61 protein-coding genes and 4 tRNA genes (2 of these 65 cut by a window edge) are annotated in these 57,326 nt (G+C 42.3%); 57 read left to right on the forward strand and 8 right to left on the reverse strand.

The window, feature by feature from the left end; genetic code table 11:
* From D3P96_RS00260 to D3P96_RS00280, 5 genes are all read left to right on the forward strand, one after another.
* Window positions 1-487 carry the 3' portion of a UbiA family prenyltransferase gene (locus D3P96_RS00260; protein WP_244919040.1) on the forward strand. It extends 401 nt beyond the left edge of the window, so the window shows 487 of its 888 coding nt (coding positions 402-888); its start codon lies beyond the left edge, outside the window; the stop codon is at window positions 485-487.
* 76 nt (window positions 488-563) lie between these two features.
* Window positions 564-1,709 carry an AI-2E family transporter gene (locus D3P96_RS00265; protein ID WP_124942439.1) on the forward strand — a complete coding sequence of 382 codons (1,146 nt, stop codon included), beginning with the start codon at window positions 564-566 and terminating at the stop codon, window positions 1,707-1,709.
* A gap of 183 nt (window positions 1,710-1,892) precedes the next feature.
* On the forward strand, window positions 1,893-3,260 hold the full coding sequence (locus D3P96_RS00270; protein WP_124942440.1) for an amino acid permease: 1,368 nt from the start codon (window positions 1,893-1,895) through the stop codon (window positions 3,258-3,260).
* A 101-nt stretch (window positions 3,261-3,361) separates the two neighbouring features.
* Window positions 3,362-4,273 carry an alpha/beta hydrolase gene (locus D3P96_RS00275; RefSeq protein ID WP_124942441.1) on the forward strand — a complete coding sequence of 304 codons (912 nt, stop codon included), beginning with the start codon at window positions 3,362-3,364 and terminating at the stop codon, window positions 4,271-4,273.
* Window positions 4,274-4,526: 253 nt separating this feature from the next.
* Window positions 4,527-5,393 (forward strand): YihY/virulence factor BrkB family protein, encoded by an 867-nt coding sequence (locus D3P96_RS00280; protein ID WP_124942442.1) that lies wholly within the window; start codon window positions 4,527-4,529, stop codon window positions 5,391-5,393.
* A gap of 40 nt (window positions 5,394-5,433) precedes the next feature.
* Here D3P96_RS00280 and D3P96_RS00285 read toward each other — a convergent pair whose 3' ends face one another.
* Window positions 5,434-6,495 (reverse strand): tRNA dihydrouridine synthase, encoded by a 1,062-nt coding sequence (locus D3P96_RS00285; protein ID WP_124942443.1) that lies wholly within the window; start codon window positions 6,493-6,495, stop codon window positions 5,434-5,436.
* A gap of 215 nt (window positions 6,496-6,710) precedes the next feature.
* Between D3P96_RS00285 and D3P96_RS08285 the strand changes: the two genes are divergently transcribed.
* The 3 genes from D3P96_RS08285 to D3P96_RS00295 all read left to right on the forward strand — a co-directional run bounded on the left by D3P96_RS08285 (window position 6,711) and on the right by D3P96_RS00295 (window position 9,169).
* A complete protein-coding gene (locus D3P96_RS08285; RefSeq protein WP_185696033.1) occupies window positions 6,711-6,863 on the forward strand; it encodes a hypothetical protein in 153 nt (50 codons plus the stop codon).
* 112 nt (window positions 6,864-6,975) lie between these two features.
* On the forward strand, window positions 6,976-7,458 hold the full coding sequence (locus D3P96_RS00290) for a DUF2798 domain-containing protein (RefSeq protein ID WP_124942444.1): 483 nt from the start codon (window positions 6,976-6,978) through the stop codon (window positions 7,456-7,458).
* A 307-nt stretch (window positions 7,459-7,765) separates the two neighbouring features.
* Entirely contained in the window at window positions 7,766-9,169 is a 1,404-nt protein-coding gene (locus tag D3P96_RS00295) for an APC family permease (protein WP_124942445.1), read from the forward strand.
* Window positions 9,170-9,204: 35 nt separating this feature from the next.
* Here D3P96_RS00295 and D3P96_RS00300 read toward each other — a convergent pair whose 3' ends face one another.
* Window positions 9,205-11,043: an FAD/NAD(P)-binding protein gene (locus tag D3P96_RS00300; protein ID WP_124942446.1), complete on the reverse strand. Its 1,839-nt coding sequence runs from the start codon at window positions 11,041-11,043 to the stop codon at window positions 9,205-9,207.
* A 9-nt stretch (window positions 11,044-11,052) separates the two neighbouring features.
* Complete coding sequence (locus D3P96_RS00305; protein ID WP_124942447.1) at window positions 11,053-11,721, reverse strand: NAD(P)H-hydrate epimerase; 669 nt, start codon at window positions 11,719-11,721, stop codon at window positions 11,053-11,055.
* Window positions 11,722-11,885: 164 nt separating this feature from the next.
* Here D3P96_RS00305 and D3P96_RS00310 point away from each other — a divergent pair, with 164 nt between their 5' ends.
* From D3P96_RS00310 to D3P96_RS00320, 3 genes are all read left to right on the forward strand, one after another.
* On the forward strand, window positions 11,886-12,224 hold the full coding sequence (locus D3P96_RS00310) for a hypothetical protein (RefSeq protein WP_124942448.1): 339 nt from the start codon (window positions 11,886-11,888) through the stop codon (window positions 12,222-12,224).
* 103 nt (window positions 12,225-12,327) lie between these two features.
* Window positions 12,328-13,026 carry an MIP/aquaporin family protein gene (locus D3P96_RS00315; RefSeq protein WP_124942449.1) on the forward strand — a complete coding sequence of 233 codons (699 nt, stop codon included), beginning with the start codon at window positions 12,328-12,330 and terminating at the stop codon, window positions 13,024-13,026.
* 175 nt (window positions 13,027-13,201) lie between these two features.
* Window positions 13,202-13,771 carry a hypothetical protein gene (locus D3P96_RS00320; protein ID WP_124942450.1) on the forward strand — a complete coding sequence of 190 codons (570 nt, stop codon included), beginning with the start codon at window positions 13,202-13,204 and terminating at the stop codon, window positions 13,769-13,771.
* Window positions 13,772-13,816: 45 nt separating this feature from the next.
* On the opposite strand, the gene D3P96_RS00325 is transcribed toward D3P96_RS00320, so the two are convergent.
* The gene (locus D3P96_RS00325; RefSeq protein ID WP_124942451.1) at window positions 13,817-14,308 is read right to left on the reverse strand and encodes a phosphatidylglycerophosphatase A family protein; all 492 of its coding nucleotides are present in this window, start codon (window positions 14,306-14,308) and stop codon (window positions 13,817-13,819) included.
* A gap of 16 nt (window positions 14,309-14,324) precedes the next feature.
* Window positions 14,325-15,242, reverse strand: coding sequence for an NADP-dependent oxidoreductase (locus D3P96_RS00330; protein WP_124942452.1), 918 nt, complete (start codon window positions 15,240-15,242; stop codon window positions 14,325-14,327).
* 419 nt (window positions 15,243-15,661) lie between these two features.
* Here D3P96_RS00330 and D3P96_RS00335 point away from each other — a divergent pair, with 419 nt between their 5' ends.
* From D3P96_RS00335 to D3P96_RS00355, 5 genes are all read left to right on the forward strand, one after another.
* Window positions 15,662-17,014, forward strand: a complete 1,353-nt coding sequence (locus D3P96_RS00335) for an APC family permease (protein WP_124942453.1) — start codon at window positions 15,662-15,664, stop codon at window positions 17,012-17,014.
* The gene (locus D3P96_RS00340) at window positions 17,007-18,449 is read left to right on the forward strand and encodes an APC family permease (RefSeq protein ID WP_124942454.1); all 1,443 of its coding nucleotides are present in this window, start codon (window positions 17,007-17,009) and stop codon (window positions 18,447-18,449) included. The genes D3P96_RS00335 and D3P96_RS00340 overlap by 8 nt, the downstream gene beginning before the upstream one ends.
* Window positions 18,450-18,539: 90 nt before the next feature.
* A complete protein-coding gene (locus D3P96_RS00345; RefSeq protein ID WP_124942455.1) occupies window positions 18,540-19,532 on the forward strand; it encodes an asparaginase in 993 nt (330 codons plus the stop codon).
* Window positions 19,533-19,544: 12 nt separating this feature from the next.
* Window positions 19,545-19,889, forward strand: a complete 345-nt coding sequence (locus D3P96_RS00350; protein ID WP_124942456.1) for a YdbC family protein — start codon at window positions 19,545-19,547, stop codon at window positions 19,887-19,889.
* A gap of 230 nt (window positions 19,890-20,119) precedes the next feature.
* On the forward strand, window positions 20,120-20,797 hold the full coding sequence (locus D3P96_RS00355) for a hypothetical protein (protein ID WP_124942457.1): 678 nt from the start codon (window positions 20,120-20,122) through the stop codon (window positions 20,795-20,797).
* A 75-nt stretch (window positions 20,798-20,872) separates the two neighbouring features.
* On the opposite strand, the gene D3P96_RS00360 is transcribed toward D3P96_RS00355, so the two are convergent.
* Window positions 20,873-21,424, reverse strand: coding sequence for a cysteine hydrolase family protein (locus tag D3P96_RS00360; RefSeq protein WP_124942458.1), 552 nt, complete (start codon window positions 21,422-21,424; stop codon window positions 20,873-20,875).
* A 14-nt stretch (window positions 21,425-21,438) separates the two neighbouring features.
* Window positions 21,439-21,810, reverse strand: coding sequence for a PaaI family thioesterase (locus D3P96_RS00365; protein WP_124942459.1), 372 nt, complete (start codon window positions 21,808-21,810; stop codon window positions 21,439-21,441).
* A 165-nt stretch (window positions 21,811-21,975) separates the two neighbouring features.
* On the opposite strand from D3P96_RS00365, the gene menB reads away from it, so the two are divergent.
* The 19 genes from menB to D3P96_RS00460 all read left to right on the forward strand — a co-directional run bounded on the left by menB (window position 21,976) and on the right by D3P96_RS00460 (window position 38,453).
* A complete protein-coding gene (gene menB / locus D3P96_RS00370; protein ID WP_057744849.1) occupies window positions 21,976-22,797 on the forward strand; it encodes a 1,4-dihydroxy-2-naphthoyl-CoA synthase in 822 nt (273 codons plus the stop codon).
* Window positions 22,798-22,853: 56 nt separating this feature from the next.
* On the forward strand, window positions 22,854-24,305 hold the full coding sequence (locus D3P96_RS00375) for an o-succinylbenzoate--CoA ligase (protein WP_124942460.1): 1,452 nt from the start codon (window positions 22,854-22,856) through the stop codon (window positions 24,303-24,305).
* 306 nt (window positions 24,306-24,611) lie between these two features.
* A complete protein-coding gene (locus D3P96_RS00380; protein WP_124942461.1) occupies window positions 24,612-25,307 on the forward strand; it encodes a response regulator transcription factor in 696 nt (231 codons plus the stop codon).
* Between the two features lie 8 nt (window positions 25,308-25,315).
* On the forward strand, window positions 25,316-26,563 hold the full coding sequence (locus D3P96_RS00385; protein ID WP_244919041.1) for a sensor histidine kinase: 1,248 nt from the start codon (window positions 25,316-25,318) through the stop codon (window positions 26,561-26,563).
* Window positions 26,564-26,613: 50 nt separating this feature from the next.
* The gene (mutY, locus tag D3P96_RS00390; protein WP_124942462.1) at window positions 26,614-27,717 is read left to right on the forward strand and encodes an A/G-specific adenine glycosylase; all 1,104 of its coding nucleotides are present in this window, start codon (window positions 26,614-26,616) and stop codon (window positions 27,715-27,717) included.
* 124 nt (window positions 27,718-27,841) lie between these two features.
* Window positions 27,842-28,561 carry a 16S rRNA (guanine(527)-N(7))-methyltransferase RsmG gene (gene rsmG / locus D3P96_RS00395; RefSeq protein ID WP_124942463.1) on the forward strand — a complete coding sequence of 240 codons (720 nt, stop codon included), beginning with the start codon at window positions 27,842-27,844 and terminating at the stop codon, window positions 28,559-28,561.
* Between the two features lie 19 nt (window positions 28,562-28,580).
* A complete protein-coding gene (locus tag D3P96_RS00400) occupies window positions 28,581-29,351 on the forward strand; it encodes a ParA family protein (protein ID WP_124942464.1) in 771 nt (256 codons plus the stop codon).
* Window positions 29,338-30,228 (forward strand): ParB/RepB/Spo0J family partition protein, encoded by an 891-nt coding sequence (locus D3P96_RS00405; protein ID WP_124942465.1) that lies wholly within the window; start codon window positions 29,338-29,340, stop codon window positions 30,226-30,228. The genes D3P96_RS00400 and D3P96_RS00405 overlap by 14 nt, the downstream gene beginning before the upstream one ends.
* A 17-nt stretch (window positions 30,229-30,245) precedes the next feature.
* Entirely contained in the window at window positions 30,246-30,434 is a 189-nt protein-coding gene (locus D3P96_RS00410) for a DUF951 domain-containing protein (protein WP_072152386.1), read from the forward strand.
* 21 nt (window positions 30,435-30,455) lie between these two features.
* Window positions 30,456-31,559, forward strand: coding sequence for a redox-regulated ATPase YchF (gene ychF, locus D3P96_RS00415; protein WP_124942466.1), 1,104 nt, complete (start codon window positions 30,456-30,458; stop codon window positions 31,557-31,559).
* Window positions 31,560-31,570: 11 nt separating this feature from the next.
* Window positions 31,571-32,314, forward strand: coding sequence for a DUF1129 family protein (locus tag D3P96_RS00420; protein WP_124942467.1), 744 nt, complete (start codon window positions 31,571-31,573; stop codon window positions 32,312-32,314).
* Window positions 32,315-32,362: 48 nt separating this feature from the next.
* Window positions 32,363-33,052 carry a response regulator transcription factor gene (locus D3P96_RS00425; RefSeq protein WP_057744882.1) on the forward strand — a complete coding sequence of 230 codons (690 nt, stop codon included), beginning with the start codon at window positions 32,363-32,365 and terminating at the stop codon, window positions 33,050-33,052.
* Between the two features lie 18 nt (window positions 33,053-33,070).
* Window positions 33,071-34,192, forward strand: a complete 1,122-nt coding sequence (locus tag D3P96_RS00430) for a sensor histidine kinase (protein ID WP_124942468.1) — start codon at window positions 33,071-33,073, stop codon at window positions 34,190-34,192.
* 182 nt (window positions 34,193-34,374) lie between these two features.
* Window positions 34,375-34,923, forward strand: coding sequence for a hypothetical protein (locus D3P96_RS00435; protein ID WP_124942469.1), 549 nt, complete (start codon window positions 34,375-34,377; stop codon window positions 34,921-34,923).
* The gene (locus tag D3P96_RS00440) at window positions 34,907-35,449 is read left to right on the forward strand and encodes a hypothetical protein (protein ID WP_124942470.1); all 543 of its coding nucleotides are present in this window, start codon (window positions 34,907-34,909) and stop codon (window positions 35,447-35,449) included. Before D3P96_RS00435 ends, D3P96_RS00440 begins: the two co-directional genes overlap by 17 nt.
* An 18-nt stretch (window positions 35,450-35,467) precedes the next feature.
* Window positions 35,468-35,968, forward strand: a complete 501-nt coding sequence (locus tag D3P96_RS00445) for a hypothetical protein (protein ID WP_124942471.1) — start codon at window positions 35,468-35,470, stop codon at window positions 35,966-35,968.
* Between the two features lie 13 nt (window positions 35,969-35,981).
* Window positions 35,982-36,524: a hypothetical protein gene (locus tag D3P96_RS00450; RefSeq protein ID WP_124942472.1), complete on the forward strand. Its 543-nt coding sequence runs from the start codon at window positions 35,982-35,984 to the stop codon at window positions 36,522-36,524.
* A 23-nt stretch (window positions 36,525-36,547) separates the two neighbouring features.
* Complete coding sequence (locus D3P96_RS00455; protein ID WP_124942473.1) at window positions 36,548-37,072, forward strand: hypothetical protein; 525 nt, start codon at window positions 36,548-36,550, stop codon at window positions 37,070-37,072.
* A gap of 157 nt (window positions 37,073-37,229) precedes the next feature.
* Window positions 37,230-38,453, forward strand: a complete 1,224-nt coding sequence (locus tag D3P96_RS00460) for an MDR family MFS transporter (RefSeq protein WP_244919042.1) — start codon at window positions 37,230-37,232, stop codon at window positions 38,451-38,453.
* 59 nt (window positions 38,454-38,512) lie between these two features.
* Here D3P96_RS00460 and D3P96_RS00465 read toward each other — a convergent pair whose 3' ends face one another.
* Window positions 38,513-40,012: a peptide MFS transporter gene (locus D3P96_RS00465; protein ID WP_124942474.1), complete on the reverse strand. Its 1,500-nt coding sequence runs from the start codon at window positions 40,010-40,012 to the stop codon at window positions 38,513-38,515.
* 144 nt (window positions 40,013-40,156) lie between these two features.
* Here D3P96_RS00465 and D3P96_RS00470 point away from each other — a divergent pair, with 144 nt between their 5' ends.
* From D3P96_RS00470 to D3P96_RS00575, 22 genes are all read left to right on the forward strand, one after another.
* The gene (locus tag D3P96_RS00470) at window positions 40,157-40,969 is read left to right on the forward strand and encodes a metallophosphoesterase (protein ID WP_124942475.1); all 813 of its coding nucleotides are present in this window, start codon (window positions 40,157-40,159) and stop codon (window positions 40,967-40,969) included.
* A gap of 67 nt (window positions 40,970-41,036) precedes the next feature.
* Window positions 41,037-41,119: transfer RNA gene (locus tag D3P96_RS00475), tRNA-Tyr, on the forward strand.
* A gap of 10 nt (window positions 41,120-41,129) precedes the next feature.
* Window positions 41,130-41,201 (forward strand) — tRNA-Gln (locus D3P96_RS00480).
* Between the two features lie 131 nt (window positions 41,202-41,332).
* Window positions 41,333-41,878, forward strand: a complete 546-nt coding sequence (locus tag D3P96_RS00485; protein WP_185696034.1) for a PadR family transcriptional regulator — start codon at window positions 41,333-41,335, stop codon at window positions 41,876-41,878.
* Window positions 41,879-41,883: 5 nt separating this feature from the next.
* The gene (locus D3P96_RS00490) at window positions 41,884-43,440 is read left to right on the forward strand and encodes an MFS transporter (RefSeq protein WP_124942477.1); all 1,557 of its coding nucleotides are present in this window, start codon (window positions 41,884-41,886) and stop codon (window positions 43,438-43,440) included.
* Window positions 43,441-43,492: 52 nt separating this feature from the next.
* Window positions 43,493-43,575 (forward strand) — tRNA-Tyr (locus tag D3P96_RS00495).
* Between the two features lie 8 nt (window positions 43,576-43,583).
* Window positions 43,584-43,655 (forward strand) — tRNA-Gln (locus tag D3P96_RS00500).
* Between the two features lie 79 nt (window positions 43,656-43,734).
* Window positions 43,735-44,481: a DUF975 family protein gene (locus D3P96_RS00505; protein ID WP_124942478.1), complete on the forward strand. Its 747-nt coding sequence runs from the start codon at window positions 43,735-43,737 to the stop codon at window positions 44,479-44,481.
* Window positions 44,482-44,530: 49 nt separating this feature from the next.
* Entirely contained in the window at window positions 44,531-45,331 is an 801-nt protein-coding gene (locus tag D3P96_RS00510; RefSeq protein ID WP_124942479.1) for a hypothetical protein, read from the forward strand.
* A complete protein-coding gene (locus D3P96_RS00515; RefSeq protein ID WP_124942480.1) occupies window positions 45,321-45,764 on the forward strand; it encodes a SprT family protein in 444 nt (147 codons plus the stop codon). The genes D3P96_RS00510 and D3P96_RS00515 overlap by 11 nt, the downstream gene beginning before the upstream one ends.
* Before the next feature lie 59 nt (window positions 45,765-45,823).
* On the forward strand, window positions 45,824-46,300 hold the full coding sequence (locus D3P96_RS00520) for a MarR family winged helix-turn-helix transcriptional regulator (protein WP_124942481.1): 477 nt from the start codon (window positions 45,824-45,826) through the stop codon (window positions 46,298-46,300).
* Window positions 46,284-47,189 carry a metal ABC transporter solute-binding protein, Zn/Mn family gene (locus D3P96_RS00525; protein WP_185696035.1) on the forward strand — a complete coding sequence of 302 codons (906 nt, stop codon included), beginning with the start codon at window positions 46,284-46,286 and terminating at the stop codon, window positions 47,187-47,189. Before D3P96_RS00520 ends, D3P96_RS00525 begins: the two co-directional genes overlap by 17 nt.
* The gene (locus tag D3P96_RS00530; protein ID WP_124942483.1) at window positions 47,190-47,879 is read left to right on the forward strand and encodes a metal ABC transporter ATP-binding protein; all 690 of its coding nucleotides are present in this window, start codon (window positions 47,190-47,192) and stop codon (window positions 47,877-47,879) included.
* On the forward strand, window positions 47,872-48,657 hold the full coding sequence (locus tag D3P96_RS00535) for a metal ABC transporter permease (protein ID WP_124942484.1): 786 nt from the start codon (window positions 47,872-47,874) through the stop codon (window positions 48,655-48,657). The genes D3P96_RS00530 and D3P96_RS00535 overlap by 8 nt, the downstream gene beginning before the upstream one ends.
* A gap of 110 nt (window positions 48,658-48,767) precedes the next feature.
* Window positions 48,768-50,399: an ABC-F family ATP-binding cassette domain-containing protein gene (locus D3P96_RS00540; RefSeq protein ID WP_124942485.1), complete on the forward strand. Its 1,632-nt coding sequence runs from the start codon at window positions 48,768-48,770 to the stop codon at window positions 50,397-50,399.
* A 96-nt stretch (window positions 50,400-50,495) separates the two neighbouring features.
* Complete coding sequence (locus D3P96_RS00545) at window positions 50,496-50,987, forward strand: aminoacyl-tRNA deacylase (RefSeq protein WP_124942486.1); 492 nt, start codon at window positions 50,496-50,498, stop codon at window positions 50,985-50,987.
* A complete protein-coding gene (locus D3P96_RS00550; protein WP_185696036.1) occupies window positions 50,987-51,508 on the forward strand; it encodes a hypothetical protein in 522 nt (173 codons plus the stop codon). The genes D3P96_RS00545 and D3P96_RS00550 overlap by 1 nt, the downstream gene beginning before the upstream one ends.
* A gap of 205 nt (window positions 51,509-51,713) precedes the next feature.
* Window positions 51,714-52,385, forward strand: coding sequence for an HD domain-containing protein (locus D3P96_RS00555; RefSeq protein WP_124942488.1), 672 nt, complete (start codon window positions 51,714-51,716; stop codon window positions 52,383-52,385).
* A gap of 85 nt (window positions 52,386-52,470) precedes the next feature.
* Entirely contained in the window at window positions 52,471-53,202 is a 732-nt protein-coding gene (locus tag D3P96_RS00560; RefSeq protein ID WP_124942489.1) for a GntR family transcriptional regulator, read from the forward strand.
* Window positions 53,203-53,364: 162 nt separating this feature from the next.
* Window positions 53,365-55,818, forward strand: coding sequence for a phosphoketolase family protein (locus D3P96_RS00565; RefSeq protein ID WP_124942490.1), 2,454 nt, complete (start codon window positions 53,365-53,367; stop codon window positions 55,816-55,818).
* Between the two features lie 137 nt (window positions 55,819-55,955).
* A complete protein-coding gene (gene thiD, locus D3P96_RS00570) occupies window positions 55,956-56,768 on the forward strand; it encodes a bifunctional hydroxymethylpyrimidine kinase/phosphomethylpyrimidine kinase (protein WP_124942491.1) in 813 nt (270 codons plus the stop codon).
* A 56-nt stretch (window positions 56,769-56,824) separates the two neighbouring features.
* Window positions 56,825-57,326, forward strand: the 5' portion of a protein-coding gene (locus tag D3P96_RS00575; protein ID WP_124942492.1) for a DUF4811 domain-containing protein. 218 nt of this gene lie beyond the right edge of the window; the window shows 502 of its 720 coding nt (coding positions 1-502); its start codon is at window positions 56,825-56,827; the stop codon falls past the right edge of the window.

Raw genomic sequence — 57,326 nt, forward strand, 5'->3', positions numbered from 1 at the left:
TTTATCACGTACACCATTTGGTGAGCTTGCTTCGGGACTAACGATGGGCTATTTGATTTTCTTGGCTGCGGTTTATGTGAATGTAGCGCCATTAATGACCTGGACTTTGATTTGGCACGCCATGGTAGCTTCGGCCATTGCTTGGTTTGCGATTGCTGACATTATGTTGGCGAATAATATCGGGGATTACGAAGAAGATATGGCGGAAGGACGCCATACTTTAGTAGCTGTCTTAGGTAAACCAGCTGCGTTAAAGCTATTTGGGGGTATCTATGTTGCTGGATATGTGGTGTTGATTGTTGCAATTATCTTGCGCATCTTACCTTGGCCAAGCTTACTTGCTTTGCTCTCAGCGCCAATCGTCTTCAAAAATGTGAAGGCGTTCCAAGCTGATCCGCAGAAAAAGAATTTTATCATGGCCATTAAAAATGTGGTTGTCATTTCGGTGACTTTGGCGATTGGTTTGATTATCGCCTTGTTTATATAGTAAAATAAAGTGTCTGAGTGCTAATACTGGCGCAAGGCATTTTTTTTTGGAGAATAATAGATTAAGGGAGTAGGTTATGGAACGGCTAAAGCAATCTAAATTGCTATATTGGACATTAGAAGCACTCGCAGTGGTTGTCTTGATTTGGGTTCTTTCACAATTAAGTTTTGTGTTGAAGCCAATCGGTCAGTTTATTGGTGCTGTCTTTGTCCCATTAATTGTTTCTGGATTTTTGTATTACTTAATGAATCCAGTGGTAAAATTTGTTAGTAAGATTAAAATTGGTAATCGTCACATCAGCCGTGGTTTGAGTGTCGCCATTGTAATGATTTTATTCTTAGCCTTGATTGTCTTAGCAATCTTTACGTTTGTTCCTAATTTAGTGGAACAATTAACCAAGGTTGTGGCAAGTGCTCCTAAGAGCATTTCAGGGATGCAAGAATGGCTCAAGAGTCTTAGCAACAATGAATTTGTACAACGCGTAAGTAAGGAACTTGATTTAAGCAAGATCCAAAAGCATGTTCAAAAGTATGCTGAAGGCTTTGTCGTTGGAACAGCGAACGGATTAGGGGCCTTTGTTGGTACCTTGACTGGTGTTGTCGTAACTGCCATTACGGTGCCAGTTATGACCATTTACATGTTGTTGGACGGTGATAAGTTGGTACCGTTCTTACAAAAGTTGTTTGTGCCAAAGAACAAGGAAAAGGTTGCGGATATCTTGCACCGTCTTGATAACACCATTTCAAACTATATTACTGGTCAAGCAATTGAAATGATTTTCGTTGGTGTCTTCACCACGATTGGTTATTTCATGATTGGTCAAGAATATGCGTTGTTGCTTGGGGTTGTCGCTGGATTAACAAATATGATTCCTTACGTGGGACCATATATTGGTTACATTCCAGCCGTGATTGTTGCTCTAATGCAAGGTGGGTTGAAGCAAGCGGCCTTGGTTACAATTGTTGTGCTAGTTGTGCAACAAATCGATAGTAATTTAATTTACCCACGTATTATTGGAAATACATTGAACATTCATCCATTAACGATTATTGTGATTTTGCTAGCTGCTGGAAATATTGCCGGAATTCCGGGAATGATTTTGGCTGTCCCAGCTTATGCAATCGTTCGAACAATTGTGGTTTACGCCTGGCAATTATGGCAGTTGCGTAACACATCAACAGAATCAACTGATGCAAATAATACGCCACAAACAAATAAATAATTTGGAAAAGAGTAGCTTTCGCTACTCTTTTTTTTAGCCAGAGTTTGTTAAAAAAGTATCAAACTCATCAATTATCGAACGAAACATATTGCAAATCATGGTGAGTAATTTATAATAAATAACTAACTGGCGTGCAATGTGCACGAACCAAAAAAATTGAATACCGAAAGTGAGGCACAATTTATGTCAACGCAAAACGAAAGTGGCCCGCAAGAGTTTGAGCGTGGGTTATCTGGACGTCATGTTGAAATGATTGCCTTAGGTGGAACGATTGGAACTGGATTATTCCTGGGAGCAGGAAAATCAATTAGTGCCGCCGGACCATCTATCTTATTGATTTACATCATTACCGGAGTGTTTATGTTCTGGATGATGCGTGCGTTGGGAGAGCTTTTGCTTACCGACACCAATGAACCAACCTTCGTTGGCTTTATTGAGAAGTATCTTGGATTGCGAACTGGTTTCGTGATTGGATGGACGTACTGGCTAGGGTGGATTACGATCGCCATGGCCGAATTGACAGCGATTGGAACGTACATGAAGTATTGGTTCCCCTCGATTCCAGTCTGGATTTGGGCCGTTGTCTTCTTGATTGTCCTTTATCTGGTGAACATCATTGCCGTTGGGGCGTTTGGAGAAACTGAATTCTGGTTCTCAATGATTAAGATCATCGCCATTTTGGCAATGATTGCTGCCGGAGTGATCATGGTTTTGACGCATACCCGTACGTCTGCTGGGGTGGCAAGTTTGTCTAACCTTTGGAAGTATGGCTTTGTGGCTCATCACGGACACCAACTTCTAGCAGCCTTCCAAATGGTTTTCTTTGCCTTCCTTGGAATTGAATTCGTTGGAATTACAGCTGCTGAAGCAAAGGACCCTGAAAAAGTTATTCCAAAAGCCATTAACTCAATTATTGTGCGAATCTTGATTTTCTATGTTGGAGCCTTGATTGCCATTATGAGTATCCAACCTTGGACACATTACTCAGCAAATCAATCACCTTTCGTGCAAGTGTTCTCAGGAATCGGAATAACAGCTGCCGCCGGAATTATTAATTTCGTGGTTTTGACAGCTGCCGCATCATCTTTGAACAGTTCATTGTTTACAACGGGACGGATGTTATACTCATTAACGCCTGAAAAGTCACGTTTCCACACGTTGAACCATCACAAGTTGCCATTTAACGCCATTACCATTTCAGCTCTTTTGATTGGTTTTGCAGCGGTTATCAATTACCTCTCACCAGAAGGTGCCTTTGAAATTATTACGTCAATCGCCTCTGCTGCGTTCGTTGTGATTTATGCCGTACTTGTTTTGGCACACTTGGCTTACCGTAAGAGTTCAGATTACAACAAGTTTGAACACAAGTTTACGATGCCAGGCGCACCATATACTGATTATGCAACCATTGCGTTCTTGGTTGGTATCTACATCATCTTGTTGACGACCGCAGATACACAACTAACAGCCATTCTTGCCTTAGGTTGGTTCGCGGTAATGATTCTATTGAGTCTACGAATTAAAAAAGATCAAAAAGAACCAAAAGCGTAAAATTTAAAGACTAACGCCAAGCGTTAGTCTTTTTTTATCTAAAGCTGAAACGGAAGTGGTAAAATGGCTAGTGACAGATAAATGGAAAGTGAGGGGCAATGATGGCGGAACGATTTATTGATCGTGATTATCAACGGACATACGCTGATGTTTCCGATATTAAACACAAATGGTTGGATGTACCTTATATGGATGGGGCACGCCACAAACTTGATATCTATTTACCAAACGAGGAGCGCGACCAATATCCGGTGATTATCGATATTTTCGGTGGCGGACTTTGTTTCGGTGATAAGAGCTCACATAAGTTAGAACCAGCACTACGTTTGCTACGTAATACTGGATACGCAGTCGTTAGCATGGATTATTCACTGTTAGATGATGCGCCTTTCCCAACTCAAATTTATGAAGTAAAAGCGGTGATCCGTTATGTCCGCGCTCACGCGGCAACTTATCAACTGGATCCCGACGCAATTGCCTTAATGGGCGAATCTTCTGGCGCTCAATTAGCTGTAACGACCGCCGCAACCCATGCTGTGGGCGCAATGGAGGATCCGAATTTTGGTGAAAATCCAAACGTTTCCGAAGATGTGCAGGCTGTGATTGCGATGTATGGGCCATATGACTTTGATAAATTCGTAGAACAATTTGCTGAGTCAGGCGTTACTTCAAAATATCCTGAGACAGGTACGGCTGAATCATTCCAAGGACAATTATTTGGCAAGCAAGCACCAAAAGATGTACCTGAGCTCGTTAAAAAGGCGAATCCCGCAACTTATTTCTCAGCGAAGATGCCACCAATTTTAGCGATGGTTGGCCGAGCTGATCCAGTGGTCCCTTATCAACAAACAGTGAATATGATGGAAGCAGCGCGTCAAGCAATTGGTAAAGATAAGACGCCGTATTACATTGTGGAAGACGGCGTACATGGACCAGACGATTACATGGGTCCATCGTTGACGCAAGTTAAAGCCAATTTCTTGCAGAAATGGCTAAAGGAGCAACATGTATAACTCAGTTCGAGGCAGTTTTTTTAGGGCGACACCAGCACAGTTGTTTTATTCACTAATTACAGATGCGCTTCTGTACTTCTTTTTTACAGCTGTGCTAGGTCCAATGGGGCCAGGAACAACATTGATTTATCTCATTTTCTTACCAGGCTTTGATTTTCTTTGCCTGATTATTAGCTTTTATCACTATGTTAGTGATCACTTTAAACAAAAGAATAAAAAATAAAATGTTTCATGTGAAACACAGGAGTACCGAATGAAAGAATGGGTTAACAAACTCACAAATACGGCCGAACAATGGCATGTGCCACAATTGCTAACGTTTTGGAAGCGTGGTAATGCGACCATGGTCGGACCAACGATTGCTTACTATACGATTGTTGCCTTAGTTCCATTGATTATGACCGTTGGATCAGTCGTCAGTCTGCTGGGTGTGGATAAAAATCAGATTGATGCAACGTTAAAATTACAGATGCCAGACGGGGTCGCTAATATTATCATTCCAATTGTTGATTCAGTTTTTCGGGGTGGTTTTGGTACGCTGTCTATTTCAATTGTGGTCGCTATTTGGGGTGCTAGCAGTATTCTATCGACGATTCGTAAAGCCTTTAATGAGATTTACGGGTCAGATGTCGTTGAAAATGGTATGCTAACACGGATTGTCAGTTTTGTCTGGATGGTCGTGCTACTAAGCGCTGCCGTTGCGGTTTTGATTGCCAATTCTGTATTGCCAGCAATTGTAAATACTTTACCTTCTATCCCAGGCTTAACCTTGATTAAACAAATTTCAAATCAAAGTTGGCTGTATGCTTTTGTGGCATTAATGATTCTGTTTTCCCTCTTCAATTATTTGATTCCAGCAGAAAAAATGCAGTGGAAGCCGGTCATTTTGGGTTCATTTATCGAAATAGTCCTACTATTACTGCTTAATTCAGGATTTGGGATTTACAGTAAGTATGCTTTGAAGAATGTAAGTTTTTACCAGTCACTTGGTTCATTGTTAGTATTACTCATTTATCTAAATCTAGTTGCCATGGTCTTAGTAGTGGCGCAAATTCTAATCGCGTGGTTTATGACGTTTTTGGAGAAACCAGCTGAAAAGAAGAAAACCCTTGTTAAATAAAAAAGAGCAACGATACGAAAAGGTATCGTTGCTCTTTTTGCTAGTCGTTTTGATGTTGTTCAGCTAATTCAGCTTGTTTAGCTGCCCATTGTTGATCGAATTCATCAAGAATGGTACGAACTTCATCCGTGTTCTTCGTTTCCATAAGGGCTACCCGTAAATCGGAAGCATATGAGAAACCGCGCACGTAGATTTTGAAGAAGCGCTTGAGCTTTTGAAAGTTGGTTGGACCAAATTCAGCTTCAAATTCGTCATGCAAATCTAATTGGTAACGCAAAAGATCCAATGAATCATCAAGGGTGTGTTCTGTTGGAGTATCTTCAAAGGCAAATGGACTTTCAAAAATACCACGACCAATCATAATTCCATCAAGACCGGGATGTTCTTTCGCAATTTCAAGACCTTGTTCACGATCTTTGATGTCACCATTAATTTGAATTAAGGTATCTGGTGCAATTTCATCACGCATTTGTAAAATCTCATCAATTAATTCAAAATGGGCAGGTACCTTTGACATCTCTTTACGCGTACGGAGGTGGATTGTTAACACTTGAATGTCCTGGCGGAGCAAGAACGGAATCCATTCCCGGAAGGTATCAAGTTTGTTAAAACCAAGTCGTGTCTTAACTGAAATTGGCAGTCCGCCAGTTTTAGCAGCTGCAATGAGTTCAGCGGCTTTGTCGGGTTCTTTAATTAAACCAGAACCAGCTCCGTTTTTAATGACCGTTGAATCAGGGCAACCCATGTTAATGTCGACAGCTTCAAAGCCACGATTTTTAACATCGGCAACACCAAGTTCAAAGTCAATTGGGCGATCGCCCCAAAGTTGAGCAACTGGAATTTGCTCACTAGGGTCGAAAGACAAACGACCTTGCACCGTGAATTTCGCCTTGGGATGCGAAATACTACGGGCATTGGTGAATTCTGTATAAAAAGCATCAGGTGCAGCGGCTTTAGCGACAACACGACGGAAAACTGTATCTGTCACAGCTTCCATGGGTGCTAAAGTGAAAAAGGGTAACTTTTCCAAGCCATCAACCTGGGGATGCTGTTGGGCAGCATCCACAACGTTCTGCCAAAAGGCAGATTTTGGTTGTACCATAATAAAGTCCTTTCAGGTATTTATATTTGTAAACTTTGCGGCTCGATCTTCCGCATCCGAACTGGGACATCTACTAATATAACTTACTGAATAGCGATGTCAATGGTCGAATCAGCGTCGGTGATGCGTTTAGGGATGATAAATGTGAAGCGTTTCAAAATCAAGTAAAAAAGATTATAATCGTCTATATTAATTAAGAAGAGAGAAATGAAAATATGCAAAAGGTGTGGGTACTCATTTATTTGGTTATTGGTTTGATTTTGCTGAACTATGCCAATAAAAGTAAGTCAAATCAAGGAAATCGCGTGATGTTTGGTGTGATGGGGATTTTGTTTGTTTTTTTTGCAATCATTTCATATACAGGATAATTTTTACGAGTGCAGCTGACTGACATTTATTAATGAAAATTTAACTTACGAAAAAAATTTAAATTTGCTAACTTAGTGAAGTTGGTTAAATTAATTATTTTCGGAGGGAAAAATGCCAAATAATAAACATGAAAGTCTCATTTTTACAATCATGATGTGTTTTGTCATGGTCTTAGGTATGAGTTTATACAATGCCTACTTAATACAAGGTCATTTATCAGTCGCTATGTTAAGCCAAGCATGGTTAGGTTTTCCATTTGCTTACATTGTTGCAATGGCACTAGATGTGTTTGTTGTGTCAAAAAATGCTAAAACTATTGCTTTTAAGTACATCATCAAGCCAAATCAATCACAAGCAGCTATTGGCATAACTATTTCAATTTGTATGGTGATTCCTATGGTCATTTGTATGTCGGGGTATGGTGCGGTCGTTGGTGCGCTCCATACTGGCGTTTGGCACGACTTTTTAGGGCAATGGATGCAGAATATTGGCAAGAATGTTCTGATTGCTTTGCCGCTACAATTGTTGATTGCTGGACCGATTGTGCGTAAGACGTTTAGACGTGTCTTTCCAGTTGGTGTTATTCAAGGATAAATGAGATTTAGATGAGGATATTGACATATAATTATAAAATGCGTTAAACTTATAAACATAAACTTTTAGGAGGTAGGATCAATGCAACATTCAATGGTAACAATTGAATCATTTAAGGGCTTTACGTTTTTTGGGTAACTATCCGAAATTTATGTAAAGTCTGTTTACGTGAACTTTCGGATGCTGAATCCGGAAATGTTTACGTGCATTGAACTACTTTAAACAAGTATGCCAACGTGAGTAAGTGTGCCGGATTCAATTTTTTAATCCGTCGCACTTTTTTTATGATTATTTTAGGAGAATTTTTATGGGTTTATTGAATCGGGTATTTAAGAAAGAGTCGATTGCCAATTATATGCAATCAGATGAACATTTCACGAAAACATTGAGTGCCAAAGACTTATTGGGACTAGGTGTCGGTGCGGTTATTGGAACAGGGATCTTCATTCTTCCTGGAACAGTTGCGGCGACGACGGCTGGACCTGCGGTTGTCATTAGTTTTATTATTGCTGCTTTGATTTCAGGGTTAGTGGCGATGGCCTATTCTGAAATGGCGTCTGCACTACCAGTTGCAGGTTCGGCTTATTCATACGGAAACATTGTCTTCGGTGAAATCGTGGGTTGGATTCTGGGCTGGGCTTTGATTTTGGAATACTTCCTGGCTGTTGCTGCGGTTGCGACGAGTTGGTCAGCCTACTTTGCGAACTTAGTCGCGCCAATTTTCAAAATGCCTAAAGCTCTTTCAGGACCTTTTAACCCAGCTGGTGGGACGTACATCAATTTGATTGCAGTGATTGTCCTACTTATTTTGGGAATTCTCTTGTATGGGGGAATGAAAGAATCAAAGCGTCTACAAAACGGCATGGTGTTATTGAAAATTGCCATCATCCTTTTGTTCATTGGTGTTGGAATCTTCTATATTAAAGCAGGTAATTATCATCCATTCGTCCCAGCCCGTTCACACGGTGCTTTCGGAATTCATGGTATCTTGACGGGTGCTTCAATGGTCTTCTTCGCCTTCCTTGGTTTTGATGCTTTGTCATCATCAGCCGCCGAAGTGAAGAACCCCAAGCGTAATATTCCAATCGGGATTTTTGGCACTTTGATTATTGCGGCAATCTTATATGCTTTGGTAGCCTTCGTGCTAACTGGAATGGTCAACTACAAGCAATTGAATGTGGCTGATCCAGTTGCCTTTGCATTGCAAATGGTTGGTAAGAACGGTGTGGCCTTTGTTGTAACAATCGGAGCCTTGGTAGGAATGTTCACAATGATGTACACGATGTTGTATGCCTCATCACGTTTGGTTTATGCGATTGGGCGTGACGGTTTGTTACCAGGTCATTTGGGTAAGTTGAACAAGAAGGGTGAACCTAGTCGGGCCTTGATTATTGCGACAATTGTCGTGATGATTTTTGGAGGATTGGTGCCGTTGGACCGCTTGGTCGCTCTGGTTAATATTGGAACCCTTTTGGCATTCATCGTCGTATCATTGGGAATCATTCCTTTGCGTAAGCGTAAGGACTTGAACCACGCAGGTTACAAGATGCCATTCTATCCAGTATTGCCACTGATTTCGGCTGGTTTCTCATTCTTCTTGATGACGCAACTTCAAGCTGATACGCTCGTTGCCGCAGCCGTTTGGTTTGCCATTGGAATTGTGATTTATCTAACCTACGGTGTTAAGCATTCAAAATTAAATAAGCAATAACAAAAAAGCACATGCCTAACGGACATGTGCTTTTCTTATGCATTGAAAATAGTTTCAGCAATCACTTCGGCATCATTCAAGTTTTTATCATCTACATTTGGACGTGGGGCAAAGGTCGTAAACCAATGCCACTTTTCTGTTGGAAGGCCCCAAACAAAGAGATGTTGCTGTTCTTGACCATTCTTAGCAATGGCTTGTTGCGTTTTGCGGTTGGTGTGGACAGCATCAATTTCAAAAATGCTGCCGTCAGCACGTTTCAGTTGGACGGGTGTCACAAGTCCAGCTTGAGTGAGTTCACTTAGGATTGGATCAGCGGTGTGGGTAAGCGTTGTGGCGGGCAAGCGGGCTTCAACTAATTGTGTTGCGGTCCACGTTTGTCCTTGTTCGTCGCTCCCCTGGAAACCTGCGTCCGTGATAGTGACTTTGAAATGTGGCGCCGCCACTGTTACGATTCCTGCACGAATAAGTGCGTGCAATTGTTCGATTCGTAAGAGTGGCGGACCAACGTTGAGCAACCGGTTAATTGGGTTGAACTTCTTCAAAAAAGTTTCATACTCATCCACACTTAACACATCTGCTTCGAGATATTGACGGAGTTGACCACGCAAATCTTTCAATAATTCAAACGCACCGGCAAACGGCGCTAAATCATTACCCTTGCGCGCATCGATAATGTCATTTTCAAGATATTGTTGCATAAACGCACGATAATCCGTTGGAATCTCCGCCAATGGATTTAATAGCTGTGACCAATTAATTTGCTGATTGGCGGGGATGCCAAATGCATTTGCCGTGGCTGAAAGATCATCACTCTGGCGTAACGCAGATAAGAAATCAGCCCGATTGAATGACCAGTTAGCCGCCATATCGCTCATTAAATTGAAATAATACTTGTAAGTCATTTCATTTTGGAGCAACTGATAGAAATCAGCATAACGAATATGGCCATGAACCATATGCTTTTCAATGTTGGCACGGGTGAAGAAAATAGCATCATAATCCTCCGCATGCGGCTTTTGATTATAAGCTTTGGCATGTGGAATAGTTCCCGTACGTGAACCAGCAATGATATGTGGCTCACGACCAGCGGGATGGTAGACCAATTGATTATCGGATTGGCGTTCAAACATCCCGCCTCGGCCCAAAGTAAGGTCAGCCATGTAATCGAAGAAGCTTAGACCAAGACCACGCACCAAAACGGGTTCGGCAGGTCGGAGATTGTTTAGTGGGGCAGCGCTGGGTTGCATGGGGGCAAAGTATTGCCAATTAGCGTTCTGTGCTGCTGTTTGAAAAGTTTGTTCTTCATCGGTTAGTTGTGTATCCGTGTAACCAGGCGTGTAGATGACGTTATCAGCAGTCAGTTGTTGACCATCAGCAAGCGTGAGGCGATACTGACCGTCGGCTTGAGCCTGAACGTGCGTCACTTTCGTTTGGTTGAAAATCAACTCCGTATTTGCATCCACGTGTTGTTGCAATTGTTCAAAGAACCAGGCTGCATATAAACCAAAAATGGCACGTGAAGCGAAATGATTCGGGTTCAACGTCGCAATTTCATCACGAAACGCCACTTCGTTTTTGAAGGGATGAACATCTAAGTACGCACTGGCTTGATGATGTACCCATTCATAAAGGTTAGGACCAGTCAGCCCAGGCTGCTGTTTGGGAACACTATCATCTGTAAATAATGTGAGGTGTTGACTAATTGTATTGGCAATGAATTTTGGGTTTTGATCAGGGTTCCAGACCACACCACCTACTGGGAATGGATCCAAGAGGGTAATGGTGTGCGCTTGGGATGAAGCATTGGCAAAAGCCACTAAGCGTTCGGCAAGGACCAAATTACGTGGTCCCGCTCCAATCAATACAATATTCATAACAGTGTGTTATTCCTCCTCTGGTTGAGAAGCTAAGAATTCCTCGAGGTTTTCAGGACGGTAAATCCCAATGTCTTTGACGTAAATGTCGCCGGCGCGCTTGATACCTTCGTTCTTAAGCAATCCAGTTTTAGGATAAGCAAAGGTCACCGTAGCATTGGCACGAATAGCTGATCCTAAGATTTCGCCAGTTGTGGCATTTAAGCCAGATGGTACATCAACAGAAACAACGGGGATGTTAGCAGCATTCACACGTTTGATGATGTCACCCAACTTAACGGGAACAGGCTTTGACAAACCAATCCCAAATAAAGCATCAACAATCACAGAATAATGCTTAAAATCATGAATGCGATGTAAAGGTTCAATGCCGTAGTTACGAGCAATTTTTAATTGGGTTGCCGTGTTAGGCGTGGCGCGCTTTTCATCACCCAAAATGAGTAGATCAACATTGACGCCCTTTTGACGTAAAAGGCGGGCAATGACGATACCATCACCACCATTATTACTTAGTCCAGCAATGATGAGGACTTTGGATAAATCATATTTTCCAGAAGCAAGGACTTCAATCACAGATTGGGCCGTGCGTTCCATTAAAACGAGGGATGGCATACCGATTTGATCCACCGTGTAGCGATCCAATAATTGCATTTCTTGTGCGGTTACAGCTTCAACCATGAATTGTAACCTCCTTAATTAATGTTATTTGAGGTGCATGAGGCACTTAATGCTATTATAAACGGAATTACGACTCCCTACAAATTCAATTCGCATTAGCCTTTATAAACTAATTGAGCATGTTACAATATTCATTAAAGATATTTAATGAGGAGGAACAGAACATGGCAGAACCAAAAATTCCGCAGGATATGCAAGAAGTAACTGATCAAGTTATTTTAATGAATGCGCGTGGCTTTGAAGTTTCCGAAGACGATGTGATTCGCGAAGCATTGAAGGCTGGCTTCCAAGCAATTGTTAACGACCGAATGGATGGAAACTACGACACGGTCCGTTGGGATGATGACTTTAGTGGGTTGCAGATTGTTGGCATTGATGACTCAATTGAAGGCGAAATCCAACCAGCTGATGGAGAACCTAGTTTTATCGAACAATTTAAAGAAGATCCGAATAAGGTCTGGTTTAAATTAGACAATGCAGCTGCGTCAATCATCGGGCGTTAAATTTAATAAGAAATACTTTAGTTAAGTGCTTTAAGTTTAATTAAAAGCGCCTAATGTTATATATTAGAAGAGAATTAAACAGGAAATTAATGGAGGATTTATCATGGAAAAAGCACGTCTTTACTTAGCCGAATTTATCGGTACATTGATGCTAGTTGGTATCGGAACTGGTGTTGTTGTCTTTGTTGGGGTACAAACTGGTGCCTTGCCGGTCGCGGTGGCCTTTGGCTTGGCTGCAATGATGGCCGTTTACACGTTTGGAAATGTTTCAGGGGCACACCTTAACCCAGCTGTTTCATTGGCCATGGCCATCAACAAGCGTCTCTCATGGATTAACTTCTTGGGTTACGTTGTCGCACAAATTCTTGGTGGTATCGCTGGTTCAGCTGTTGTCTTTGGCTTCATGAAGGCATTCGGTGCTAAGCAAGCTGCCATCCAACAAATTGGATTTGGACAAACTGTTTACCAAACGCCAGTAACTTTCTTGGGCGCAACAATGATTGAAATGTTCCTTACATTCGTCTTTGTTTTGGTCATCATGATGGTTAGTTCAAAAAAGCACGGTGCCGGTAAGCTTGCACCATTAGTCATTGGATTTGCATTGACTGCTTTGATTTTGCTTGGTATTTCAGCCACTGGTGCCTCATTGAACCCTGCTCGTTCATTCGGACCAGCATTGTTTGCAATGTTCTTTGGATCAGCGACAGCCATGTCACAAATCGGTGTGTACTTGATTGGACCTTTGGTCGGAGCTGCTTTGGCAGCGTTTGTTGCAAAGTTCTTCGGTTCTGAAGAAGCCTAAATCTAAAACAATGAAAAGCTCCCAAAGTTATTTTGGGAGCTTTTTTTAAAAAATTATGCATAGGCACTTTTGGACTTTTGGGGCACATTTCAGGTATAATTGGTACAAGGTTAACCAAAACCTCATCAAATGGAATTAAACAATGAGCTGTTAGTCAGCTCAATAGGGGGAAAACATGTCAAACTTAGTTAAGTGGTTGCTTGGAATTGCCGCTGTTGCCGTTATCGGTGGCGGAGGTTATGCTATTGTCGAATCACAACATAATTCTGAAAAGGAAACAGAATCATCAGTTTCTAGCCACAAAAAGGCTAGTTCACACAAGCGTGACTCTAAAAAATCAAGTTCAGAGATGAGTTCAAGTTCATCTGAAGTGAGTTCTTCCGAAGAATCAGCTAGCTCAACTGAACAAGCTGCTTCAAGTCAAGTTGCCGCACCTTCTGAAAGTGCAGCTGCTGACACACAAACAAGTGACAGCCAGGTTGCTGGTTCAAGTGTAGTTGGTAACCCACAAGGGGCCGTTCAAGCTGATCCTAATACGTATGTGACAACGCCAGGGGCTGCAACGTCAGCTGTGGCAGCACATATGAGTCAAGTACAAGGTTTTGATCCAAACCGCTTCACACTAAGTGCACACCCATCTGACGGTGGTGCTGGTTACACGGTTAGCGTTTCAAACAACCAAATTGCTGGAACTTTGGCTGTTTACCAAGTTTCTGCTAATGGAATCGTAACGCAAATTCAATAAGCAAAATAAAAACGTCTAACACAAGCTGATTGTGTTAGACGTTTTTTATTTATAATCGTGAGCAATACGTGCTTCGGCAGCGGCAACAATCGCAGCAACTAGGTCATCGATAAAGGTGTTTACACGACCGCCATTTTTTTGAGCATCGTTTAATTCACCAATGATACCCGGCTTCGTGCGATCTAGGAAACCAAAGTTAGTCCATGAAATGGTTCCGTAAAGCCCTAGAATTGACATCACTAATTGTTCATCAACACCATATGTGCTTGAATCTTCTTGCACACGGGTCTGCAGTGGTTCGGGCAGCTTGCCGGCTTGTGCCAAGTCATCTAAAGCAAGTCCTGTTAAGATAGCATCTTGTGATTCAGTCTTGTGGAGGACATGTTCAATTGACGTGAGGGCCGTTTCGTATGGCAAGTCAGGAATATGGTCCTTTTGACCTTCAATGACCATGGGAGCCAGCGCCGCTAATGTCACGCCACGCTCGGCTAAAGCATCAACAACGGCTTGATAATAATCGGGTGTAATTTCTGGCATAGATTAAACTCCTCTTTTAAAATTCGAGAACAAGCTTACCAACTGGACTTTCTTCACGCATAAGCGCGTGGTCAGCTTGTAAGTTTGCTTGATTGAAAGGTTTTGTATCGGCAATTTTAATGGTAATCCGGCCAGCGGCAATGTCAGCAAAGAGGTCATTTAAAAGCGCCCCTTTACCAAACAAATAAGCAGACTTGGCCGTAATATGGTAGCGTTCACTCAATTCGTCTAATTGTGGATCAGATGATAGGTTTACCAAACGACCACCAGCTTTGAGGACTTGTGCTGACTTAACCGTCGTGGTACCACCGACTGTATCTAGGACAGCATCAAAATCACTGAGATCCTTTTCATAGGCAGTATGGTAATCAACAGGGTGCACGTCCCCGAAACTTTCAAGGTAATCAAAATGGGCAGGACTGCTCGTGGCATAAACTTCGGCACCACGATTGAGCGCAGCTTGAATGGCAGCACTTCCCACACTTCCTGAACCACCTTGGATGAGTACCTTTTCACCAGCTTGGATATCTAAGTTTTCAACAACCATTTGATAGCCCGTTGCGGCACCTAAAACGGATGCCACCGCGGTGGCATCACTGATTGAATCGGGTACTTTTGCTAATGCGGATTGGCCGACTGGCACATATTCGGCATAAGTTTGATGGTGGCGGTTGGCAGCCACGCGATCGCCAACTTTAAAGTCGGTAACGTCGGCGCCAATTGCAACGATTTCACCAACAACGCTTGAACCAGGAACTAAAGGTAATTTATCACCTTCACCCATGAGGCCCATGACGAACTTAACATCATAAGGGTCGATAGCAACGGCATGGTTTTCAATTAAGACTTGTTTGGCGGCTGGGGTGGGCCGGTCAACGTGCACTTCTTTAAGCTCATCGACACCACCGAATTGATTTAATTTAATTGCTAACATTAGAATACCTCCAGGTAATTGCATATCTATATTGTAAAGCGTGTGACGGGCGAATGCGAATTTTTCCAGAATATTTCTCGAACAGAGACATTGGAGGAAGTGAAAATGACAAACAAAAAAGAATTTAAGTTTATTTTCAGAAAAACGAGTTTTAGGGCTTGTCAGCAAGGATTTAAAATGATAGAATTCTAATTATTCTAAACAAGCCAGAAGGGAGAACCAAGATTATGCAAAGCAATTATTCAAATTCAAATCAAGTGTTGGTTCTCACCTCAATTAGTCTCGTGACTGGTTGGGGTTTTTCTGCTTGAGGTAGAACAACTTGAATAGAATCCCCCAAACCAATTGACCGTGTTGATAACAATCCCCCGTTATCGCTATAGGCCAGTTGGTTTTTTCGTACAAAGGAGCTCGGATATATGGAGAAAACGACTGGATTGAAACGGTCGGTTGGTGTCACGTCAGGGATTTCGTTGGTTGTTGGAACCGTAATCGGATCTGGAATTTTCTTTAAGCAGGCACAAGTCATTTCTACGGCTGGTGGTAGTACACCAGCTTTGCTAGCTTGGATCTTCGGTGGGCTAATTACGTTAGCGGCCGGCCTGACAATTTCAGAAATTGGAGCGCGGATCCCGCTGACTGGTGGCCTGTACATTTACATGGAAAAGATTTACGGCAAGGTCTGGGGCTTTTTGACCGGTTGGGCACAAACGGTACTGTATGCACCGGCCATTGTTGCATCGCTATCAGCCTACTTTGCTATTCTTTTCAATAATTTTTTCGGCCTGTCGCAACAATGGCAGTTGATTGTCGCAATTTTAACGATTTTATTTATTACCGGAATTAATTTATTGGATAATCGAGTTCCAGCAGCTTTTGCGGTAATCACGACATCAATTAAATTATTGCCAATCATTGCAGTGATTGCCTATGGGTTATTCTTTGGTAAGGTTGATGCCTTGAATCAATCTGTTGCCACAGTAACGAGTACGCCGTCAGGTGGCTTTGGAATGGCTGTCCTTGCGACATTGTTTGCCTATGACGGGTGGGCGACGTTGACAAACATGGGTGGTGAACTAAAGAACCCGCAAAAGAACCTACCACGCGCAATCGTGATTGGCATTCTAATTGTGGTTGTGGCTTACGCAGGTATCTCATACGGGATGATGCGCGCCATGCCAGCAAACGAAATTGTCCGTTTAGGTGACAATGCGACGTTCGGGGTTGTTACCCAAGCCTTTGGGAAACTGGGTGGACGTTTATTGACCATCATTATCCTGATTTCAATTTTGGGAACGATTAATGGAAAGTTAATGGCACTACCACGGATGACATTTGCGATGGCGGAAGATGGTGTATTGCCAAAATGGTTAGCCAAAGTGAATCGATTCAACGAACCCACTGGTTCAATCCTATTTCTAACAGTAACAGCTAGCTTGTTGCAATTTACAGCATCAGCTGACTGGTTATCAAATATTGCCGTATTTATTATTTGGATTTTCTACACAGCGACATTTGTGGGACTATTCATCTTACGCCATCGTGATAAGCAAATGGTAAAAGTTACTGAGCCACTCACAAAACTTGAATCAATTTTTTCCGTACCCGGTTATCCATGGGTACCGCTTATTGCAATTCTAGGAGCATTATTTGTCCTAATTAGTACCTTAATTAATGATTTTGGATCATCCATCATTGCGATTGGATTAGTATTTATTGGCCTACCAGTGTATTGGTATTATAGCCGTAAAAAAGGAGAAGCTTATGACTAAATCAAGTGTTTTAGCAAATATGGGGCGAAAAGAAAATCCCCAGAATTACGCGGATAAGGACGGTCATCTAAAGCCAGTTTTGGGGCTTAAAGATATGGTGGCGATGGGAATCGGAACGGTTGTCGGGGCTGGTATTTTTACCATGCCTGGTATCGTTGCCGCTGATTATGCCGGACCTGCCGTTGTGATTTCATTTATTGTTGCTGCCATTGTGGCGGGGCTATCAGCTTTATCATATTCAGAATTGGCATCAGCAATGCCGTTTGCTGGATCAATCTATTCTTGGGCCAATGTTATTTTTGGTGAATTTATGGGATGGGTGGCCGGTTGGGCCGTGCTTTCAGAATATCTGATTGCGTTAGCTTTTGTGTCATCAGCTTGGTCTTCTTATTTCCAAGGGTTCGTCAATAGTTTTGGGATTAAATTACCTGCTGCAATTTCTGGTTCATTTAATCCTGCTAAAGGTCAATTCATTGACTTGTTTGGTGCATTAGCCTTAATTGGAGTTGGATTACTAGTTATGCGTGGGGTTAAGGCTGCCGCAATCGTTGAAAACTGGTTGGTTATTTTAAAGGTTGCTGTGATTGTGCTCTTCATCGTTGTTGGTTTAACAGCGGTACAAGTTAACAACTGGGTCCCATTTGTGCCTGCCCACAAAGCTGGAACTGACTTTGGTGGTGGCATCGGTATTTTGCACGGTGCTTCGCAAGTGTTCTTTGCTTATATTGGGTTTGATACCATTGCCGCTAATTCTGCGGAAGTTAAGAATCCACAAAAGACAATGCCACGTGCCATTATTGGAACATTGTTGATTGCGACAATTTTGTTCGTTGCTGTATCAGCTGTCTTGACAGGAATGTTCCCATACGAACGCTATGCGGGTAACGCCGAACCTGCAGCCTGGGCTTTGCGTCAAACGCAACACTACTTCACGGCGAACTTGCTTTCAATTGTCGCCTTAGTTGGAATGTTCACAGGTTTGATTGCCCTAATGGTTGGTGGATCACGTTTGCTTTATTCATTCGGGCGTGACGGTTTGATCCCTCATCAAATGGGTGAGTTGGATAAGCGTGGATTACCTGGAAACGCAACAATCTTGATGTTAGTTGCGGCAGTCTTCTTGGGTTCAATTTTCCCAATTAACTTACTTTCAAATCTGGTTTCAGCCGGAACGTTGATTGCCTTTATCTTAGCCTCACTTGGTGTCTTGGTGCTTCGTCGTCGTAAGGACATCGTCAATACAGGTTACAAGGTACCTGGCTACCCAGTTATCCCAATCCTTGCTGCTTTATCAGCTGCTGGACTATTCTTAACATTGAATGTTGATGCATTGGTCTTGATGGCTGGTTGGTTAGTTATTGGAATCGTCTTGTACTTTGCTTATGGTATTCGTCACAGTACCAAGAATAAGGTTGAAGCAGATCCGAAATCTTAATTTTATTGTGAAAGAAGTTGGGGGTTTCCCAACTTCTTTTTTATGTGCGATAATGAATTTTAATGAAAAAGATGGCGTAGAGGGAAAAACATGCAAAATATTTTAGTATTAACAACGGGTGGAACCATTGCTTCACGTAAAACTGAAAATGGGCTAGCACCAGGGATGGCTGACGACGTACTGATCAGTTACTTTGGAGAACGCCCAGGTGTAACTTTGTCGGTGGAAAGTGTGATGAATAAAGACTCAACCAATATGCAGCCCGAAGATTGGGTGGCGTTGGCAGAACGGATTCAGCAACACCAAGCCGAATATGATGCTTTTATTATTACGCATGGAACCGATACGATGGGATACACGGCCGCGGGGTTATCATATCTCTTGAATGGTCTTGAAAAGCCGGTTATCTTGACGGGATCACAAGTACCCTTGGGGATGGCGGAAACTGACGCAGTGCGTAATCTGCATGATGCGTTGACCTTTGCGAGCCAAACGACGTTGAATGGTGTCTTTGTCGTCTTCAATGGTCTGGTGATTTTGGGGACGCGAGCGGTTAAGACGAAAACCAAGAGTTATGATGCGTTTGAAAGTGTGAATTTCCCATACATTGCCAGTGTGAGTGATGGTGAAATGGGACCACTCTTCGAGCCAGAATCTAACGACGATAAGGTCATGCCAAGTGAATTAAAGTTGGATACGAACGTCTTTGTTTTAAAGGCTTTCCCAGGATTACAACCTGAAATTTTGGATTACTTGGCTGAACGTGTTGATGGATTGATTATTGAAAGTTTTGGAAATGGGGGCTTACCATTTGAAAACCGGAATTTGATTCCAGGGATCGAGAAAATGACCCAAGCCGGTATTCCAGTGATTATCACAACGCAAATTTTGCAAGAAGGTCAAGATATCTACCTCTATGAGGTTGGCCAACAAGTTGCGAAAGCTGGGGGTATTACAGTTGGTGATATGAATACTGAAGCTGTGGTGGCCAAATTGATGTGGATTTTGGCGCAAACCAAAAATCTGGACACGGTTAAGGTCATGATGCAAAAACCAATTGCGCATGATTTGGACTTTATTTAGGAGGTTTAACGAATGGCAGAATTGAAATTCGATATTTTAGAACAATTTGGCACCCTTTCAACGAGTAAAAGTGGTTGGGAGCTACAATTGAATTTTGTACAATGGGGTGACAATCAGCCAAAGTTTGACTTACGGACATGGTCTCCTGATCATAAAAAAATGGGGAAAGGGATTACCTTGAACCATGATGAATTGGTAAAATTGCAGGAGGCGATTGAACACGTTTTGGCGCCAGAAGACATGCCAACTGTGGAAAAAGAACCGGTTGCGTTTACGCCGGAACCAGAAATTGCGTCAACGGCATCGGATGATGACGCTGATGAAAAGCCTGGTTGGGCGAAATTGAGTGATTTTTAAACAAAAAGACTGTGCCGAAAAGGACACAGTCTTTTTTACTTAACAGTGTTAAACATTAACAGTATCAAGTTTATTCAGAATATGAGGATGAGCGCTTATAAAGTTGTTAAGCCTATTAAGCAAAAAAACTTCAGCATAATTTAGGCATCAATTAGTCTGAAAATGGCTTGAGGTACCAGGAAAATTCAGTTAATATTTGACTTCTCTTAATCGAAGTGCGAGGTGAATTTATGCGGATGGCGTTAATGGATAATCAAATTGATGTGTGGCAGCCGCACATGGTTGCAATGCTACAGGCACAGATTGAAACACTCGATATCGAATGCTTGGTGTTAAATCGAGTGGGACAACATCAACAACAAGGATTAGCAGAATTGTATCCGCAACATTTTTATTTGAATGATGGTATCACGCGGATCTATCAAGATAACCCCGGTTATCAATTAGGCGTAGGACTACCAGCAAATTGGCAGACCGTCTTTTCGACAATCTACTTAAGGGCAAATGCACATATGGGACAAGCAATTCTCTGTCGAACGGCCATTGTAAAATTATGGTATCGGCAGTTAGCCCCTCAAATCAAGCTACTTGTCGTTGAGACGCAAACCTATGTCATTGCGGTGATTTCAACGCCATCAGTTCATCGATTGAAGGCGCAATATCTACTGGAGGTACATGATTTATTACGTGCCCAAATCAAGCCTGTGATTTTATGTGCACCATACCAAGTCACACGGGGCTTACCTGAAAAACATTGGGAAAGTTGTCGGCTTAAAAGTGAGGATGCCACGCGTCGATGGCCAGGTGAGTTGGATGCCTATTTTGATTTCGGGCCAGCCTTAGATGCTCAGCGGACATGGAAAGTGTTGGGCGATAAAACGCAAATGGCGGTTTTATTGGATTTTTAAAAATAAAAAAAGACAATTGAGGTCCCTACAAAATAGTGATTTTGCGGGCGCGACAATTGTCAAAATATCTGAAACTTAGGCGTCAACGACATTGGCACCTAGTGAATTTTTAAAGTGACCAAGCGCCCATGTATGTCCCTCAGGTGAGAAACTGGCGACAGCATCAGCGTGAACAGTGATGTTGTAGTCTAAGTTATAGGCATCAACGGCAGTGTGTAGGACACAGATATCGGTACAAACTCCAGTAAGGTGAATGTCACGAATATTACGTGAACGGAGATAGTTATCTAAATTTGTGTTGGCGAAACTACTGTAACGATTCTTTGGGTAAACGTAGACGTTATTGGCATCTTTATGTTCAGCCACCCAATCAGCTAAGGGACCGTAGTAATCACGTCCTGGTGTTCCCGCAATATTGTGAGGTGGGAATAATTTTGTTTCAGGATGGTAGGGATCATCACGTTCGTGCAAATCAGTTGGCAAGATTACGGCATTGCCATTTTGGTAAAATTGTTCGGCTAAAGCCACGATGCGATCACTGATGGCTTGGCCGGCAGCGCCACAAGTGAGGGCACCATCATCAGCAACAAAATCATTTGTGTAATCAATAATAAGCAATGCTTCCATGGTTAAAGGCTCCTTTAGATTGTTCGACTAGTTAACGTAACAATTGAGACGGCCACATGTGTTTCAGTAGTCGTTTCATAAAGATTTACTTGCCAAGTCTGCAGACGATGACCAACGTGAATGGGGGTCGCAACGGCTTTGAGCGTGCCTTCAGTCACGGCATTTAGGTGATGGATTTCAAGATCCACCCCAACTGCAGCACGATGGGCATCATTGATAGCGGCGTTACCACCAATACTAGCAGCGGTTTCAGCTAACATCGCATTAATACCACCGTGGACCACACCATAAGGCTGTTTAGTCTTATCCGTGATGGGCATCGTTAGGATGACTTCGTTGGCAGTAGCAAGTTCGGTTGTGATACCAAAAAATTCTATTGTATTCATAAGTCTCCTATCTTAAAGTAGCATGTGTAAACGGTTTGAAATCACTTATATTGTACGATAAATGTAAAAAAAAAGACAGCGACCCACGAAAGGCTCCGAACGTGTTAAAATATGAGTTATTAATTTGATAAATCTAGTTTTAAAGTCACGGGGGAATAATGAGTGATGAGTGAAGTTGAATGGTCAACGGTTAAGCCGTATTCTGAAATTTTATTTGAAAGAACGGGAAAGATTGCGAAGTTAACAATCAATCGTCCAGAAAAGCGCAATGCGTTCACACCAGTAACGATTTCTGAGTTGATTGAAGCATTTAGTTATTGTCGTGATGATGCTTCAATTGGGGTTATTATCCTAACTGGAGCTGGGGATGAAGCCTTTTCATCAGGTGGTGATCAATCAGTCCGTGGTAACGGTGGTTATGTTGGTCCTGACGAAATTGCCCGTTTGAATGTGTTGGACTTACAACGTTTGATTCGTGTTATTCCAAAACCAGTAATCGCGATGGTCAAGGGTTGGTCTGTTGGTGGTGGAAACATTCTGCAATTAGTTTGTGATTTAACAGTTGCCGCCGACAACGCCAAGTTTGGTCAAACAGGACCAATGGTTGGTTCTTTTGATGCTGGATATGGTTCAGGTTACTTAGCTCGAGTGATTGGACATAAGCGTGCCAAGGAAGTGTGGTTCTTAAACAAGTTCTATACTGCCGAAGAAGCAATGGACATGGGGTGGATTAACCGCGTTGTACCACTAGCAGAGGTCGAAGATGCCACGATTGAGTGGTCAAATGAATTGCTTAAGAAGTCACCAACTGCACTACGTTTCATTAAGGCAGCGATGAATGCTGATACTGATGGGCTTGCTGGTTTGCAACAATTTGCAGGTGACGCTACAATGCTTTATTACACGACGGACGAAGGGAAAGAAGGGCGTGATGCGTTCTTAGAAAAGCGCGATCCTGACTTTGATCAATTCCCTAAGTTCCCATAAGTCGTTCAAGCTCCAACCAAATTTGGTTGTGGGCTTTTTTATTGAAGGAGGCTAGCATGCAAAATTGGCTACAAAAGCGCGTTGCATTAACGCCAACGCGAACTGCTTTACGCTTTAATGGCGTAAGTCTAACGTTTCAAGAATTAAATACGGCAGTTTTAACGTTAGCAGGTAAGCTAGCCCGTGTTTTAGACGACAATCCGCGTGTGGCGGTTTTAACGCCCAATACATTATTGGGCTATGAGATGATTTTGGCGCTCCAACAATTGGGGCGTGAAATCGTACTATTGAATTATCGCTTGTCGCCGGACGAACTCGCTTTCCAAATTCACGACGCAGGTCTAACACAAGTTGTTCAATCAGATGCGTATACAGGCCGGTTGGATGCCATTCAACAAGTGACGTTTGAGCAAGTGCAAGCACAAGCACCACAAGGATTTGAACCTGTTTCAGAATTTGCCTTGGATCAAGTGACAACGATTATGTATACCTCGGGGACTACTGGTAAGCCGAAGGGGGTTGAACAGACCTTTGGGAACCATTTCTATTCAGCCGTTGGCTCAATGTTAAATTTGGGACTTACGGCATCTGACGTCTGGATCGCAGCAGTACCAATTTTCCATATCAGTGGATTTTCAATTATGATGCGTTCTCTGATTTACGGCATTACCGTCCAACTGTATGAACGTTTTGATGCAGGAAAAATTAATCGGGACATTATGACTGGTGATATTACCACAATCTCAGTTGTGCCAACGATGCTAAAAGACTTGCTTCAAACATTACCAGCAGGGCAACAGTATCCCGATAACTTTCGGACGATGTTACTTGGTGGTGGCCCGGCTGATTTGGCAACGCTACGACAGGCACAAGCCGCTAATGTTGAAGTGGTGCAATCATACGGGATGACAGAAACAGCCTCGCAAATTATCGCATTAGACCCAGCTGATGCCATTGCGAAAATGGGTTCAGTCGGCAAACCATTGTTTCCAGTTGAATTAAAATTAGCATATCCAAATGATCGCGGGATTGGTCGGGTTCAAGTAAAATCACCAACTTTGACGGTGGGTTATTTAAATCAGCCAGAAAAATTTGCAGCGTCATTTGAAGAGGGTTGGTTTGATACAGGCGATATGGGATATCTGGACGATGATGGGTACCTTTATCTGGTTGGAAGAGAAGGTGACATGATTTCATCAGGTGGCGAAAATATTTTCCCGGACGAAGTTGAGTCAATGTATCGTGAAATGCCTGGAATCAAGGAAATTGGTGTTGTTGGGATTCCAGATGAAAAGTGGGGTTCCGTACCGGTAGCGTTTGTTGATGTGGAGCCCGGAGTTAATGTATCGGCGGCTGACCTAATTACGTATGGACGTGAACATATCGCGCATTATAAGGTGCCAAAGGCATTTTATCGCCTAACACAAGCATGGCCTCGCACCGCAAGTGGTAAGTTACAACGTTATCAATTGCAACAATTTATAGAAAATGACGGGAAAATAAGGTGATTTTTTTGCCAACTGAATAGATGGTGTTATAATAGAGACATTCTAGGAAAGGGGGTGATACGATTTGAGTAATGTAGAATTACAACAAATCGTGTCGCCCTTGTAGAGGAAACAAGGGCGACACGATCTGTTAAAAAACAGAAGTGTCTGTGGTAGTGATATCACAGTCCGGATGCGTTGATTATTTATAATCAACGCATTTTTTTTAAAACTTAAAGCCTAGATAAAGCTGGTTACCTTAAACTGGCGCTACAAGATAATTGAACTTAAATAAAAAATGAATGAATTCAAGAAATGAGGCTAGCGATGGCAGGAGATACAATTAAATTACTAGTTGTTGAAGATGATTATGCATTAAATGATACAGTGCGTGACACCATCAGTGAATTAGGTGACGTCACTCAAGTGCATGATGGGGATGAAGGATTATTTGAAATTGAATCAGGAGTCTATGACGCAGTGATTTTAGACGTGATGCTTCCAGGTGTTGATGGATTTACCATCCTAAAAAAGGCGAAAGAAGAATTTCCTAATTTGCCAATTTTGATGTTGACTGCCAAGGGTGAACTTGCTGATAAGATGCAAGGGTTCGATATGGGGGCTGATGAATATATTACTAAGCCATTCTACAAGGAAGAGTTATTAGCTCGCTTGAAGACGCTTTTGCGCCATACTGGTGTTTTGGGGCAAGATGGTGCGCTTGAAGTGGGTAACATTCAAGTGTTCGTTGACCAACACAAGGTTTTAATTGATGGTAAAGAAGTTAACTTGCAAGGTCGTGAATTTGGATTGCTTGTTTATCTCATGCAACACGTGGGGCAAATCGTTACCAAGGATCAAATCTTTGATCGCCTTTGGGGCTTTGATTCTGACACTTCATTGACTGTGGTCGAAGTTTACATGAGTAATTTGCGTAAGAACTTACGTAAAGCAAATGCTTCAGTGAATATTAAGACACTCCGTAACGTTGGTTATACTCTTTCAGCGGCGGACGAAGATTAGAGGTTTGTATGCGAAAAAACAAACATCAAACGGCGTATGCACCCTATCAAGCGCCGAATTTTGAAAAACTGAAGTTACCTAAGCCACTTCAGAAAATTCGTGAAGAATTGACCCAGCAAGAAAAAATGACGATTTTAATGGTCTGTGGTTTTACGCTTGTCTTCGCATTCATTAGTTTGTTTTCGGTGAGCCAGTTCAGGGAATTGATGTACGATTCACCAAAATCACGTGTGGAGCAAACATTCAATCCTAATTCGGATCCGCGCAAGCGATTGGAACCAGCGCCGGTGATGGACTATACAAGTACCGTCGAACAGGTGTTGAAAATGAAGTCTGGATCAAAGGCGACGGAACGCGAGTTCAATGGTCGTTGGTACTTCTTTGAACGACAAGGCGATAAACTAGCCTACCTTGATATCACCAAGGAACATGAGATTCTTGAAAATGTTTCCCGAAGGTTATTGTGGATATTTGGTATGGCAGAAATTGCCCTGCTCATCCTTTCGATGATGCTCACGCGTTCTAACATGCGGCCGATTATGCGTTCATGGAAACAACAACGACGTTTCGTGGCGGATGCTGCCCATGAATTTAAGACGCCAATGACGGTTATCCAAAATGATCTGGAACGGATGTTGGAACATCCACAAGATACTGTCATGGATCAAGTCGAGAACGTGGCAGGTGCTTTGACAGAAGTCCGCCACCTGAACAATTTAATCGGTGATATGCTAACGTTGGCACAATCAGACGCCGATGTACCAATGTTCAAATTTGATGATTTTGACCTAGCTGAGACAGTGAATGAAGTTGGGGATATTTTCAAATTTAGTGCGGAGGAGCGTGATCAAAAACTTGAAATTGATGTGCCAGAAACATTACCGATGTACGGTGATGAACAACGGATTCGTCAATTACTTATTATTTTGATTGATAACGCCCAAAAATATGCTGGACCTGATAGCGTTGTCACGGTTAAAGCTGAGCAAAAAAATAATTCAATTAAGTTATCCGTTTCTGATACTGGAAGCGGTGTAACTGATGAACAAAAGAAACATCTGTTTGACCGTTTCTACCGTGTTGATAAAGCCCGTTCTCGAACGAGTGGAGGACACGGATTGGGATTATCAATTGCAAAGTGGGTCGTTCAAGGACATCATGGTACAATTCAAGTTGTCGACACTGTTCCACATGGAACAACGTTCAATATCGTCTTACCTAAGACAGCAAAAACTCGAAATGGTAAAGAAAAGTAGCGCGCATAACGCTACTTTTTTAATGTTTAAAACAAGGTGGAAAACTAAAAATGATTGATATGTGGGATGATGAAAAAATTCATGCGTTTCAAAAAACGCTCTTAAAATGGTATGACGAGGCCGGGCGCAGTGAATTGCCATGGCGTTCGGATCACAGTCCATATCGGGTTTGGGTTTCAGAAATCATGCTTCAACAAACACAAGTGAATACGGTGATTCCATACTTCAATCGATTTATGGAGGCGTTTCCAACCGTAGAAGACCTCGCCAATGCGCCTGAAGCGGATTTGCTAAAAGCTTGGGAAGGGTTGGGCTATTATTCACGAGTACGGAACATGCAAAAAGCGGCGCAACAAATCGTGAATGATCTTAATGGCGTATGGCCAGAAACCATGAAAAAATTGGAAGTGTTGAAGGGGGTTGGCCCATATACTGCGGCAGCAATTGCCAGTATTGCGTTCAATGAACCAGTAGCCGCAATTGATGGCAATGCCTTTCGCGTATTTGCTCGACTTTTTGAAATTGATTCGGATATCGCACAACCGGCAACACGTAATCAATTTTTTGAATTAGGCAATCAAATTATTGACCAGGACCGCCCAGGTGATTTCAATCAAGCCATCATGGATTTAGGTTCTTCGTTTATGTCAGCCAAAAATTCTGATCCGGAGCACTCACCCGTACGTGAATTCGATGCATCGTATCAAAACGGCACGACTGACTTGTATCCTGTGAAATCAAAAGCGAAGAAGGCTAAGCCCGTACACTATGCAGCTCTGGTGATTAAACTTGACGATACATACCTGTGGGAAAAACGACCAGAAACCGGACTACTTGCCAACTTTTGGACCGTCCCGCTTTTCAACATTGATGATTTTGTAAACGACCGTGACGTTAATTGGTCAGAAACCGAAATCCAAAATGCGCTTGAAAAACAGTTAGCCGAGCAATATGGTGTTTCGGTTCATTTGACGAAACTTGACTTATCCGCAATTACCCACATTTACACACACCAAAAGTGGTTTGTTTCTGTTTTTGAAGGGACAATCACAGAGCAGCAAGAACCTGTGCAGGGTGAGTGGAAAACAATGGATGACTTAAATCGTGACCCACAACCAAAAATTCAAGAAAAAATTTGGAAAAAACTATCTTAACGGCTTTTAGCGTGAGAATTGTGTTTCACATGAAACATAATTCTTTTTTTATACGATAGAAGTATTGATAACATAGGCATTTTGCGCTATTCTTTTAGTATTGGAATCAGTTTGGAGAAATGAAATGAACCCTGAAGAATTTACGGCGGCTTTACGTCAAAATGGTGTGGACTTAGATGCCCACCAAATCGAACAATTTAATCAATATTATGAGCGTTTAGTTGCGGTAAATGAGCACATGAACTTGACGGCAATTACTGATCAAGAAGAAGTGTATCTTAAGCATTTTTACGACTCACTAACGCTGGCGTTTGCCTACCCTAAACTTCAGGATCAACCACTGAACATGATTGATGTTGGGGCTGGGGCTGGTTTCCCGTCGTTACCACTTAAAATTGTGTTTCCACAATTGAAGATCACGATCATTGACTCATTGAATAAGCGGATTAATTTTTTGAGTGAATTAGTGCAAGAATTAGGTCTTGAAGACGTTACGGTTGTACACGCGCGTGCTGAAGAGTTTGCTGGCAAGAATAGCCCTGAACGTGAAAAGTATGATGTTGCGACAGCCCGTGCTTTGGCGCGCTTAAATGTGCTTGGTGAATTAACATTGCCATTTGTGAAAGAGCATGGTGTGTTACTTGCCATGAAGGGGAGTCAGGCTCAAGACGAAGTTGAACAAGCCAAGCAGGCGATTAATACCTTAGGTGGTAAAATCCAATCTGAAATTGATGTGACGTTACCAAATGGTGACCCACGTACCGTGATTGTGATTGAAAAGGTTCGTAAGACACCTAAGAAGTATCCACGCAAGCCTGGTGATCCAGTAAGAAAACCATTGTAGGCAAAGAAAGGATGATTTGATGGGACACGTTATTGCATTAGCAAATCAAAAAGGTGGTGTTGGTAAAACAACGACCACAGTTAACCTAGGGGCGTCATTGGCTACGCTAGGAAAAAAGGTGTTACTCATTGATACGGATGCGCAAGGTAATGCAACATCTGGATCAGGCATCCAGAAATCAACAATTGAACGTGACGTTTATGATGTTTTAGTAAACGAGATGCCAATTGAAGATGCAATCTTACCAACGGCTCATCCAGATATGGACATTGTGCCAGCCACAATTCGTTTAGCTGGAGCAGAGCTTGAGTTAGCACCCGTCATGGCCCGCGAACTCCGTCTGAAGCAAGCGGTTGAAGGCGTTCGTGATAAGTATGATTATATTTTGATTGACAATCCACCTTCGTTAGGCTTGGTGACAATCAACACATTCTCAGCCGCGGATTCGATTTTGATTCCGGTCCAAGCAGAATACTATGCTTTGGAAGGTTTGGGACAATTGATGAATAACATGCAGTTGGTCCAACAACACTTCAATCCAGATTTGGAAATTGAAGGTGTTTTGTTGACGATGGTTGATACACGCACAAACTTAGCCAATGAAGTTGTCGACAGTGTTCGGGATTACTTTGGTAGTGAAGTTTACGACACAAATATTCCGCGAAATGTCCGTTTGTCTGAAGCGCCATCGCATGGCTTGCCAATTATTGATTATGATAATAAGTCACGTGGTGCAGAAGTCTACCTAGATTTGGCAAAGGAGGTCTTGGCAGCTCATGGCGACAAGTAAGAAGAAGTCTATTTTAGGCGATGGTGGTGGACTAGGTGCGCTTTTTGCTGACCAAGGTCTTGATACATCGGTTAGCAATGAAGATGCGGTCCGCGAATTGCCAGTCACATCAATTGAAGCAAATCCATTTCAACCACGTCATATTTTTAATGCCGATGCGTTACTTGATTTAACGGCATCGATTAAGGAAAACGGCGTTTTGCAACCAATCATTGTGCGTCACAGTCCTAAAGACAGTCAAAAGTATGAAATTTTGGCGGGTGAACGCCGTTGGCGTGCGTCACAATCAGCAGGCTTGGAAACAATCCCAGCGATTGTACGTAAATATACGGATGAACAAATGTTGCAAGCTTCTATTTTAGAGAATTTGCAACGTGAGGATTTGACGCCACTTGAAGAAGCGCAAGCATACCGCGATATGATGACGGCGTTGAACTTGACGCAAGAACAAGTTGCCAAGCGCTTAGGAAAGGCGCGTTCAGCCGTAGCTAATCTGCTGCGTTTGTTGAACTTGCCTGATGAAGTTAAAGCGATGGTCGATGCCGGTGATCTATCAATGGGGCAAGCGCGAACATTGCTTGGTTTGCACAATAAGCGACGGATTATCCCAGTTGCCAAGCGCGTTGTACGTGAAGGCATGACTGTGCGTCAAGTTGAGCAATTGGTCAATAAGTTGAATGAACAGTCTGAACCACAACCTAAAACTGATGAAAAGTCAGCCTATCTGGCTGAAACGCAATCAGCATTGGAAGATAAGTTTGGCACTAAAGTCAATGTGACCCGTAACCGTAAAGGGGCCGGAAAAATTGAAATTTCATATTTGTCAGACGACGACTTAAATCGGATTTTTGATGTGTTAGATATTTCATTAGATTAATCTGAAGGAGGGCGACGATGTACGAATTAAATGATATTGTCGAAATGCGTAAAGGTCACCCTTGTGGTGCTAACGCATGGAAAATTGTGCGCATGGGCGCAGATATGAAAGTTGTCTGCCAAGGTTGCCAGCGCCAAGTCACATTGACGCGCCACGATTTCGACAAGCGCTTTAAGCGCGTTTTAGAAAAAGCAAACGAAGACTAAAAGAAAAAGAGGGATTAAGAAATGGCTTTAACAGCAGGAATTGTCGGTTTGCCCAACGTTGGTAAGTCAACACTATTTAACGCGATTACTAAAGCAGGGGCGGAAATGGCCAACTATCCTTTCGCCACAATCGAACCCAACGTGGGAATGGTTGAAGTACCAGATGACCGTTTGGTCCGAATTCAAGAATTAGTACCAGCCGACAAGGTTGTGCCAACGACTTTTGAATTTACTGACATTGCCGGAATCGTTAAGGGTGCTTCACAAGGTGAAGGACTTGGAAACAAGTTCTTGGAAAACATTCGTCAAGTGAACGCAATTGTGCATGTTGTGCGTGCGTTTGATGATGATGATATTACGCACGTGACGGGTGTCGTTGATCCGATTGCGGACATCGAGACCATCAACACTGAATTGGTTTTGGCTGATTTGGAAGCTGTTGATAAGCGCTATGCTAAGGTTGAAAAGATGGCTAAGTCAGCTAAGGATAAAGATGCCGTGGCTGAATTTGAAGTTTTGGAAAAGCTAAAGCCAGCCTTGGAAGCTGGTAAGCCAGCACGTTCATTGGACTGGAACGAAGAAGAACAAAAAATTGTGCAAGGCTTGTTCTTGTTGACGTCAAAGCCTGTGCTTTACGTGGCGAACGTAGCTGAAGATGACATGGCTGACCCAACTTCAGGTAAGTATTACCAACAAGTTGCGGAATATGCAGCGCAAGATCATGCAGAAGTGATTGGTATCTCAGCCCGTGCCGAAGAAGAAATCGCTGAAATGGATGATGCAGACAAGCAAGAGTTCATGGAATTGCAAGGAATTACAGAACCTGGTTTGAACCGTTTGATTCGTACGGCTTACCACTTGCTTGATTTGCGTACATTCTTTACCGCTGGTGGTAAGGAAACCCGTGCCTGGACCTTTAAGGCTGGAATGAAGGCACCGCAAGCAGCTGGTGTCATTCACTCAGACTTCGAACGTGGATTTATCCGTGCCGAAACAGTTGCCTTCGACGATTTGGACCAACTTGGTTCAATGAAGGCCGTTAAGGAAGCCGGAAAGCGTCGCTCTGAAGGTAAGGAGTATGTTGTCCAAGATGGTGACATCATGGAATTCCTATTCAACGTATAGTGGAGAGAAAAATGACTGAAAATAAAAATCAAAACCAAACAGCGCCGGCGTTGAAGACACACGCTGAGTTAGCTGAAAGTGGTTTAACAAAACGTAACCAAGAATTCATGTGGCAGGTACAATCATCAGCCAATGATGATCAAATCAATGCTGGTTTGGTTGCTGAGATTGAAGCAAAATTGTTAGAAGCGCAAAAGTCTGGTGCAACAGCTAAGCAAATTTATGGTACGCCAGAAAACGCTTTGGGAATTAAGACAAAGGAAGTTCGTCAAAGTCAATCAGGACAACAAGCATCAATCAACTATGCGGCCAACGGCTTCTGGAAGATTGCGGTCGACAACAGTTTTGTCTTCTTCATGATGTTTAGTTTGATGTTTGGGATTATGTTGCTCTTTAGTGCCAAGCAAGTCACAGCATCAGGTCAAAGTGTTGGATCATTAGGTTTGACGGCCTTAATTCTGACGTCAATTACTGGTGGGGTTTTCTTCGCTGGATGGACCATGTTGATGGCACCAAATGCAGAAGGTCAACGTCGTAACGTGATTCTTCGAATTGTTGGGTCATTGGTTATCTTTGCGGCATGGTTTGGGTGCTACATGGGATTCGGTTTGATTCCAACAGTTGTGAATCCAATCTTGCCAGGATGGATTTACTTGATTCTTGCCGGACTTTCATTCTTGGGATTCCAATGGTGGCGTCGCAAGACCGGTATGCAAGGTGGTTTCTTAGGTGGTGCTGGTAAAGCACGCAAGTAATGTACGGCTGTAATGGCGTACCGTCAACCTGGAATAGGGGTGAATTGAATGAAAATATTGATTGTTGATGATGATCATGAAATTGCAGAACTACTAGAAATTTATGTTAAGAATGAAGGTTATGAACCGATTTCAGCCGACAATGGTAAGGACGCCTTGAAGAAGTTGCGGACAAACCCAGACGTTGGTTTGGTAATCTTAGACATTATGATGCCTGAAATGGATGGAACTGAAGTGGTTAAGGAGATTCGTAAGGATAATCCAATTCCAATTTTGTTGCTTTCAGCTAAGTCAGGAGCCATGGATAAAATTCAAGGATTGATTCAAGGGGCGGATGATTACGTCACGAAGCCATTTAATCCATTGGAAGTGATGGCGCGTGTCCGTGCACTTTTGCGTCGTTCACAAAACGGCATGCAACAAGAAGCACCAGAAATTCTTGATATTGGACCATTGACGATTAATAAAGATAGTCATGAAGTGAAGACGGCTGATGGCGTTGAAGTGAATTTGACGGCTTTGGAATTCGGAATTCTCTATCTTTTGGCGTCACATCCAAATCGTGTCTTCAGTGCAGATGATATCTTCGAACGTGTCTGGCAACAAGAGTCAGTGGTTTCAGCTAAAACAGTCATGGTGCACGTTTCGCACCTACGTGATAAATTAGAAGAAGCAACTGGCGGTAATCAAGTTGTCCAAACCGTTTGGGGCGTGGGCTACAAGATTGAAGTCTTATAAGAAAAAAGGAAATTAGGGATGAAACATAATACTTTAGAATGGGTGGTCTTCACCCTTAAGAGTGTCGTTTCGGCCCTATTTTTTGTGTTCGCCTTTTATGGCGTGATGGGCTTGTGGCTATTAACGCAACAAGCAACGCTAACCCAAGCGACGCTCACTAGTGTGTGGACGCAACATACGCTCGCTGCTATTTTGGCAGCTGTAGTTACGCTGATTGGGTGGGTTTTATCGGTGCGCTATTTCCATACGCAATTGCAATTAACATCATTAACGCAAGCGGTGAATGAATTAGGTGTACAAGTAAAGAATGCAAAAGATATGGACGGAAATCCGGCAGTCACGGATCTTAAATTAGGCCGACGCCTACGACCAATGGCAAAGAGTGTGGATGATCTTTACATGGCTGCACAAAATGCCATGGAAGAGGAACGTGATATTGAACGTTCTAAGGATGAGATGATTACGAATGTGTCGCATGATTTGCGGACACCGTTAACATCAATTTTGGGTTACTTGGGATTGATTGTGAACGACTCACCGCAAACGCTGACGGTTGAAGATGCAAAGCAGTATGCGACGACCGCTTTCAGCAAGGCCCAACAAATGAAATCATTGGTTGAAGATCTATTTGACTACACGCAGGTGAAGCAAGTGGACTTCAAATTACGTTGGGCACCCTTGGATTTGGCCGCCCTACTCCAACAATTGTCAGCTTCTTATGAACTAGAAGCAAAACAAAAGGATGTTGTGATTTCAGCGGTAACTAATCCAAAACGGATTGAAATGATTGGTGACCCGGATCAATTAGCCCGAGTCTTCATGAATTTGATTAGTAATGCGTTGAAGTACGGAAAAAATGCGACGTTTATTCGTTTATCAGCCAAGATTATTGAAGATGAGAATGTGGTTGAAGTACGGGTTACGAACAATGGTGATCCGATTCCAGCCGATTCAATTGATCGTTTATTTGATCGATTCTATCGTGTGGAGAGTTCACGTAATACTGGTACAGGTGGGACCGGACTTGGTTTAGCTATTGTCAGTAGCGTGGTTGAAGCGCATGGCGGAACAATTGAAGTTACCTCTGATCCAGAGTTAACGAGTTTCATTATTCGTTTGCCATTGCAAGAAACTGAATAATAAAAAAAGCATACGTTATGGCGTGTGCTTTTTTATTGTTTAAATTATTTGGGAGAAATTTTGCATTTTTAAATTATTTTTGATAAATTACCCTTAATAATCCACCAAAATAATGTGTTTATTTGGAAGATGGCATGATGAGCTTGGAATCTAAAACGATAAATAGCCCTTAGGAGGTTTTCATGAAAGATAAGACAGCGAAACCTAATTTAACTATGGAATATGAAATTAAGGATATTTATAAAATTATAGATGATCTCATAGATACATCCATATACCAAAGGATATTTTTTTTAGGTGAGATTTCAGGTGGGATAACATCTACTGATTTTTGGTGTATTGAGGAGGATGATAAAATATCTGATTTCGTAACTTACGAAGAAGGAAACGAAGGAACTGATGATAAATTGACTGCAGATATACTTGAGATGAATCAATTTTTGACGCAGAAAAATATGAAAAATTTCAACCAAATATTTATTGAGTATACGTTTCAAAAGGAAGAAATAGTAGCTAACGTTGCGTTGGATTATTTTGATTGGCCTGAGGAGGGCTTTGCTATGTACGGGGTACCTGACTATTATTTATCTAAAGCATTGGGGGAGAAGTACGTTACTAATTTCGGAATGGAGAATGTTGAAAAAATGACGAAGTATGCGGAAAGTCATGAGGCGGAAACGGCATTTAATTATCAGTTTAAAAACGAGAGAAAAGATGAATATGAAATTTAGAAAAGTACCCTTTGAAGAGAGACTACATGAAGAAATTAATGATACCTTTCGATTTTTGAATACGTCCTTAGATTTGTCTGACATTGGGCATATATTTTATTGGGGACAAGTATATGGCAATAGTAAAAGTGTTGGTTATTGGTATGTTGATGAAACTACAAAAATTATTGTTGATTCAGTGAATGGGGTGAATTACATTCTATTTCGTAGAATGATTGCTGAAGTTTCTATGTTTAAGAAAATGTTTTCGGATAACAATATGAAACCATACATTCAAGTGTTGATTGACTTTGATATGACTGGTTCACAAGTCATTGCTAATGTAACTTTTGATAGTTATGACTGGAGAAAATTAGATTTTGATCTGGAATCTGTGTGGGATTATTACAGAGTAGAAACGGTTGGATCAGAGTATCTTAAGAATGGCGACAACTTGGCAGATGTTAACAAAATGCAGGAATATGCTGCTGAACATGATGAAACTTTGCATTATCAAGTTGTTGTGGATGATTTTAGATCTAATTAGTAATAGCTGGGGGGACATATGGAACATAAATTGAATGTATTTGATGAAAAAATAGAACGACAGGTCGATAATATATTTGAGGTTATTAATAATCTTGTGGACCTAACTAACTGTTCAAATCTCTGGTTTTTTGGTAATGAATACGATGGGCTCTCATCCGTGAATTTTTGGTATGTTGGTGCAGATAAAAGGTTAAATGAATTTGCAGAATATCACAGTGAAAATCAAGGGATTGGTGAAAAATTGACAGCAGATATGCTTGAAATTGATCAGTTACTAATAGGTCAAGGTGATCGTCCGTTTCGACAAATTTTGATTAATTATACTGTAAATGATGATGGAGGGATTCCGAAAATTAGTCTCGATTATTATGATTGGCCAGAAATTGGTTTTCCACTATTTGCAGCAGACAACTATTATAAATCAGTGACTGTTGGCGAGAAGTATGTAAAACAATCTGATAGACGCGTGGTTCATGAAATGTTAGCTTATGTGAATGCACAGGAAAATAATAGTTAAGAAGAGGATTGGCATGGATTTTAAGAAAGTACCTTTTGAAAAAAACTTAATTTTTGAGGTGAATGAAACATTTCAAGGAATAATTTCTACCATAGATGCAACACAGGTAGGACATTTATTTTTTTGGGGGGAGTTGTATGGAGATACTACCACAGATGATTTTTGGTATGTAAATGAAGAAAATATGTTGATTGAGGACTCAAAAAGAGTTGGTGAAAATGAATATATATTATCGTTGAGAATGTCAGCTGAAGTATTTCTTTTTGAAAAGATGTTTTCAGACCATCAATTGGAACCATATATCCACGTTCTTATTGATTTTGACATGACTGGTTCACAAGTGGTGGCCAAGTTAACGTTTGATAGGTATGACTGGAGACACTTAAATTTGGATCTGAGTCCGGATGCTGTGTGGGATTACTATACGGTAGAAACTGTCGGACCTGAATATCTTGAAAATGATGATAACTTGGCAGATATTCACAAAATGCAGGAATATGCTGATAAACATGATGAAACTCTGCATTATCAAGTTTTTGTGGATGATTCAGAATAAAAATAAACCGGGGTGTGGAGTAGATGAGCAGTGCAGAAGATCAAATTATTGAGATTATTACAGATATTTGGCAAGTTACCGATGAAACGATCGGAGATGCTGATTTCTGGGATTTGTACTTTTTAGGTAAAAATCATGAAGGCAATCTTGATGCTGATTTCTGGTTTTTGGATCGTAATCAAGAACTTGTTTTCTTTTCAGAATTTGTGGAATCAGGAGTGGAGTCCTCAGAAGAACATCAAACGCATTTAAATGCGTATCGTGAACTTGTGAAGGAACTTGTATCAGTACTAAAAGGTGACCGCGATGATTCCGTTGCCCAAGATATCTTAATTACCTTTGGGAATAATGATGGTGATATCTCACTTGACACAACCATTAACTATGTTGATTTGTTAGCGGGCGGATTTGATGAAACCGACATTCTCAATTACTATTTGATTGAGACAGTCGGTGATGACTTTGTTCAAGAAAATTGTGAAACGAAGGCAGAGCGAATTGAGCATGTTCGTAAGATGCAAGAGTATAAGGAAACACATTCAAATTAGTTTTTTGGAACACAGTAGGCAAATACCTACTGTGTTTTTTTGTTCAAGAGAGATTGGTTTAACCCCTTGGGTAAAGCTATTAGAACTGGTATAGTAAGTGTTTGTACTGATAAAAGGTAAGTTAGCATCACGCATAAAATAATTGCTAGGAGGTGGGATGATGCGAGAATTTATGGCATTGGATCGGAACTTGAAGTTGCGAGCCTTGACGGTTTTTCTAACCGTGCTTTTGGGAAGCTCAATTGGGCCAAATATGACGATTTACTATGTGCAACATTTTGGTTCATTTTGGACTGGGGTATTGCTCATGGCGGTTTCGGTCGCTGGTTTGATTTTCGGGTTGTATGGGGGACATATTGCCGATGTGATTGGACGTAAACGAACGATTGAATATGGACAAATAGCCATGGTAGTCGGGTACGCCATTGCGATGGTGAACAATTCACCGTGGTTGGTGAACCCTTATGTGACCTTCATTGGTTTCTTATTAGCGATGATTGGCTCGTCTTTGGCGGATCCCGCTGAACAAGCCATGATGATTGACTCATCCACTCCTCAAAATCGACGTTTTGTCTTCGCATTGATTTATTGGATTCTAAATATTGGTGTCATGATTGGTGCTGCGATTGGGGGTTGGTTCTTCCGCGATTATTTGTTTGAATTACTCTTATTCATGACGATTGTGCCAATCATTAATTACTGCATTGTTCGTTTCGGGATGACTGAGACATTGGAACGCAGTGAACATGAACAAACAACATCAATTTTGAGCGCTTTAAAGGGCTACTGGGCCGTCTTAAAAGATCGTCGATATTTGACCTTTGCTATGGCTTCAGTGCTCGCTTCGGTGGTTTATTTGCAACCTGACTACTATCTAGCGGCGCACCTGTCACAATCATTCCATGAATATCATTTATTTGGGATGGATATCTACGGACAGCGGATGTTGTCATTGATGTTGGTCTTTAACACTGTGATTATTATTTTTGTCATGGGTTGGGTCACGCGTGCAACTGAAAAGTGGTATTTGGTTCGGGCTTTTGCAATTGGGGTTTTGCTCCAAGGGGGTGGGTTTGCGCTTTCATTCCTAATGCAAGACTTCTGGCCATTGATTATCGCAACCATTATCTTCACAACTGGAGAAATGATCGGGGTGCCAGCAAGTCAAACATTGCGTGCGGATATGATGGATCCGGCTAAGATTGGCGCTTATTCTGGAGTCTTCTCAGTGACGCGTCCGATTGGGGCTGTGATTGCCAGTGGCTTCGTGTCATTATCAGCCGTCGTTAATAACTGGGGCATTGCCGCGTTGTTGATGTTGGTCGTATTCTTGGCCATTTATTTGGTGGCACGCGCTGCCAAAATGCCAGCGCCATTTTAATTAAACACAAACAAAAAATGCTTAGCACACAATGTGCTAAGCATTTTTTTGATCAGCGTCTACCTGACGCCGGCCATGAGTTTATTAATTCTTGGTACTAAGAAGACCAATACAACCCCTAGAGCGACTGAAGCAGCTCCGAATAGGAAGAAGTAGCTGACTTCGTTGGCTGGGTTGTATAAACGAACTAATTGTGCGTTTAAGGCAGATCCAGCTGATGAAGACAAGAACCACATTGACATCATTTGTGACATGAAGGCGTGTGGTGCTAACTTTGTTGTAACGGATAGACCAACTGGTGAAATCAACATTTCACCAATAATAACAAGGGCCCATGAACCAACAAGCCAAAGTGGAGAAACCTTCATACCAGTTCCCCAAATTGCTCCAGGTACGGCCATCAACAAGAATGATGCTCCGGCGAACATAAGTCCAACCGCGAATTTCATTGGTGCTGATGGTTGGCGCTTACCCCAAGCTGTCCACAACCATGCAAAGAATGGTGTATAAAGCATGATGAACAGTGGGTTCATTGATTGGAACATGGCTGGCTTAAACCATGATAACCATGATGGTAAATCAGCATAGTTAACACGATCAGCCGCAAATGTTGCCAAGACGATTGAACCTTGTTCTTCGATTGCCCAGAATAGCACAGCGGCTAAGAACAAAGGAATGTAGGCAAACACACGAGAACGTTCCAAGGCAGTAACCTTTGGACTCGTTGACATGATAACAAAATAAGTAATTGGTAATAGAATCGCGACAACGGTTAGTAAGTTAATGTAATCGTTGATGCTGTTCCAACCCATCAAGTTCATCAAGATGATAACCAAAGCTAATGCAACAACGGCATATCCAACTTTGAAAATCAAAGGACGAACTTCTTCAGGTTGCAAAGGATCAGGAGCATAAAGTGAATTCTCTGAAAGATCCTTTTGACCGAAGTGGAATTGGATTAATCCAAATAGCATACCAACGGCAGCTAATGAGAATCCAGCGTGGAAACCAAAGCTTTGTTGCGTCCAACCAACTAGGATTGGGGCAAGGAATGAACCAACGTTAATTCCAAACACAAAGATTGAGAAACCAGAGTCACGGCGTGGATCATCTTGCTTATATAATGAACCAACCATTGAAGAAACGTTAGGCTTTAGCAACCCAGTTCCCAAAACAATCAAGGCCATGGCACTAAACAATGCAATTGTGGCACCAGGTAGGGCAAGGACGATATGACCAATCATGATCAAAACTCCACCCCAGAACACGGTGCGACGTTCACCCATGATACGATCGGCGATGAAACCACCAAGCGTTCCAGCTAAGTAAACCATTGAAACGTAAATGGCCATAATTGAAGCCCCGGTTGCACGATCAACGTGTAATTGCCCGGCTGAAATTAAGTACCAGATATAGAACAACAGGATCGCCTTCATACCGTAAAAGCTAAAACGCTCCCACATTTCGGTCATGAAGAGCGTCCGCAAGCCACGTGGTTGACCAAAGAAAGCTGTATCTTTCTTCTGGTCTGCCAGGGCCTTTTTATCAGCAGAATCCATGATATAGACATCTCCAAACGATTAAATTTTATTTGCGTCCCTTTCCAAATTGGGTTCACACAATTATCAATTTTAAAGGATAAAACTAGAAACTACAAGAATAAAGTGTTATGTTAAAGTATTATATTTTAAGGGAGCGCACGCATGGTCAGAATAGCAGCAAGTAGTGACAATCATCTTGATATCAATCGTGTTGATGTTGATCAGGTTATTCAGGCGGAAGCACAGGCATTGACGGAATTACATATAGATTACTATTTGATTGTCGGGGATGTGTCAAATCGTTTTAATCGAACGTTGAACTATGTGGATCAACTACAGGCTGCACTTCCTGCAACGCAAGTATTCTTTGTCGCGGGGAATCATGACATGAGTCATGATATTTCGGAGAATGAATTAGAGACTTTGAAACATCCCAATTACCTACATAATCAATATGTAGATTTGCCAAACATGGATTGGCGCATCATTGGTTTAAATGGCTGGTACGATTATGGCTTCGCACCTGATTTACCAGAATCAGAAGCGGCTGGTTTTCACTTTGGTCGTTTCTATGATCGCATCATTGACCAAAATGAAAGTGACCTACAACGTTATCAACGGGCCTATGAGCAATTAACGCAGCAGTTAACTGCAGGTGCCACGGCCCACAAGCGAATGATTGTGATGACGCATTTTGTCCCGATTAGTGATGATTTATTACCAAATACAGCCAAGCCACGTGAGCTCGTGAATGCCATGTTGGGCTCACCTCGGACGGGAATGGTACTTGAACAAGTGCCGGGCGTGCGCCATGTGGTCTTTGGGCATGCCCATGTTACAGCCCCGATGCGTCAACATGGTCTAGTGCAATATGACAATGTGAGTTTGGGTGTTCGTCGGCGCAATGACTGGCCTGAAGCCACCTTTATGTCGAGTTGGAAAAAAAGATTGAAAATTTTAGAGGTAAATGCTTGACGATGTTTAGAAATTCCTGTATATTATAAATCTGTTGAGGCGCAACGTTGTTGCGAGTAGACGTCATGGGGGTTTAGCGAAGTCTGGTTAAACGCGATGGACTGTAAATCCATTCCTTCGGGTTCATAGGTTCGAATCCTATAGCCCCCATTTTTATTATTGGGATATGGCCAAGCGGTAAGGCATCGGTTTTTGGTACCGTGTATCGTTGGTTCGAATCCAACTATCCCAGCTATATAAAGCGATGAACATTTCGGTGTTTGTCGCTTTTTTGTTGTCTAAAAAATTTATGGTTGACAATAGGTCTGAACGACCTATAATTATCTTTTGTCGGATAGGTCAAGCCGACACATGGAGGTCGGCATGTACGATTTATTGATTTTAGGAATGTTAATGGCGCATGACTATTCTGGTTACAAACTAGGACATGTGCTGGGTGAGGTTTTGGTGCCACGCCGTAAGTTATCGAATGGGGTGATTTACCCGTTGTTGGATCGTTTGGAGCAAGAAGGGTATATTACCTCAGCTGAGTGCGAAATCAATGGACGCCGCACGAAGATGATGCATATCACAGATGCTGGACGGAATCGCTTTTATGAACTCATGGCACAGCCCGTTGCAGAAGACGCTAAACGCGCAGATGTTTATCGTTTTAAGTTTCGCGGATTTGGACAAATTGGGCCCGATGAGCAACAGCAAATTTTAGATGATTATTGTCATTCCATACAAAATGATCTTGATCACTATCGCCACGCCCAAACCAAAATGGTACGCGAGGCAGAAAAGTATCCTGAACAACAGGCGCATTATCAGTGGGCCGGCAACACCATCGCATTACAAATTGATATGTGTGAAGCCCAACTCGCTTGGGCGAACGCACAATTAGCAGCAATTCAAACAGAGGAGTAGTTTAAATGTCAGAAACAAAATCAGGTAGTGGTAAGAATAAATGGATTGCCTTGATTGCCATGTCTTTGGGTGTCTTTATGGCACTATTGGACGTGACCGTCGTCAACGTGGCGTTGCCAACCATGGCTGTGGATTTCAAAACCACGTTTAGTAACTTACAATGGGTCTTGAATGCTTATACCATTGTCTTTGCCTCAATCTTATTGATTGTGTCAAAGTTAGGGGACATGTACGGACGTAAGAAAATTTTCATGATTAGTATGGTGATTTTCGTAGTGGCCTCAGCAATTAATGGAATGGCAACATCATTGCCAATCCTAATTGCTGGACGTGCGCTCCAAGCGATTGGTGGAGCTGGATTGAATTCTCTTTCAATGGCCTTGGTGGCTTCGAACTTTGAAGGAAAGTCACGTGGAACTGGAATGGGGATTCTGGGTTCCGTGATTGGTCTTTCAACGGCTTCTGGTCCACTTGTAGGTGGTTATTTGGTTGAAACGTTCGGTTGGCCTTCAATTTTCTTTGTGAACGTACCAATCGGGATTATTGCGTTTGTTTTGTCTTGGAAGTACGTTAAGGAAACGCCAAGTTATGGTAAGGGTCAAAAGATTGATTTCCTTGGTATGTTGCTTTCAGGAGCAGGATTATTTACATTAGTGTATGGCTTGATTGAAAAGGAACAACACTTTAGCTGGGCCTGGACTGATCCACGCGTAATGGGTTGGCTATTGGCTGGTGTCGTGTTATTGATTGTCTTTATTCTTGTGGAATTGAAGTCAAAGCATCCAATGATGAATTTGAAGTTATTCAAGCATGTGAACCTGGTGGGGGCAATTTTCGTTGCCTTTGCCTTGGGTGCGGGTGTGTATGCGATTAACGCTTATCTAACAACGATGATGCAAAATTACATGGGTTATAGCGCCTTTAGTACTGGTGTCCACCAATTAGTCATGTCAATTTGGGCGCTACTCCTCGGACCAATTACAGGTCGATTAGGAAACCGTTTCTCAAAGCGTTGGATGATTGCTGGCTTCTTGGGTCTTGGGGTTGTCGCTTACTTGGTATTGGCTGTGATGATTACACCAAACATTACCTTTAATGAATTGGTTCCGGGGCTAGTCTTGCTTGGTATTTCAAATGCGATGGTTAATCCATTGGTTAACAACGCTGGTTTGGAAGGCATCGAACCTTCTGAAACGGGAATGGCATCTGGAATTATGAACGTCTTCCGTCAATTCGGTGTGACAGTTGGAATCGTGATGCTTGGTTTGACCCAATCAAACAAGTATGAAGATTATGTTAATGGTCACTGGGCTGGCTTACATTTGCCAGCACAAATGTCTGAGGGGTTGCACCATGCCTTTACGAGTGCTGGTCCATTTGCAGGTCATACGATTGCGTACAACAACAGGTTGGCCAGCTTGCCGCAAATTGGACAATTGCGTAGTATGATTTTGAATGCTTATAATCACAGTATGATCGCAATCTTCATTGCAGCAGCGATTGTCATGGCAATCGGAGCTGTTGCAGCTGGATTATTGATGCGTGATCCAAAAGAAAATTAAAAAAAAGGTTGCAAACATTTAGCCAACTTGTTATTATATAAAAGTTGGTTATGGGGGTTTAGCGAAGTCTGGTTAAACGCGATGGACTGTAAATCCATTCCTTCGGGTTCATAGGTTCGAATCCTATAGCCCCCATTTATTATTGGGATATGGCCAAGCGGTAAGGCATCGGTTTTTGGTACCGTGTATCGTTGGTTCGAATCCAACTATCCCAGTAAGAAAAAGGTCGGTGAGCGATTTCGCTTGCCGGCCTTTTGTTATAATTAAAAGAAATGTGTACAGAAAGGAATCCTGATGCAAAGCAATCGACAAATTAAAGCGAACGCGCGCCACCAAATTATTGGTGACTTTAGTCAATTCCAAGTCGCCCTATCATTAGGCTTTGGACTTATCGTCTGGCAATTTATCTTTAGTCTAATCAATTCACGTAGTGCCCAATATCAAGATTTGATGCGGATGAGCATGAAGACTTTTAGCGGTCAATCAGTACCATCAGATATTTATATGCAACATATTCAAAGTGCGATGCCTGGCTTGATGGGATCAGCGTTCATTGATGCCATTATTAGCGGGATGCTAGCCATTGGTACTAGCTGGGCGTTTGTGATGTGGCAATTGACGAAAAAGCAACCGGAAGCTCCTTTCCGCACAAGTTTACGCTTCTTTGGGCGAACAACTTTGAAGGACAGCGTCATTTTGATGGCGGTGCGTTCAGTCCTCGTCTTTATCGGTTATATGTTCTTCGTGATTCCAGGAATTGTGATGTCATTGAGTTTTGCAATGGCGCCGTTTATCTATGCGGCTGATGTGCAAACAAAACGTCCTGTTCAAGGCACGATTTACTACTTGCGGGCATCAAATGCAATGATGCGTGGTTATCGCATGCAATTGTTGTTCTTAAACATTAGCTTTATCGGATGGATGTTAGCCAATGCACTAACAAGTGGCTTAGCCAGCATCTATGTCGTACCATATTACCAGTCAACTTTGGCTCAGTTCTATGTGGCACGTCAGTTAGATATCGAAAAAAATATGTCATAAACTAGAAAACCGATGCCATTCATCGGTTTTTTATTTGAGGTAAATAATCATGCAAAAAAAGCAAAACTTTGAAAGACTCCGGGTTGGGCGTGATGGCGATGCCTGGCGACGTGAAGCACCAGATGTCTTGGATTTACATGCCCCCATCTTCGAACCCATTGCGGTTAAGGATCCACAAGCTGAAATGGCGGTTCATTTTTCGGAGCGAACGGAACGTGTTCCACGTGAAACATGGTATCGGTTGCTTTTACAAGAATGCCAAAAGGTAACGCAACCAGATATGCGTATCCGCAGCATTGTGCTGGATCGGCGCAATGCCATGCACATTTTATTTGTGATGCCCGACGTCTCGGCAATGCAAGTATTGACGGTTTTCGTAGGTGACACTGCGCCGCGCCTTAAACGGCATCAAATGTGGACGGGTTATTACGCGTCTATCAGAGATGTTTTGAAAGTGGTTCGCCAGTACTTGAGTAATCAACGCTATCAATCGTTCTCTTTTGCAATGTACAGTTATTTGCGCTTAAATCAGCAAGGAATCCTCCCTAGCATTCAAGCACAGCAACACCACTATTATGTTGAGACTACCGGAGACCCAATTGGTGCGGACGAAACGCATATCTTACAGGTGCTACAGGGATATGATTTATTGCATATGACTTCTAATGGGCTTGAAATTACAGCCTTAGGGATTAGCGCTTTGAATTTTTTCGCGCGCTTTTATGAACGAGAATTCACGCAACGCTGGCAAACAGGGGCAGTAGAATTTACGTTATCAAATCAATCAATCAAATCAACGCAACGTAAAGAAGTGCAACTAGCGCGGGAGGTGGTTAAAAATGACAGATGAGGAACTCCAAAGTTTGGTCGAACAAATTTCGCTAAGTGATTTTGAACGACCTTTCGCACATCGCGCAATTTTTAATCGACGATTACGGTCGACGGGTGGGCGCTACTTATTGGCGACACACAATATTGAGATTAACCTTAAGATGTTAACAGACTTTGATGACGAGACATTACGTGGCGTGATTCAACATGAATTAATTCATTATCACATGCACACACAAGGCTTGCCACATCAACACCGTGATCGCGCTTTTAAAGAGGAATTGGCACGCACTGGGGCATTACGCTTTGCGCCAGCGAAACCAGAAACTGCCAAATGGCACTATCAATGTGCCAACGGGCATGATATTTATCGTAACCGGCGCATGAATGTAAATCGTTATGTTTGTGGGAAATGTCGCGCACGTTTAAAATTAATGAACCAAAATGGTTGACTAACTAATTGTTAGCGTGATATATTTTACTGGTTAATTAACCGGTAAAGGAGTTTTCGATGACAGTTACAGAAAATGCAGCACAAGTAGATGATTTTTTGAATCAGATTTTATTGCTTGCTGAAAATCAACGCGAAATCCTCTTGGGATTTGCACATAAACAAACCATTACCTTAACACAGGGCCATCTTTTGATGATTTTGGCACAAAAAGGACCGCAAACAAATGGGGAGTTGGCACAAGCTTTAGCAGTATCGCCAGCTGCGGTCACTAAGGCGATGAAGATTTTGCAAAATGAACAAAATCCCATGGTGACGTTAATGCCAGATCCAGATGATGGGCGGATTAATCGTTGGGCGTTAACTGATGCTGGACGAACGATGGCGACTGAACATGCGGACGAGCATCAGACGACACAAAGCGAATATGTTTCTGTTTTGAATCACTTTACCGATGATGAACAAGCCGTCATTTCGCGTTTCTTAACGGCGATGACAGACAAGTTAACGGGGGTTAATGATGCGCAGTCAACTTAATAAAATTCTTTTATCTTTTACGGGAGCTTTGGTTTTATTTTTAATCGGGCTCGTGATTTATACCGGATTACAGCAGAATAAGAGTACTGATTTAGGGAATAGTCCCATCCGGGTAGTTAGTAGCTTGAATAGTTATGGTGAAATGGCCGAAGCGGTGTTGGGGAATCAGGGTGAAGTGAAAAGTGTCATGACGAACCCGGATGTTGACCCACATGACTTTGAGCCAACGGCAAATACCGCAAAGTTGTATCAACGCGCGACAGTGACCATCTCTAATGGTGGCGGCTATGATACGTGGAGTGAGCGCTTCACGAAAGCTAACAAAGACGCCAAGGCGATTAACGTAGGTCAAATGTATCATTATCAAGAAGGTCAGAATGAGCATTTTTGGTATCAACCTGATGTTGTAAATCGGGTGACGAATGCCTTAGTTGAAACATACAGTACCATCAAACCTGACCAACGGGCCTACTTTGAACAAAATGCCAAAAATTACCAAAATAAAATGAAGAAGGTGGATCACCTTCGGACGCAATTAAAGCAGCAGATGGCTGGTAAAGGGGTTTTGGCAACAGAACCAGTTTTTGATCCAGAGCTAGAAGCTGTAGGAGCGAAGCGTTTAGATACGGCTTTTGCCCAAGCGATTGATGAAGGAAATGATCCAACACCAGCAGCGATGTCAGAATGGCAGGGCAAGTTAAAGGATCATGAAGCGGTGGCGGTGATTGATAACACGCAATCATCAAGTAAGTTAGTGAAGCAGGCTTTGCAAGAAGCCAAGGCAGCAGGGGTACCGATTGTACCGGTAACCGAATCAATGCCTAAAAACACTTCGTATATTGATTGGCAATATAATCAACTAAAGAGTCTGCAAAAGGCGGTGCAATAAATGGTAGTTCTTGAAGGAAAAAATATTGGAATTAGATTTGGTAAGCGCTGGTTATACCGACATGTGGATTTTGAATTGAAGTCACAACACGTGTTGGCGGTCATTGGTGATAATGGGGTTGGAAAGACCACGTTAATTCGTGCCATTTTAGAGCAACAAAAGTTAACAGAAGGGGAACTGATTTGGCCGAACAAGAAGCCGGTGATTCGCTATGTTCCCCAAGAACGTCCGGATGCCCAAGATTTTCCGTTACGCATTTCTGAATTTGTGAGTTTGAGTTTTGACCAGGGGATTCGGCCTTGGATGACGAAGGCAGAAAAAGCACAAATTCAACATATTTTGGAAGACACGCACTTGGTTGAATTGGCTGATCAACGGATTGACCAAGCTTCGGGTGGGGAACGGCAACGGTCTTACTTGGCGCAAGCGCTGTTGGTGGATCCGGGTCTCTTGATTTTGGATGAAGCAACCGCAAATTTGGATAATATTGCCAAGTATGAATTGATGGACGTCGTGAAGCATTATCGTGATCATCATCATCTTAGTATCATTATGATTAGTCATGATTTGGAAATTATTAAAGAGTACGCCGACGATTATCTCTTGCTCAAGCCTGAGGGTAGTGAGTATGGTGAGGTCAAGGATTTGGACGTGACACAGCTGGAGGTGGGAAATCAAGATCATGCTTAGTTATCCATTTATGCAAAATGCCTTTGTTGTTGGGACGCTAATTGCCATTGTCAGTGGTTTTATTGGGGTCTTTGTGGTGGCACGCCACATGTCGTTTTTAGCCCACACATTAAGTGAAATTGGCTTCGCCGGGGCGTCATTTGGCCTCTTTATGGGCTGGTCGCCGCTAATTGGGATGTTGATTTTTACCATTCTCGCTTCGACGACGATTGGTGAGTTGGGGATGCAAGAAAAGCGTTCTGAATCGTTAATTTCAGCGGTGAGTGCCGTGGCAATTGGACTGGGAATCGCCTTCTTGGCGCTTTCGCAAAAGAATGCCAGCGCTGCGACGAGTATTCTATTCGGTTCGATTTTCAGTATTAGCCATGCGAATGTCGTACAAGTGGTCGTCTTAGCCTTAATTGTTTTGGTTGTCGGTCTTCTGTGCTACCGACCTTTGCGTCACTTTGCCTTTGACTACAACACTGCGATCTTTAGTTTGAAGCACGTGGTGTTGATTGAAGTTTTGTTCTTAGTCTTGATGGCGATGACTGTGGCCATCTCATCCCAAGTTGTGGGATCATTGTTAATCTTTATTTTAATCACTTTGCCGGCTAGTGCAGCGATGCGCTGGGGCCGGACAGTGTGGCAGATGATTGGATTATCAGTTTTGTTTGGTGTTGTCGGTGTCTGGGCGGCATTGGTCTTATCTTATTGGACCAATGTGCCAGTATCGTTCTACATTGCCATCATTGAAGCGGGAATTTATTTTATTTCCTTAATTAAACGCAATGCGTAATTGTTAATGAAATGATACAATGGGCGGACAAATGTTCGTCCATTTTTGATATGATGGAGATTGATTGTATTTAGATATGAATTAACGTAAAAAAGGAAGTAATAAAAAATATGCTAACAGCTTCAAATGTTTCAATAGCTTTCAACGGTAAAAAGCTATACCAAGATGTTAATCTTAAATTTACACCAGGAAACACATACGGAATTATTGGTGCCAATGGGGCCGGTAAGTCAACTTTCCTAAAGATTTTGGAAGGTAAGTTACAACCAACAACTGGAACTGTTTCAATGGATCCAAACGAACGTATGTCATCATTGGTCCAAGATCACTTTGCCTTCGATGATTACACAGTGATGGATACTGTGATGCAAGGATACAAAGAACTTGCGGAAGTGAAGTCTGAAATGGACGCCATTTACGCGAAGCCTGATTTTTCTGATGAAGATGGTATCCGTGCAGGTGAACTTTCAGCGCAATTCGACGACATGAATGGTTGGACAGCTGAATCAGATGCCTCACAACTTTTGCAAAGTGTGGGTATTCCTGAAGAAATGCACCAAACGATGATGAGCGAATTGTCTGAAACGGAAAAGGTTAAGGTTTTGTTGGCCCAAGCTTTGTTCGGTAATCCTGACATTTTGATCTTGGACGAGCCGACTAACGGTTTGGATACCAAGACCATTGCTTGGTTGGAAGACTTCTTGGCTGATTATCCAAATATCGTTATCGTTGTATCCCACGACCGTCACTTCTTGAACACTGTTTCAACAATGACTTTGGATGTGGACTTCGGTAAGATTACAGAATTCGTGGGAAACTATGACTTCTGGAAGGAATCTTCAGAATTGGCATCACGTTTGCAAGCAAACGAAAACGCTAAGAAGGAAGAACAAATCAAAGAATTGCAAGACTTCGTGGCCCGCTTCTCAGCTAACGCCTCAAAGTCAAAGCAAGCCACTGCGCGTAAGAAGCAATTGGAAAAGATTACGTTGGATGACATCCAACCTTCAAGCCGTAAGTACCCATACGTACACTTTGATGTCGCACGTGAAATGGGAAATGACATGGTTAAGGTTGAAAACGTGTCAAAGACGGTTGATGGCGTTAAGTTGCTTGATAATGTGTCATTCACATTGCGTCCAAACGAAAAGACTTTAATCATGGCCGATAACGACGTTGCGACAACTGCAATGTTGGACATCTTAGAAGGTAACATGGAACCTGATGAGGGAACTGTGACTTGGGGTGTGACAACTTCACGTGATTACCTTTCAAAGGACATGGGTAAGAATTTCCCTAAGCCTGATATGCCAATCCTTGATTTCTTACGCGATTTTGCGGGTAAGGACGAAGATGACAACACCTTCTTGCGTGGTTTGCTAGGTCGGATGTTGTTTAAGGGTGAAGATGTTGAAAAGACATTGGATGTCCTATCTGGGGGTGAAAAGGTCCGCGTTATGTTAGCTAAGCTAATGTTGACGAAGCCAAATGTGTTGATTTTGGATGACCCAACGAACCACCTTGACTTGGAATCAATTACATCATTGAATGATGGTTTGATTGATTACAAGGGCGGCTTGATCTTCACATCACATGACCACACGTTCGCTCAAACGATTGCTGACCACATTATTGTGTTGGGTAAGCCTGGTGTCATTGAACGTGCCGAAACGGATTACGATGAATTTATCGCTAACCCTGGCGTGCAAGATGCTTTGAAGGAACAAAATATTCAACTATAACGAAAAGACGGACAATAATGTCCGTCTTTTTTGCTTGTGTTTTTGCCGAAATCATTTAAAAATAGAGATATATTATAAGTGTTAAAGGGGTTCAACATGGCAAAGAAAACAAAAGTGAAAAAAATTTTAGTTGAACAAATTTTAGATAAAGCAAATGTTCCATATGAAACAATTGTGTTTGAAGATGGGATGGATCGACATGCTGATGAGATGGAAAAGTACCATTTGGATGACCATAGCATCTATAAGACATTGGCTCTAACGGGAAATGTCACGGGTCCTGTGATTGGGATTGTACCGATTGACGCACATTTAGACGAGAAGAAGTTAGCTGTTGTTTCAGGAAATAAAAAAGTTTCAATGATTCCAACGAAAGACTTACAGAAGACAACGGGTTATGTGCACGGTGCAAATAATCCAGTCGGCATTTGGCAAAATAAGAAGTTCCCAATTTATATTGACCAATCAGCACAAGATGCTGGAGAATTAACTGTTTCAGCGGGTGAAATCGGCCGTTCAATTCGGATTAATGCTGAAGATTTAGCCAACTTTGTGTCAGGAACCTTTGCTGACTTACAACAAGCATGATGCAAAGTTACTTTACAACCTGGATTGAGTTGTTGTTAATTGTACTCGTCATGCCCTATGTGGGGGCTGCTGTGATTTCGGCAATCACGAAGCGGACGAATCAATTAATTGTGAATCGCTTTGGAAATCAGGCGCAATTTTACTTTAGTTTTTTTGGTATCATTGTCCATGAACTTTCGCATGCCATTATGGCCCTAATCTTTCGGCACAAGATCGATAAAATCAGCCTAGTCCAGAAAGCGGATGTCGAACAGACTTTGGGGTATGTTTCACACGCCTGGAACCCCAAAAGTTTGTATCAACAATTAGGAAACTTCTTCATTGGGATGGGGCCGTTGTTTGGTATCGGATTAGCGGTATGGTTAACGACGTATCTCTGTTGGCCGCAACTATTGACGGCGCTTTTGGTTTTAGATGCAAGCCAATTATGGATGGGTGTTGTGTGGTGGCATTTACTAATTTGGATAATGTTATGTATTCAGTTTTGTTTAGCACTGAATTTGAGTCGGGCTGATTGGTAAAATATTCAGAGTGGTGTTGTGAGTTATATTGTCTTTTTGACGGTGCTTGCAATCCCAATTTGTTTTATCGTGACCGACACGCCCATGCTCTGGCAAAATTTTGGACGTTATATTTTATACTATTTACTAGCCATGTTTGGGCTAAGTTTAGTGATTGACGTCGTGTTTAATTTCATAACGCGAACCAAAGAATGAGGAGGGAATCATGAACAATCAAGAGCAGGCGCAGTTAAAGGCACTCGATGCTTTTATGCGTAAACAATTAGGTCAAGATGAAAGTGGACATGATACAGGACACATTGACCGGGTGGTTCAATTGGCCCAACACCTCCTTGAATCAGAACCAACAGCCGACGCCTTTATTACATTAGCTGCGGCAACATTGCATGATACTTACGATGATAAATTGTTTGCTGACGTTGCTCACGCGAAACAACAAGTTGCGGATAAAATGTCGGAACTTCAAATTGCTGATGAGCGCCAAACGGCCATTTTTCAGATTATTGATAATATGTCTTGGAGTAAACAACGGTTTGGTAACCCTGAACCATTGGATATTTCGGGACAAATCGTGCAAGATGCTGATCGATTAGAGGCGATAGGGATGATTGCGGTTGCCCGTGTGATTCAGTATGGTGTACAAGCCCATCACGCTTTGTACGATCCAAGTATCCCGCCACGTGACCTTAAGACGAAGGCAGATTACCGTAATCCTGCTGGTGAGACGATGATTAATCACTTTGATGAGAAGTTATTCCTGTTAAAAGATTATCTGAACACTGACGAGGGAAAGCGCATTGGGGCCATTCGTGATGCAGCCATGCATCAGTTTGTCGACCAATTTAAGGCCGAATGGGCCGGAACAGATTATGCATAAAATGATAAAGTGGTCCAACCAATCCTTTTGGTTGGACCACTTTTGTGGTATGCTAAACGCAAGTTTACAAGATGGAGAGGGTTGTATGGAACAAGAGGCAATTTACTTACGCGTATTAACCGACTTGAAAAAGCGGATTAATCAACAAGAATTTGCGACATTAAAACTGCCTGACGAACGTTCACTTGCCGTTGCATACGATGTGTCACGGAGTTCAATTAAGCGCGCTTTGAATGTCTTAGCGCAACAAGGCATTATTTTTAAGAAACGTGGGTCAGGAACTTTTGTGAATCCACTATATATGAAAAATCAAACCATGTTTCAATCAACCGGGCATAGCTTGGGCGTTTCGGACTCCTTTAGAATCGACGGGGAAGCGCCAGCAATCGAACTGGTTTCATTTGATAAACAATCAGCCGATAAGGACACACAATTAGCCCTATTTTTAGAAGAGGGTGAAGAGGTATACCATATTAAACGATTGCGTCAATTACAGGGTAAAACATTTATGAGTGAGGATGCTTTAGTACCCGTAAAATTATTGCCCAATTTAACAGAGGCGGATGTGCATGCTTCGTTATTTAAATACGCAGAATTAACAACAAAAAAACCGGTTACCCGATCATTTTTGACGGTATCAGCCGAACCATCAACGCCCCAAGACCAAGCATCCTTAGGCTTAAAACCAACGGAACCAGTCGGTGTGATGGCGGGAATTTATTTTTTGGATGATGGGACGCCATTTGAAGTCGGAACCATGCGAATCCATTATAAATATATGCGATATAATAGTTTTGATAGTTTAGATGGTGAATAGGACTTTGGAACCACAAATGAATCAAATAATTGGACCGTTCCAATTATTTGATTTTTCTTGTATGTCGTATTTAAATCTGTTATCATAATTGTGTTGACTTAGGAGAATTGTCTTCTAAAGTCGTAACTTATTTCTCAAACAATTTATTAAGGAGATATCAAAATGGCAGTAGATTTTGATTCAAAAGAATACCTTGAAAAAGTTGACGCCTGGTGGCGTGCAACCAACTACCTTTCAGCTGGTATGATTTTCTTGAAGAGCAACCCATTGTTCTCAGTTACTAACACACCAATTACTTCTGAAGACGTTAAGGTAAAGCCTATCGGACACTGGGGAACTATCTCAGGTCAAACTTTCCTTTACGCTCACGCAAACCGTTTGATCAACAAGTACGGTTTGAACTTGTTCTACATCGGTGGCCCTGGTCACGGTGGACAAGTTATGGTTACGAACTCATACCTTGATGGTACTTACACTGAAGATTATCCTGAAATTACTCAAGATATCGAAGGTATGTCACGTTTGTTCAAGCGTTTCTCATTCCCCGGTGGAATTGGATCTCACATGACAGCCCAAACTCCAGGTTCATTGCATGAAGGTGGAGAATTAGGTTACTCATTGTCACACGCCGTTGGTGCTGTGTTGGATAACCCTGATCAACTTGGTTTCACTGTTGTTGGTGATGGAGAAGCTGAAACTGGTCCATCAATGACTGCATGGAACGGTATCAAGTTCTTGAACCCAAAGACTGATGGTGCGGTTTTGCCTATTTTGGATCTTAACGGATTCAAGATTTCAAACCCAACTTTGTTTGCACGTATGTCAGACGAAGAAATCTCAAAGTTCTTTGAAGGTTTGGGATGGTCACCTCGTTTCATCGAAAACGATGACATTCATGACTACATGGCTTACCACGAAAAGGCTGCTCAAGTCTTTGACCAAGCTATTGAAGACATCCAAGCAATCCAAAAGGACGCTCGTGAAAACGATCGTTACCAAGACGGTGAAATTGCAGCATGGCCTGTAATTATCGCTCGCTTGCCAAAGGGTTGGGGTGGACCACGTTTCGACGCTAAGGGTAACCCTATCGAAGATTCATTCCGTGCCCACCAAGTGCCACTTCCTTTGTCAGCTGGACACATGGAAACTTTGGACCAATTCGAAGAATGGATGAACTCATACAAGCCTGAAGAATTGTTCAACGCTGATGGTTCATTGAAGTCAGAAATCGCTGAAATTGCACCTAAGGGTGACAAGCGTATTTCAGACAACCCAATCACTAATGGTGGTGCCCCTAAGGGTCAATCATCAAAGGATTTGGATTTGCCAGACTGGAAGAAGTTTGCTAACGAAATTACTGCTGAAAACCGTGGTACTGAATTAGCTGACGGAAACCGTAACATGGACATGAACGTATTGTCAGGATTCTTTGCTGAAGTTGCACGCATGAACCCTACATCATTCCGTATCTTCGGACCTGATGAAACAATGTCAAACCGTCTATGGGACATGTTCAAGATGACTAACCGTCAATGGATGGAACCAACAGAATTCCCTAATGACGAATTCGTTGCTCCTGAAGGACGTATCATCGATTCACAACTTTCAGAACACCAAGCTGAAGGTTGGTTGGAAGCATACACATTGACTGGTCGTGTTGGTGTATTCGCATCATACGAATCATTCCTACGTGTCGTTGACTCAATGATCACACAACACTTCAAGTGGTTGCGTCACGCCTCAGAGCAATCATGGCGTAATGATTACCCATCATTGAACTTGATTTCAACTTCAACTGTATTCCAACAAGATCACAACGGTTACACTCACCAAGATCCAGGTATGTTGACTCACTTGGCCGAAAAGAAGGCAGACTTCATTCGCCAATACTTGCCAGCTGATGGAAACACTTTGTTGGCCGTATTCAGCCGTGCGTTCTCAGAACGTAGCAAGATCAACCACGTTGTTGCATCAAAGCAACCTCGTCAACAATGGTTCTCTGCTGAAGAAGCTGAACTTTTGGCTAACGAAGGTTTGGCAGTTATCGATTGGGCTTCTACTGCCCCACAAGGTAAGGCAGATATCGTATTTGCTTCAGCCGGTGCGGAACCTACTATCGAAACTTTGGCAGCCGTTGACCTTGTTAACCATGCCTTCCCTGAAGTTGCATTGCGCTATGTCAACGTTGTTGAATTGATGCGTTTGCAAGCTAAGAACGGTGCAATGAACGACGAACGTTCATTGTCAGATGACGAGTTCTCAGAATACTTCGGTGAATCTGGAACACCTGTAATCTTCGGATTCCACGGTTACGAAGATTTGATCGAATCATTCTTCTACCAACGTCAACACTTGGGATTGCACCCACATGGTTACCGTGAAGATGGTGATATTACTACGCAATACGACATGCGTGTATACTCAGAATTGGATCGTTTCCACCAAGCTAAGGATGCTGTTGCTACTTTGGCAGCTAACGGCGTTATCAACGAAGAGAAGGCTGGCGCTTTCTTGGAGAAGATGGACGAAATCTTGGCAAAGCACTTCGACGTTACTCGTAACGAAGGTCGTGACATTGAAGAATTCACTGACTGGAAGTGGGAACCATTGGTTTAATCAACCTGCGTTGATTAGCTAATCGTTTTACTAAAAATAAAAGCTAGAAAATATCACTTATTGATGTTTTCTAGCTTTTTTATTTGTCCGAATTAACCTATAATGAGAATAATTAAATCAATAGGAGTGGACACGACATGGTAAATAGCTTTCCTCAAGTGGTAACAATTGCTGGTAACGATAGTGATGGATCAGCAGGTGGTCCTGCCGACTTGCATACATTCTTTGCCCGAGATACGTATGGCATGATGATTTTAACTGCAGCCGTAGCGGGTAATTCATATGGTATTCAAGACCAACGAACAATGCCGTTGGATTTTATTACGCAACAATTTACGAGTATTGCCGACGATTTTGATATTCGTGCAGCTAAAACAGGAATGTTGGCCGATCAAGCAATTATTCATAATGTTGTCGAAAATCTCAAGCGCGTTTCCTTTGGTGATTTGGTCGTTGATCCAGTGATTTCAACCAAGCACGGTGCAACATTGCTCGAAATGGATGCGATTCAAGCCGTGCAAAATGAGTTATTGCCTTTGGCGACCATCACAACGCCAAATATTTATGAGGGTGAGTTACTTGCCGATATGAGTATTGATTCACCTGATGATATGGAAGAAGCGGCACGTAAAATCCAAAGCTTTGGAGCCAAGAATGTTTTGTTAAAGGGCCGTCACGCGGACGCTAAGCAACTTGAAGTGACTGACCTATTGTTACTCGAAAATGGGGAAACACACTGGCTAACGGAACCATATGTGGACACAACGCACATTAACGGTACTGGTGATACTTTGTCATCCGTGATTGTCTCTGAATTAGCGAAGGGACAATCAATTCTCGAAGCTGTTAAATTAGCTAAGACGTTGACTTACCAAGCCATCGCTGAAACGATTGATGTGGGTCACCAATTTGGACCAATTAACATCTGGGCTGCACAAGATAAGGCATAAAGCTTAAAAATTTGATACACTTAGTACTTAAGATAAATTAATGAGGTATTATATCTATGATTGTATTATTAGTACTAGGGATTGTGTTTTTACTTTATGCATTACTCCAATACGTACAACATCACTCAATTCGTTGGATTCCAATTGTAATTGGTGTTGTATTGATTGGCTTGAACACGTGGGGCTTGAAGGTTGACGATCAGGATCATTTGTTTATGACAAAGCGTTCTGATTCAACAACCGAAAAAATTAAGCCAGCGGAAGAATTGGGTTCATACAAGTTCATCACCACTGAAAAGGTTGATGGTGGGAAGCGTTATACCTATGATATGGGGGATAAAACTTACCAGACTTTAGCTGAAGGTACCAAGATGACGCTAAAGACTGGGTCACCAGCAACGTTGAAGACGAACTTGACCACGTACCAAACGGACAATGCCTTTGACCGCTTTATGCGCATGGGACAAAATCAAAAGACAGGTACGAAAACGTCTTATGTGATGACGATTCCAAAGGATTGGCATGTATTAACGACGAGTCAATATCAACAATTGGCAG

The organism is Weissella viridescens (assembly GCF_003862435.1).
Classification (GTDB): Bacteria; Bacillota; Bacilli; order Lactobacillales; family Lactobacillaceae; genus Weissella; species Weissella viridescens_A.

Excerpts from the sequence above, each read along its gene's own strand:
- D3P96_RS00265 (WP_124942439.1), top strand. The coding sequence starts at position 564 with ATGGAACGGCTAAAGCAATCTAAATTGCTATATTGGACATTAGAAGCA.
- D3P96_RS00270 (WP_124942440.1), top strand. The coding sequence starts at position 1,893 with ATGTCAACGCAAAACGAAAGTGGCCCGCAAGAGTTTGAGCGTGGGTTA.
- D3P96_RS00275 (WP_124942441.1), top strand. The coding sequence starts at position 3,362 with ATGGCGGAACGATTTATTGATCGTGATTATCAACGGACATACGCTGAT.
- D3P96_RS00280 (WP_124942442.1), top strand. The coding sequence starts at position 4,527 with ATGAAAGAATGGGTTAACAAACTCACAAATACGGCCGAACAATGGCAT.
- D3P96_RS00285 (WP_124942443.1), bottom strand. The coding sequence starts at position 6,495 with ATGGTACAACCAAAATCTGCCTTTTGGCAGAACGTTGTGGATGCTGCC.
- D3P96_RS08285 (WP_185696033.1), top strand. The coding sequence starts at position 6,711 with ATGCAAAAGGTGTGGGTACTCATTTATTTGGTTATTGGTTTGATTTTG.
- D3P96_RS00290 (WP_124942444.1), top strand. The coding sequence starts at position 6,976 with ATGCCAAATAATAAACATGAAAGTCTCATTTTTACAATCATGATGTGT.
- D3P96_RS00295 (WP_124942445.1), top strand. The coding sequence starts at position 7,766 with ATGGGTTTATTGAATCGGGTATTTAAGAAAGAGTCGATTGCCAATTAT.
- D3P96_RS00300 (WP_124942446.1), bottom strand. The coding sequence starts at position 11,043 with ATGAATATTGTATTGATTGGAGCGGGACCACGTAATTTGGTCCTTGCC.
- D3P96_RS00305 (WP_124942447.1), bottom strand. The coding sequence starts at position 11,721 with ATGGTTGAAGCTGTAACCGCACAAGAAATGCAATTATTGGATCGCTAC.
- D3P96_RS00310 (WP_124942448.1), top strand. The coding sequence starts at position 11,886 with ATGGCAGAACCAAAAATTCCGCAGGATATGCAAGAAGTAACTGATCAA.
- D3P96_RS00315 (WP_124942449.1), top strand. The coding sequence starts at position 12,328 with ATGGAAAAAGCACGTCTTTACTTAGCCGAATTTATCGGTACATTGATG.
- D3P96_RS00320 (WP_124942450.1), top strand. The coding sequence starts at position 13,202 with ATGTCAAACTTAGTTAAGTGGTTGCTTGGAATTGCCGCTGTTGCCGTT.
- D3P96_RS00325 (WP_124942451.1), bottom strand. The coding sequence starts at position 14,308 with ATGCCAGAAATTACACCCGATTATTATCAAGCCGTTGTTGATGCTTTA.
- D3P96_RS00330 (WP_124942452.1), bottom strand. The coding sequence starts at position 15,242 with ATGTTAGCAATTAAATTAAATCAATTCGGTGGTGTCGATGAGCTTAAA.
- D3P96_RS00335 (WP_124942453.1), top strand. The coding sequence starts at position 15,662 with ATGGAGAAAACGACTGGATTGAAACGGTCGGTTGGTGTCACGTCAGGG.
- D3P96_RS00340 (WP_124942454.1), top strand. The coding sequence starts at position 17,007 with ATGACTAAATCAAGTGTTTTAGCAAATATGGGGCGAAAAGAAAATCCC.
- D3P96_RS00345 (WP_124942455.1), top strand. The coding sequence starts at position 18,540 with ATGCAAAATATTTTAGTATTAACAACGGGTGGAACCATTGCTTCACGT.
- D3P96_RS00350 (WP_124942456.1), top strand. The coding sequence starts at position 19,545 with ATGGCAGAATTGAAATTCGATATTTTAGAACAATTTGGCACCCTTTCA.
- D3P96_RS00355 (WP_124942457.1), top strand. The coding sequence starts at position 20,120 with ATGCGGATGGCGTTAATGGATAATCAAATTGATGTGTGGCAGCCGCAC.
- D3P96_RS00360 (WP_124942458.1), bottom strand. The coding sequence starts at position 21,424 with ATGGAAGCATTGCTTATTATTGATTACACAAATGATTTTGTTGCTGAT.
- D3P96_RS00365 (WP_124942459.1), bottom strand. The coding sequence starts at position 21,810 with ATGAATACAATAGAATTTTTTGGTATCACAACCGAACTTGCTACTGCC.
- menB (WP_057744849.1), top strand. The coding sequence starts at position 21,976 with ATGAGTGAAGTTGAATGGTCAACGGTTAAGCCGTATTCTGAAATTTTA.
- D3P96_RS00375 (WP_124942460.1), top strand. The coding sequence starts at position 22,854 with ATGCAAAATTGGCTACAAAAGCGCGTTGCATTAACGCCAACGCGAACT.
- D3P96_RS00380 (WP_124942461.1), top strand. The coding sequence starts at position 24,612 with ATGGCAGGAGATACAATTAAATTACTAGTTGTTGAAGATGATTATGCA.
- D3P96_RS00385 (WP_244919041.1), top strand. The coding sequence starts at position 25,316 with ATGCGAAAAAACAAACATCAAACGGCGTATGCACCCTATCAAGCGCCG.
- mutY (WP_124942462.1), top strand. The coding sequence starts at position 26,614 with ATGATTGATATGTGGGATGATGAAAAAATTCATGCGTTTCAAAAAACG.
- rsmG (WP_124942463.1), top strand. The coding sequence starts at position 27,842 with ATGAACCCTGAAGAATTTACGGCGGCTTTACGTCAAAATGGTGTGGAC.
- D3P96_RS00400 (WP_124942464.1), top strand. The coding sequence starts at position 28,581 with ATGGGACACGTTATTGCATTAGCAAATCAAAAAGGTGGTGTTGGTAAA.
- D3P96_RS00405 (WP_124942465.1), top strand. The coding sequence starts at position 29,338 with ATGGCGACAAGTAAGAAGAAGTCTATTTTAGGCGATGGTGGTGGACTA.
- D3P96_RS00410 (WP_072152386.1), top strand. The coding sequence starts at position 30,246 with ATGTACGAATTAAATGATATTGTCGAAATGCGTAAAGGTCACCCTTGT.
- ychF (WP_124942466.1), top strand. The coding sequence starts at position 30,456 with ATGGCTTTAACAGCAGGAATTGTCGGTTTGCCCAACGTTGGTAAGTCA.
- D3P96_RS00420 (WP_124942467.1), top strand. The coding sequence starts at position 31,571 with ATGACTGAAAATAAAAATCAAAACCAAACAGCGCCGGCGTTGAAGACA.
- D3P96_RS00425 (WP_057744882.1), top strand. The coding sequence starts at position 32,363 with ATGAAAATATTGATTGTTGATGATGATCATGAAATTGCAGAACTACTA.
- D3P96_RS00430 (WP_124942468.1), top strand. The coding sequence starts at position 33,071 with ATGAAACATAATACTTTAGAATGGGTGGTCTTCACCCTTAAGAGTGTC.
- D3P96_RS00435 (WP_124942469.1), top strand. The coding sequence starts at position 34,375 with ATGAAAGATAAGACAGCGAAACCTAATTTAACTATGGAATATGAAATT.
- D3P96_RS00440 (WP_124942470.1), top strand. The coding sequence starts at position 34,907 with ATGAATATGAAATTTAGAAAAGTACCCTTTGAAGAGAGACTACATGAA.
- D3P96_RS00445 (WP_124942471.1), top strand. The coding sequence starts at position 35,468 with ATGGAACATAAATTGAATGTATTTGATGAAAAAATAGAACGACAGGTC.
- D3P96_RS00450 (WP_124942472.1), top strand. The coding sequence starts at position 35,982 with ATGGATTTTAAGAAAGTACCTTTTGAAAAAAACTTAATTTTTGAGGTG.
- D3P96_RS00455 (WP_124942473.1), top strand. The coding sequence starts at position 36,548 with ATGAGCAGTGCAGAAGATCAAATTATTGAGATTATTACAGATATTTGG.
- D3P96_RS00460 (WP_244919042.1), top strand. The coding sequence starts at position 37,230 with ATGATGCGAGAATTTATGGCATTGGATCGGAACTTGAAGTTGCGAGCC.
- D3P96_RS00465 (WP_124942474.1), bottom strand. The coding sequence starts at position 40,012 with ATGGATTCTGCTGATAAAAAGGCCCTGGCAGACCAGAAGAAAGATACA.
- D3P96_RS00470 (WP_124942475.1), top strand. The coding sequence starts at position 40,157 with ATGGTCAGAATAGCAGCAAGTAGTGACAATCATCTTGATATCAATCGT.
- D3P96_RS00485 (WP_185696034.1), top strand. The coding sequence starts at position 41,333 with ATGTACGATTTATTGATTTTAGGAATGTTAATGGCGCATGACTATTCT.
- D3P96_RS00490 (WP_124942477.1), top strand. The coding sequence starts at position 41,884 with ATGTCAGAAACAAAATCAGGTAGTGGTAAGAATAAATGGATTGCCTTG.
- D3P96_RS00505 (WP_124942478.1), top strand. The coding sequence starts at position 43,735 with ATGCAAAGCAATCGACAAATTAAAGCGAACGCGCGCCACCAAATTATT.
- D3P96_RS00510 (WP_124942479.1), top strand. The coding sequence starts at position 44,531 with ATGCAAAAAAAGCAAAACTTTGAAAGACTCCGGGTTGGGCGTGATGGC.
- D3P96_RS00515 (WP_124942480.1), top strand. The coding sequence starts at position 45,321 with ATGACAGATGAGGAACTCCAAAGTTTGGTCGAACAAATTTCGCTAAGT.
- D3P96_RS00520 (WP_124942481.1), top strand. The coding sequence starts at position 45,824 with ATGACAGTTACAGAAAATGCAGCACAAGTAGATGATTTTTTGAATCAG.
- D3P96_RS00525 (WP_185696035.1), top strand. The coding sequence starts at position 46,284 with ATGCGCAGTCAACTTAATAAAATTCTTTTATCTTTTACGGGAGCTTTG.
- D3P96_RS00530 (WP_124942483.1), top strand. The coding sequence starts at position 47,190 with ATGGTAGTTCTTGAAGGAAAAAATATTGGAATTAGATTTGGTAAGCGC.
- D3P96_RS00535 (WP_124942484.1), top strand. The coding sequence starts at position 47,872 with ATGCTTAGTTATCCATTTATGCAAAATGCCTTTGTTGTTGGGACGCTA.
- D3P96_RS00540 (WP_124942485.1), top strand. The coding sequence starts at position 48,768 with ATGCTAACAGCTTCAAATGTTTCAATAGCTTTCAACGGTAAAAAGCTA.
- D3P96_RS00545 (WP_124942486.1), top strand. The coding sequence starts at position 50,496 with ATGGCAAAGAAAACAAAAGTGAAAAAAATTTTAGTTGAACAAATTTTA.
- D3P96_RS00550 (WP_185696036.1), top strand. The coding sequence starts at position 50,987 with ATGCAAAGTTACTTTACAACCTGGATTGAGTTGTTGTTAATTGTACTC.
- D3P96_RS00555 (WP_124942488.1), top strand. The coding sequence starts at position 51,714 with ATGAACAATCAAGAGCAGGCGCAGTTAAAGGCACTCGATGCTTTTATG.
- D3P96_RS00560 (WP_124942489.1), top strand. The coding sequence starts at position 52,471 with ATGGAACAAGAGGCAATTTACTTACGCGTATTAACCGACTTGAAAAAG.
- D3P96_RS00565 (WP_124942490.1), top strand. The coding sequence starts at position 53,365 with ATGGCAGTAGATTTTGATTCAAAAGAATACCTTGAAAAAGTTGACGCC.
- thiD (WP_124942491.1), top strand. The coding sequence starts at position 55,956 with ATGGTAAATAGCTTTCCTCAAGTGGTAACAATTGCTGGTAACGATAGT.